The organism is Lentzea sp. NPDC092896, assembly GCF_044754905.1.
GTDB lineage: Bacteria > Actinomycetota > Actinomycetes > Mycobacteriales > Pseudonocardiaceae > Lentzea.
On sequence record NZ_JBIVPX010000002.1, the window covers coordinates 55,407 to 113,077 of the forward strand.

Annotated in this window: 42 protein-coding genes (2 of these 42 cut by a window edge); 5 read left to right on the plus strand and 37 right to left on the minus strand. The window is 69.8% G+C overall.

What is annotated here, in order from left to right; genetic code table 11:
* Window positions 1–819, plus strand: the 3' portion of a protein-coding gene (locus tag ACIQF0_RS11865) for an acyl-CoA dehydrogenase family protein (RefSeq protein ID WP_401027986.1). It extends 168 nt beyond the left edge of the window; the window shows 819 of its 987 coding nt (coding positions 169–987); the start codon falls outside the window, past its left edge; it ends in the stop codon at window positions 817–819.
* Between the two features lie 44 nt (window positions 820–863).
* On the opposite strand, the gene ACIQF0_RS11870 is transcribed toward ACIQF0_RS11865, so the two are convergent.
* The 9 genes from ACIQF0_RS11870 to ACIQF0_RS11910 all read right to left on the minus strand — a co-directional run bounded on the left by ACIQF0_RS11870 (window position 864) and on the right by ACIQF0_RS11910 (window position 15,357).
* Window positions 864–2,354, minus strand: coding sequence for a thiopeptide-type bacteriocin biosynthesis protein (locus ACIQF0_RS11870; protein WP_401027988.1), 1,491 nt, complete (start codon window positions 2,352–2,354; stop codon window positions 864–866).
* 18 nt (window positions 2,355–2,372) lie between these two features.
* A complete protein-coding gene (locus ACIQF0_RS11875) occupies window positions 2,373–3,896 on the minus strand; it encodes a YcaO-like family protein (RefSeq protein WP_401027991.1) in 1,524 nt (507 codons plus the stop codon).
* A complete protein-coding gene (locus ACIQF0_RS11880) occupies window positions 3,893–5,635 on the minus strand; it encodes a hypothetical protein (RefSeq protein WP_401027994.1) in 1,743 nt (580 codons plus the stop codon). The genes ACIQF0_RS11875 and ACIQF0_RS11880 overlap by 4 nt, the downstream gene beginning before the upstream one ends.
* A complete protein-coding gene (locus ACIQF0_RS11885) occupies window positions 5,632–6,711 on the minus strand; it encodes a hypothetical protein (protein ID WP_401027997.1) in 1,080 nt (359 codons plus the stop codon). The genes ACIQF0_RS11880 and ACIQF0_RS11885 overlap by 4 nt, the downstream gene beginning before the upstream one ends.
* A complete protein-coding gene (locus ACIQF0_RS11890; protein ID WP_401027999.1) occupies window positions 6,708–9,125 on the minus strand; it encodes a lantibiotic dehydratase in 2,418 nt (805 codons plus the stop codon). The genes ACIQF0_RS11885 and ACIQF0_RS11890 overlap by 4 nt, the downstream gene beginning before the upstream one ends.
* The gene (locus ACIQF0_RS11895) at window positions 9,122–9,301 is read right to left on the minus strand and encodes a thiazolylpeptide-type bacteriocin (RefSeq protein ID WP_266040363.1); all 180 of its coding nucleotides are present in this window, start codon (window positions 9,299–9,301) and stop codon (window positions 9,122–9,124) included. Before ACIQF0_RS11895 ends, ACIQF0_RS11890 begins: the two co-directional genes overlap by 4 nt.
* A gap of 106 nt (window positions 9,302–9,407) precedes the next feature.
* Window positions 9,408–12,092 (minus strand): AfsR/SARP family transcriptional regulator, encoded by a 2,685-nt coding sequence (locus ACIQF0_RS11900; RefSeq protein WP_401028003.1) that lies wholly within the window; start codon window positions 12,090–12,092, stop codon window positions 9,408–9,410.
* A 310-nt stretch (window positions 12,093–12,402) separates the two neighbouring features.
* Window positions 12,403–13,026, minus strand: coding sequence for a TetR/AcrR family transcriptional regulator (locus tag ACIQF0_RS11905; protein WP_401028005.1), 624 nt, complete (start codon window positions 13,024–13,026; stop codon window positions 12,403–12,405).
* 9 nt (window positions 13,027–13,035) lie between these two features.
* Window positions 13,036–15,357, minus strand: a complete 2,322-nt coding sequence (locus tag ACIQF0_RS11910; RefSeq protein ID WP_401028007.1) for a glycoside hydrolase family 3 C-terminal domain-containing protein — start codon at window positions 15,355–15,357, stop codon at window positions 13,036–13,038.
* 163 nt (window positions 15,358–15,520) lie between these two features.
* Between ACIQF0_RS11910 and ACIQF0_RS11915 the strand changes: the two genes are divergently transcribed.
* Window positions 15,521–16,222 carry a BTAD domain-containing putative transcriptional regulator gene (locus ACIQF0_RS11915; protein WP_401028010.1) on the plus strand — a complete coding sequence of 234 codons (702 nt, stop codon included), beginning with the start codon at window positions 15,521–15,523 and terminating at the stop codon, window positions 16,220–16,222.
* A gap of 166 nt (window positions 16,223–16,388) precedes the next feature.
* Here the strand turns inward: ACIQF0_RS11915 and ACIQF0_RS11920 are convergent, their stop codons facing one another.
* The 11 genes from ACIQF0_RS11920 to ACIQF0_RS11970 form a co-directional block, all read right to left on the minus strand.
* Window positions 16,389–18,596 (minus strand): hypothetical protein, encoded by a 2,208-nt coding sequence (locus ACIQF0_RS11920; protein WP_401028012.1) that lies wholly within the window; start codon window positions 18,594–18,596, stop codon window positions 16,389–16,391.
* An 87-nt stretch (window positions 18,597–18,683) separates the two neighbouring features.
* Entirely contained in the window at window positions 18,684–20,051 is a 1,368-nt protein-coding gene (locus ACIQF0_RS11925; RefSeq protein ID WP_401028015.1) for an FGGY-family carbohydrate kinase, read from the minus strand.
* On the minus strand, window positions 20,048–21,523 hold the full coding sequence (locus ACIQF0_RS11930; protein WP_401028018.1) for an FAD-binding oxidoreductase: 1,476 nt from the start codon (window positions 21,521–21,523) through the stop codon (window positions 20,048–20,050). Before ACIQF0_RS11930 ends, ACIQF0_RS11925 begins: the two co-directional genes overlap by 4 nt.
* An 18-nt stretch (window positions 21,524–21,541) precedes the next feature.
* Window positions 21,542–22,309 carry an SDR family oxidoreductase gene (locus ACIQF0_RS11935; RefSeq protein WP_401028021.1) on the minus strand — a complete coding sequence of 256 codons (768 nt, stop codon included), beginning with the start codon at window positions 22,307–22,309 and terminating at the stop codon, window positions 21,542–21,544.
* Window positions 22,309–23,721: an NAD-dependent succinate-semialdehyde dehydrogenase gene (locus ACIQF0_RS11940; protein WP_401028024.1), complete on the minus strand. Its 1,413-nt coding sequence runs from the start codon at window positions 23,719–23,721 to the stop codon at window positions 22,309–22,311. The genes ACIQF0_RS11935 and ACIQF0_RS11940 overlap by 1 nt, the downstream gene beginning before the upstream one ends.
* An 11-nt stretch (window positions 23,722–23,732) precedes the next feature.
* Window positions 23,733–24,623, minus strand: a complete 891-nt coding sequence (locus tag ACIQF0_RS11945) for an NAD(P)-dependent oxidoreductase (protein WP_401028026.1) — start codon at window positions 24,621–24,623, stop codon at window positions 23,733–23,735.
* Window positions 24,620–25,123 carry a formaldehyde-activating enzyme gene (gene fae / locus ACIQF0_RS11950; RefSeq protein ID WP_401028029.1) on the minus strand — a complete coding sequence of 168 codons (504 nt, stop codon included), beginning with the start codon at window positions 25,121–25,123 and terminating at the stop codon, window positions 24,620–24,622. Before fae ends, ACIQF0_RS11945 begins: the two co-directional genes overlap by 4 nt.
* Complete coding sequence (locus ACIQF0_RS11955) at window positions 25,123–26,043, minus strand: glycine betaine ABC transporter substrate-binding protein (RefSeq protein ID WP_401028032.1); 921 nt, start codon at window positions 26,041–26,043, stop codon at window positions 25,123–25,125. Before ACIQF0_RS11955 ends, fae begins: the two co-directional genes overlap by 1 nt.
* A 28-nt stretch (window positions 26,044–26,071) precedes the next feature.
* On the minus strand, window positions 26,072–26,818 hold the full coding sequence (locus ACIQF0_RS11960; protein ID WP_401028036.1) for an ABC transporter permease: 747 nt from the start codon (window positions 26,816–26,818) through the stop codon (window positions 26,072–26,074).
* Window positions 26,815–27,786, minus strand: coding sequence for an ABC transporter ATP-binding protein (locus tag ACIQF0_RS11965; protein ID WP_401028039.1), 972 nt, complete (start codon window positions 27,784–27,786; stop codon window positions 26,815–26,817). Before ACIQF0_RS11965 ends, ACIQF0_RS11960 begins: the two co-directional genes overlap by 4 nt.
* Entirely contained in the window at window positions 27,779–28,432 is a 654-nt protein-coding gene (locus ACIQF0_RS11970; protein ID WP_360035839.1) for an ABC transporter permease, read from the minus strand. The genes ACIQF0_RS11965 and ACIQF0_RS11970 overlap by 8 nt, the downstream gene beginning before the upstream one ends.
* Before the next feature lie 110 nt (window positions 28,433–28,542).
* Here ACIQF0_RS11970 and ACIQF0_RS11975 point away from each other — a divergent pair, with 110 nt between their 5' ends.
* A complete protein-coding gene (locus tag ACIQF0_RS11975) occupies window positions 28,543–29,379 on the plus strand; it encodes an IclR family transcriptional regulator (RefSeq protein ID WP_360035836.1) in 837 nt (278 codons plus the stop codon).
* On the opposite strand, the gene ACIQF0_RS11980 is transcribed toward ACIQF0_RS11975, so the two are convergent.
* The 5 genes from ACIQF0_RS11980 to ACIQF0_RS12000 are packed head-to-tail and all read right to left on the minus strand — an operon-like array spanning window position 29,367 to window position 34,119.
* Complete coding sequence (locus ACIQF0_RS11980) at window positions 29,367–29,741, minus strand: hypothetical protein (protein WP_401028043.1); 375 nt, start codon at window positions 29,739–29,741, stop codon at window positions 29,367–29,369. The two genes, ACIQF0_RS11975 and ACIQF0_RS11980, sit on opposite strands and share 13 nt — an antisense overlap.
* A gap of 9 nt (window positions 29,742–29,750) precedes the next feature.
* Window positions 29,751–30,317 carry a hypothetical protein gene (locus tag ACIQF0_RS11985; protein WP_401028045.1) on the minus strand — a complete coding sequence of 189 codons (567 nt, stop codon included), beginning with the start codon at window positions 30,315–30,317 and terminating at the stop codon, window positions 29,751–29,753.
* Window positions 30,304–31,905 carry a substrate-binding domain-containing protein gene (locus tag ACIQF0_RS11990; RefSeq protein ID WP_401028048.1) on the minus strand — a complete coding sequence of 534 codons (1,602 nt, stop codon included), beginning with the start codon at window positions 31,903–31,905 and terminating at the stop codon, window positions 30,304–30,306. Before ACIQF0_RS11990 ends, ACIQF0_RS11985 begins: the two co-directional genes overlap by 14 nt.
* On the minus strand, window positions 31,902–33,044 hold the full coding sequence (locus ACIQF0_RS11995) for a toxic anion resistance protein (RefSeq protein WP_401028051.1): 1,143 nt from the start codon (window positions 33,042–33,044) through the stop codon (window positions 31,902–31,904). Before ACIQF0_RS11995 ends, ACIQF0_RS11990 begins: the two co-directional genes overlap by 4 nt.
* 1 nt (window position 33,045) lies before the next feature.
* Window positions 33,046–34,119, minus strand: a complete 1,074-nt coding sequence (locus ACIQF0_RS12000; protein ID WP_401028054.1) for a hypothetical protein — start codon at window positions 34,117–34,119, stop codon at window positions 33,046–33,048.
* A 171-nt stretch (window positions 34,120–34,290) separates the two neighbouring features.
* Here ACIQF0_RS12000 and ACIQF0_RS12005 point away from each other — a divergent pair, with 171 nt between their 5' ends.
* Entirely contained in the window at window positions 34,291–34,623 is a 333-nt protein-coding gene (locus tag ACIQF0_RS12005) for a YciI family protein (RefSeq protein ID WP_401028056.1), read from the plus strand.
* Here the strand turns inward: ACIQF0_RS12005 and ACIQF0_RS12010 are convergent.
* Both ACIQF0_RS12010 and ACIQF0_RS12015 read right to left on the minus strand, forming a co-directional pair.
* Complete coding sequence (locus ACIQF0_RS12010) at window positions 34,609–34,992, minus strand: VOC family protein (RefSeq protein WP_401028058.1); 384 nt, start codon at window positions 34,990–34,992, stop codon at window positions 34,609–34,611. The genes ACIQF0_RS12005 and ACIQF0_RS12010 overlap by 15 nt on opposite strands.
* A gap of 15 nt (window positions 34,993–35,007) precedes the next feature.
* A complete protein-coding gene (locus ACIQF0_RS12015; RefSeq protein WP_401028060.1) occupies window positions 35,008–36,021 on the minus strand; it encodes an aldo/keto reductase in 1,014 nt (337 codons plus the stop codon).
* A gap of 86 nt (window positions 36,022–36,107) precedes the next feature.
* Here ACIQF0_RS12015 and ACIQF0_RS12020 point away from each other — a divergent pair, with 86 nt between their 5' ends.
* A complete protein-coding gene (locus tag ACIQF0_RS12020) occupies window positions 36,108–36,956 on the plus strand; it encodes a helix-turn-helix transcriptional regulator (RefSeq protein WP_401028063.1) in 849 nt (282 codons plus the stop codon).
* Here the strand turns inward: ACIQF0_RS12020 and ACIQF0_RS12025 are convergent.
* From ACIQF0_RS12025 to ACIQF0_RS12070, 10 genes are all read right to left on the minus strand, one after another.
* Window positions 36,924–37,883 (minus strand): alpha/beta hydrolase, encoded by a 960-nt coding sequence (locus tag ACIQF0_RS12025; RefSeq protein ID WP_401028064.1) that lies wholly within the window; start codon window positions 37,881–37,883, stop codon window positions 36,924–36,926. The two genes, ACIQF0_RS12020 and ACIQF0_RS12025, sit on opposite strands and share 33 nt — an antisense overlap.
* Entirely contained in the window at window positions 37,880–39,571 is a 1,692-nt protein-coding gene (locus tag ACIQF0_RS12030; RefSeq protein ID WP_401028067.1) for an ABC transporter ATP-binding protein, read from the minus strand. Before ACIQF0_RS12030 ends, ACIQF0_RS12025 begins: the two co-directional genes overlap by 4 nt.
* A complete protein-coding gene (locus ACIQF0_RS12035) occupies window positions 39,558–50,387 on the minus strand; it encodes an amino acid adenylation domain-containing protein (protein ID WP_401028069.1) in 10,830 nt (3,609 codons plus the stop codon). Before ACIQF0_RS12035 ends, ACIQF0_RS12030 begins: the two co-directional genes overlap by 14 nt.
* 28 nt (window positions 50,388–50,415) lie before the next feature.
* A complete protein-coding gene (locus tag ACIQF0_RS12040) occupies window positions 50,416–52,212 on the minus strand; it encodes an ABC transporter ATP-binding protein (RefSeq protein WP_401028072.1) in 1,797 nt (598 codons plus the stop codon).
* 41 nt (window positions 52,213–52,253) lie between these two features.
* Entirely contained in the window at window positions 52,254–53,282 is a 1,029-nt protein-coding gene (locus ACIQF0_RS12045) for an iron-siderophore ABC transporter substrate-binding protein (protein WP_401028074.1), read from the minus strand.
* A 93-nt stretch (window positions 53,283–53,375) separates the two neighbouring features.
* On the minus strand, window positions 53,376–54,209 hold the full coding sequence (locus tag ACIQF0_RS12050; protein WP_401028077.1) for an ABC transporter ATP-binding protein: 834 nt from the start codon (window positions 54,207–54,209) through the stop codon (window positions 53,376–53,378).
* Between the two features lie 29 nt (window positions 54,210–54,238).
* On the minus strand, window positions 54,239–55,303 hold the full coding sequence (locus ACIQF0_RS12055) for a FecCD family ABC transporter permease (protein ID WP_401028080.1): 1,065 nt from the start codon (window positions 55,301–55,303) through the stop codon (window positions 54,239–54,241).
* Window positions 55,300–56,358 (minus strand): FecCD family ABC transporter permease, encoded by a 1,059-nt coding sequence (locus ACIQF0_RS12060; RefSeq protein WP_401029915.1) that lies wholly within the window; start codon window positions 56,356–56,358, stop codon window positions 55,300–55,302. The genes ACIQF0_RS12055 and ACIQF0_RS12060 overlap by 4 nt, the downstream gene beginning before the upstream one ends.
* Window positions 56,359–56,414: 56 nt before the next feature.
* Window positions 56,415–56,855 (minus strand): hypothetical protein, encoded by a 441-nt coding sequence (locus ACIQF0_RS12065; RefSeq protein ID WP_360035787.1) that lies wholly within the window; start codon window positions 56,853–56,855, stop codon window positions 56,415–56,417.
* Between the two features lie 119 nt (window positions 56,856–56,974).
* A protein-coding gene (locus ACIQF0_RS12070; protein WP_401028084.1) for a cellulase family glycosylhydrolase crosses the window boundary here: on the minus strand, window positions 56,975–57,671 show its final stretch. Its footprint extends 899 nt past the window's final position; 697 of the gene's 1,596 nt are visible here — the last part of the coding sequence; its start codon lies off the right edge, out of view; its stop codon occupies window positions 56,975–56,977.

The following is a 57,671-nucleotide window of genomic DNA, read 5'->3' on the forward strand; positions in this document are numbered from 1 at the left end:
GTCCGGTCGGCCGGGCGCGTGGTCGAGGAGATCGCCAAGGTCTGCGGCGCGACGGCGTCCGTCCTGCGCTCGCACTACTCCGCGGCCGCCGTGCTGGACCGCTCCGGCCCGCACTGGTTGCGTGCTGAGATCGCGGCGGGCCGGCACCTGTCGACGCTGGCGGCTTTCGGGCCGTCCGGCGAGATGTCGACGCACGGCGACGTGGTGCAGGTGCGGGCGCGCAAGAGCTGGGTGATCGCGGCCGGTGAGGCGGACAGCTACGTCTGGTCGTGCGGCTCGGAGTTGGTGCTCGTTCCCGCCGAGGCACCGGGCCTGCTGGTCCCGGCGGACCACGCCGGGATGGGGTTGCGGGGCACCGTCGCCACCTGCGTGGAGGCGGATCCCGTACGGGTTCCGGCGTCCAACCTGCTGTGGTCGGAGGAACTGGCGTTCCCGTGGTTCATGGTGCTCGGGGCCGCGGTGTCGCTGGGGCTGATGGAGGGCGCGCTGGCGGTGGCGATCGGACATCTCGGCGGCGGCGACCCGCGCACGCGGTCCGATCTGGCCCGGATGCGGCTGCGGACCGACGCGCTCAGGGTGTTGTACAACGACACGGTGTCCGCGGTGACATGGCATCCGGAACGGTCGGCCGATCGCGTCCGGCTTCTGGCGGTCACCGCGACGGAGGCCGCCGTCGCGGTGACGGACCTGGCGATGAAGGTGTGCGGGGACGCGGCGTTCCGCCGGGACCTGGGCATCGAGCGCCGGTTCCGGGACGCGCGGGCGGCGGCCGCGATCGAGCCGACAGTCGATGTTCTGCTGGATTCGGTGGAGATCTGAACGTCCGAGGGACCCGAGCAGGGCAAGGCGTCGGCCGTGGCCGGCTATGAGGCCAGGGGCAGGAAGTAGACGAGTGCGTCGTTCACGCCGTCGAGCCCGATGACGTCGTGGGCGATGTCGTCGTAGAACCCGCCCACCAGCCCTGTTTTGATGCCGTGGTTCGCGGCCGTCACCGTCAGGTTCTGGGCCAGGTGCCCGGCCTCGGTGAACGCGAACCGCAGCGCCCTCAGGCCGTAGGTCTGCCGCAGCGAGCCGAGCCTGATGTAGAGGGCCAGGACGGCAGGGGTGCCGGAGAGTTCGGTGGCGCCCTCGCCGAACCACATCGAGGTCGCCTCCAGGTCCTCGATCGAGGGCGCCTCGCCGAACCAGGTGAGGGCGCGCTCTACTTCGTTGACCTCGTAGCGTCCTCGGGCCAGGCCGTCGACGTTGAGCGCGATGAGCCTGATCCGGGCGCAGTACTGGGCACCGGCGCTCGGGTACGGCCACCTGCCGTCCTTCGGGGACATCGCGTTCCACAGCAGGGTGCCGAGCTGCCCCGCGTTCAGCTCGCCGGTCAGGTCGCGGCTGGTCTTGCGGGCTCTGAGGGTGTCGGTGTCCACTGTGGAAGGCAGCGGGGTGGTGGAGGGCCAGGACTGCCTCGGTTCCGCTGACTTGCGGGGCAGTTGGTCGCTGAAGCCCGGCAGGAACTTGCTCGCCTCCAGGTAACGGCGGTCCGGCGCTGTCTCGCCGTCGTCGTGGAAGTCCGTCAAACCGTTGGGGGACATGGCGGCGGCCGCGGTGGTCCAGCAGATCATGCGCTCTTCGTTGGGCGTGATGCCCATGCGGTTGAGCAGCATGTGCAGCTGCGAGGCCCAGACGTACGGCAGCCATACGTCGAGGCGCTGCTTGGCCTCGTTGATCGTGGTGCGCCAGTGGGCGATGGCGCCTCGTGGCTCGCGGTGCCAGCGCGCGGCGAGGTCGCGGCCGCGTTTGGCGAGCAACTGGTTCGCGGCGTGCTGGGAGCCGATGGTGGGTGCCGGGGCCTGCTCCTGGACGTTGCGCCAGCCGGAACCCAGGCTGCGCAGCCAACTCGCGGCCTGCGGCAGGTTCAGGTCGAGCGCCTTGGCCGTCGCGATCGTCAGGTCGATGGCGGCGGTGAGGCGCGCGCTGTCGGTGTGGGTGGCCTTGAGCACGGCGACGGCGACTTCAGTGCTGTGGCAGAACACCTCCTCGGCGACCGGCAGCGCCTGCGGGCCGCCGTACCGTTCGGTCTCCGGGACGTACTCGACCTCGCGGACGTCGCCGTGCGGGAGCCAGTCCGGTTCGCCTCGTTCCTGCTGGAAGTCCTGGGCCGCGACGAGTTCTTCCAGTTGCCGCTGGAGTTTGTCGACGTTCTGCGCGTTCTTGATCCTGACGCGGAGGTGCGGCCCGGTCTCCCAGTAGCGCAGGAAGTACCACTCGTGGCCGGCCATCGCGGGGGCCAGCGTCTCGGCGACGAACGTGTCGAGGTCCGCTCGGTTCCAGTTGACCCTGCAGTGCAGGCCGGTCCAGGTCACAGCTGCTCCAACGGTGGTTCAGGGAAACGGGTGGGGATGGCCGGCCTGGAGGTCGAGCCGGGACAGGCCGTGCGTCCGGCGGTGCAGGTGGCCGAACGTCATGGGCAGCGTTCCCGGCACGATGACCTTGGCGGAGTGCAGCCCGAGGGTGTTCACCGTGTGCGGGTCGGACTGGTCGACCGCGATCAGCTCCAGGCCCAGGTTCCTCAGGTCTTCGGTGTAGCGGTCGAGCAGCTCGTCGAGGTTCGTGTGGGTTCGCTGGTCTTTCAGGGATTCCGCGGGTCGGTCGCCGACCAGCCGGTCGTAGCGGTCTCTTGCTTCCGGCAACGTGTTGACCGCGACGTGGTCGTCCATGCTTCTGACCTGGGCCGGATCGTGGAGGAGCCGCAGGAGGCGTTCCCGGCTGTAGTCCTCGGGCCTCTCGCGGACGCGGTCGGCGAACGCTTCCACGTCCACGGCCACCTCGACCGCCGCGGACTGCATGGCCTTCGTGGGGTCTGGGCTGGCGCCCGCGGCGAAGAACGCCTGGGGCAGACCAGGTTTGGTGGTTCTGGCGAGGGTCAGCACCGCGGGGATGCCCAGGTCGTTGGTGGCGTTGAGGAACAGCAGTTCGTAGCCGAGCTCCTGGAGCCGGTCGGTGAGGTGGTGCAGCAGCGGGTCCGGTGGGAGCTTGATCTTCTTTAGCGGTGTTTGGGCGTACCAGGCCATCAGGAACGCGTCGCGTTCGGCGACTTCGAACAGGCCGTGCAGCACGGCCTCGGTCAGGCTGTTGCCGAGTCCGCAGCCGTTGGACGTTTCGTGGAGGAACCGTTGGTCCGGCGGTGTGTGCGCAGCCCAGTACGCGACCTGTTCCGGTACCTGGATCGGTTTGCGTTGCGTGTACGACCAGGCTTGGGTCCAGCGGAACTTCAGGTCTGGGTGGTAGGTGTTGCCGAAGTCGTTGAGGCCCAGGCGTTCTGGGTCGAGTGCCTCTGGTCCCAGTTCGGCGAATGAGGCTTCTCTGGGGTCCGGGTGGCGCGGGCGCATGCCGTTGCGGCGTTCGATCGCCTCGAAGATCGCCACCCTTTCGGCCTCTTCGAACGACGTGGTGCGGCCGTAGCCGGCGGTGTGGGAGTCGAGTTCGGCGGTGACCGTGGCCAGCGGCAGGTTGCCGGTGCGGAACAGTGCGGTGACCGGACCGTGCCGGAAGTCGACTGTTGTGTCCTTGAGTCCGTCCACAGTGGTCTTGTCGTTCGGGGTGCGGAGTTCGCCGTTCGGTGTTGCGGTTTCTTCGACGGTGCTCGGTTCCGGGGCACAGCAGTTGCCCGGCGTGATGCGGTGGGTGGACACCAGTCCGAGGTCGGTGCGGATCGCGATCACGGTGTCGCGCTCCTGGCCCTGGAGTGCGGCGACCAGGGGCTGGAACGCCGGTGCGGTGAAGCCTTTCAGTCGCAGGTTCTGGCGTGGAGCCCCGGCGGTCGCGAGGCGTGCGTTCTCGGCGCAGTCGACGCAGACGGTGGTGGTCGGTCCGATGAGGGTCAGGCCGCCGTCCACGCGGATCACCGGTACGCCTTCAGGCCGGCGGCGCTGAGTTCCGGGTCGAGCCGGAGCGGGACGACCCGGACTCCCGGCAGCCTCATGATCGCCTGCTGGAGCCGTTCTTCGCGGTCTCGCACGTCGGCGGGCCAATGCCACTGCCTGGTGACCCAGTCCGGGTTGTCGGTGGTCTTGCACGGAGCCGCGCCGTTGAGGTGCGCGGTGCCGGTGCGACCCGCCTGGGCGTAGCCGGCGGCGGCGAGGGCGGCGAAGGCCACCGCGTCCGCGGCCGTCGCCTCGACGGCCCACGCGAGGACCTGCCGTCCGTTGCTGATCTCCGCCCTGTGCACGCCTGCCGCGAGACGCTCGACCCGGACGACCGCCTGGACGCCGAACCTCGCGGTCAGCGCCTTCCACCAGCGGTGCGCGGTCGGATCGCTGGTCCACTCGTGTGCGTCGGCCGGTTCGCCTCGGTGGTAGCGCGCGGCCTGGCGCAGTGCCGCGCCTCGGGCGTGGGTGTCGTCGATGCCGAGCACGCCGTCGGTCTTGAGGGCGTTGAGGGCGGCGTTGAGACGGGCGGCGTCGGCGGTGGTGCCGATGCCGAGGGCGTCGCCCGAGGTGGCGAGGTTGGCCGGGACCTGGGGGAGGGGGCCGAACACCGGGGTGTCGACCGGGCCCAGTTCGTTGTCCGTCAGGGCGTCGAGTGCTCTCCACGGGTCTGACGGGGGAGGGCCCTGCAGGAGTGGGTGGTAGGTGGCTTGGAGCGGGTTCGCGTGGGCTACCAGGGCCATGGGGTAGGTGGCTGCGCCGTCGGTGGTGGGGTTGGCGAGTTCGGCGGCTGGGTCGGGCAGGCCGGCGACGGCACAGGCGAGGCGGTGGATTGCGGCTGATCCGATGAGCGTGGCCAGGATCTCGGGTGGTTCGCCGGTGAGGCCCAGCCTTGCGGCGGTGCGCATAGTTACTTCAGTGTGGAGTGAAGTAACGCCTCCGGTGGTGGGTGGGAGGACATAGCCGGTTTCGGTTCCACAGCCCGCCAGGACGGTGAAGTCACCCGCGGAGACGACGAGTCCACGGCTCGCGGGCTGAACAGGGAGGAGTCCGGCGGCTGGTCGGCTTTCGTGTTGAGCGGTGAGGCGTCCGGCGGCTGGTCGGCTTTCGTGTTGAGCTGTGAGGCGTCCGGCGGCCGGTTGGCTGGCGGGCTGATGGGGGAGGAGTTCAGCATCCGGTTGGTTCGCGGGTTGATCGGCGGGGAGCTCGGCATCCAGTTGGTTGGCGTGCGAGGCGGTCGACCTGCTCGCGTGGGGAGGCGAGGCCGCCTCCGACAGCTGAACCGCCAGCCCCACCGCCTCTGCCGCCTGAACGGCCGCGCTCTTCAGCGGCCCACGTCCTGACACGACCACCGTGGCCGCACGAAGCCGCCGCCACGCCTCCACCGGTTCCGCAGCCGCCGACTCCAGCCAGGCCGCCACCTCCGGCGCGGGTGCGTCGGCACCCCACTCCGGCATCTCGACCAGCATGTCGTGTTCCCACAACTGGTCCAGGATCAGCGAGACCGCCGCCCGCACGGCCGGAGCCGCGTCGGCCGGCACCTCCAGCGCGGCTCGCGGGATGCCCGCTTCCAACTGCGGGGCGAGGCGTTGCCACACCTTCCAAAGGCCGGTTCCGCCCGAGAGGGTGCAGCTGGACGCCCAGCCGCGCAGGTGCAGGCCGTCGGCGGTCGGGGTGGCGGTGACGACTGGGCGCAGCCGCACGAGCACGCGCGTCACCCCACCTTCGGCAGGGCTGCGAACTGTTCGGCCCAGGTGGTGCCGAGGACCTCTTGTGCGGCGTTGGCCAGGAGGTGGGCGGCGGCGTAGCGCTCCATCGGGGTCACGTCGCAGATCGCCAGGAGTTGGTATAGGACGTTGGTGCCCAGGCGGTAGACGGTCATCGACCGTGCGATCGCCGGGTCGGAGAGGTCCACGGTCCACATCGCGGTGTGGTAGTCGGTGAACTTCGTTCGCTCGCCGTAGTTGTAGCGGCGGATGGCGTCCTGGTCGCCCACCTCGTAGGCGCGTTCGCCGTGGCGCGGGTTGGGGTCCGAGGTGAGCAGGCCCGCGTCGTAGCTTTCCTGGGCGGTCAGGCGCAGGGCGATGGTCCAGGTCTGCCAGGCCGCTTCGAGGTGGGTGGTGGGGTGGCCCAGTGCCACCTGTTCGACCAGAGCGCGGGCGGCGGAAGCGTTTGCGGTCCAGATCGAGTCCAGTTTGGACCGGACGACGCCGTCGGGGTCGCTGGCCAGCAGGAAGTCTTCCACGTGGGAGAGGAACGAGTGGTAGCCGTACTGCAGGCCGGCCGGGTAACGGCTGGCGTGCACGGCCATCGCGGTCAAGGCGAGTGTCGGGCGGGACGCGGACAGCGAGTGGCGCAACGCGGGCAGGCCCAGGCGGAGGCCTTCCGCGCGCAGGGAAACGTGTGCTGGAGACAGGAAAGCGCGGGCGCGGGAGTCGTCGGTCGGCTCGATGCGCACGGAGTTGTTGGGGTGGAACGGGGTGAACGGCGGTAGCAGGAGCTCTGCCACGGCCGCCGATTCGGCGTGGGCGAGCAGCTCGGACTCCGAAAGCTCCACTGTGGACGGGCTCGAAGCCAGGTAGGAGCGAAGCAGGGTCGCCACCAGCAACGCCGCCGTCGGGGCGGACGGGCCGGTCAGCACGACGCGGACGTGCGGGCCGTGCAGCCAGTGGCGTTCGACGTGGCCCACGACGTCGGCGAACGTGGCCTCGGCGGCGGCGAGGGCCGGGAGGACGGCGTCGCGCAGCAGCGGGGCCTTGATCGGGTCGTGGTAATAGCAGACGACGTCGGTCATCCTGCCCTCCGGTAGGTCTCCGCCACCACTTCGAGCACCTGGCCGGACGGGACCGGGAGCGCCTCGGTGAGCCGGACGTGGTCGCCGTAGCGGGACGTCAGGCGAGGCAGGCAGCGCAGGTGCAGTGCGTTGGTGAGGTCGGCGTACTGCGGTTTCGGGCCGTTCACGCGGGCTTCGAAGTCCTCGCGGGACGTGATGACGCCGCCCATGCCCGCGAACAGCTCCGCGGGCATGCCGTAGCGGGCGCGCAGTGCGGTCGCGCCGGCCACCGACGAGAACGGCTCCGTCAAAGAGGAAGCCAGGAAGTCCCAGTAGCGGCGGCCGAGCACGACGTCGCGGTAGCGCAGCCGATCAGCGATCCGCACGTCGCCGTCCAACGACACCGGCTGCAACGGGGAGAGGTCGGCCGCGCCGCAGGTGAGGTCGGAGTACAGGGGTGCGACGCGGTCGGGCAGCGAGATCGGCATGAGGTAGCCGAGGTAGAGCACGTCCAGCACCGCGCCGTTGTCGCGGCGGCGCAGTCGCAGTTCGTCGTTCTGCTGGTCGTGGAAGACCTCCAGCGCGTCCGGCGTGTGGTCGGCCCAGCGCGGGTCCTCACCGATCTCCGCCCGGCCGAGCAACGGGTGCAGGTTCGGGTTGAAGCCCTGCACCGGCCGGTACTCCACGAAACCGCGCGGGAACACACCGTCCAAAGTGGCCCGGACCGTCGCGTAGGCCTCGGGTGGCAGCAGGTCGAGGAACCGGCCGGGGAAGCGGCCGAAGCCGTCGTAGACGTGGTTGACCACCAGGCCGTCCGGCGACGGCTGGGCGAAGAACGAGTACGAGGTCGGCCTGGTCTTCATCCACGCGGGCAGCAGGTCCGCGGCGGCCGTGACGACCTCGTCGCTGATCACGCCGTCCCGCACCAGATCGGCGACCTGGGACCGGCTCGCACCGAGACCGCCGGTCGGCGCGCCGGACATGGCCTCGTGCATCAACGGCGCACAGGCGGCGAGGCGAGCGGAGCCGCCGTGACCGAACTCCGACACGAACAGGTCGCGCGAGTGCCGCCGGATCGCGAGGTGCCGGTCGAACAGCATCAGCAACGGAGTGAGGCCCGCCAACGACCGCACGCCGTCGTAACCATGTGAACGGCCGAGACGAACAGGCAGTGGCAGGACGACATCTTCGCTCAACGGCGTCACGTCACCGAGGTCCACACCGACGATCGAGCCCAGCTCTTCCCACGACGTGAACAGAGCGGCCAGCGCGGCAGGCCGTGCGGCAGCGTCGATCTCGGCGAACGCCAGCGTGTCCCGGTAGATCGAGATCACCCGGTCGGCCAGCGAGGACCGGCCGGTGTCGCGCAGCCACGAGGCCAGCGCGGGACAGGCCTCGGGGTCCTGCGGGTCGGCGGGCAGCACCGGCACGAGGAGCTTGATGTCGAGCAGCAGCGCGACGTAGTGCTGCGCGCGGTCGGACTCGCCGTCGGGCAGCCGGGTCGCGAGCGCGCTGGCGAGCTCGGCGGGGCTGATGCCCTTGGGGTTGGCGCCGGTGAGACCGACCAGGAACTGCAGGGGCGGGCTGGACGCCAGTTCGACGTCCTCCTCGATGCCGACGTTGGCGCGCAACGGTCCGCGGGCGGGGATGTCCCGGCGGAACCTCACCTGGCCGCCGTCGGCGTGCACGTCGGGCGCGAGGCGGTGCGGGTGGTCGAAGAGGTGACCGCGATCGGCGAGCAGCGCGGTGATCAGCCGGGTCAGCAGCACCTGGTTGACCCGCGTGACGGCGACCGGTGTGCCGAAGTCCGGCGTGGGGGCGTCGGGGGACCAGGTGGCCCAGCCGACCGCCGCGTACCAGGACAGGGGACTGGTCTTCGACGTCGCGCGCAGGGCGTAGCGCAGCACGGTGGGTTCGGCCTTGCGGGAACGCTTGTCCCCGGTGCCGGCGCGGGCGAGCCCCTGCCAGAGGTCACGGCCGCTGAAGACGGCGGCCTTGCGCACGGACTCGGTGCCGCACAACGACGCGAGCACCTCGCGTTCGGCGGCGAGCGCGTCCGGCAGCAGCCGCTCGATCTCCGCGGTCACGTCAGCGCGTTGGTCCATGGCCGACAACCACTCGCCGAGCTGTGGAAACCGCGAGACCAGCTCGCTGGCCTCCGCGCGAAGCGAAGGCCGGGGCAACCGTCCGTTGTGGACGTCGCGGCGCAACGGCAGCACGACCGCGCGGTGGTAGGTGTCGGAGTGCGTGCCGGCGCTGTCGTGCAGCAGGTCCGACACGGGGCCGGCCAGTGACAGCAGCGAGGCTTCGAGCGCCGCCAACGTCTCCACCGCCCGCCGGAACGGCGCTGCCGTCGCAGCGCCGTCCGGGTGCGGCAGGGCCGCCAGGCGCACGAGTGCGTATGGCGCTGTTTCTCCCTGCACGCGTTCGCTCATGCGTTCTGGGCGGGAAGCTGGGGCTGGGTGCAGCTGCTGCACGACGAGCTGCCGCACGAGCACGACGAGGCGCCTCCGGAGGCTCCGGACTCCGGCAACGCGACCGAGTCGCGCAGGGAGGTGACCGCGAGGTCGCCGAGCTCCAGGTCGTCAGGGTCGAAAGAGAGATCCTTCATGCCGTGTCCTCACGTCTTCAGTTGTTGTTGAACTCGCCCAGGGGCTGTTCAGCCAGGCTGAAGAAACGCGATACGGCACGGATCGCGCTTTGCTTGATCTCACGGGCTACAGGCGGCCGCGCACCTCGTCGGCCTTGGGTTCGCCCAGCTCCTCGAACAACGTCACGGACTCCAGCCAGCACTTCTCCGCGCCCCGGCGGTCGCCGAGCCCGTCCAGCGCCAGCCCGAGGTTGTCCAGCGACTCGGCCTGCCCGTAGAGGTCGCCGATCGCCCGGAACGTCTCCAGCGCCCGGTCGACGTACGACACGGCCTGGGGGAAGTCGAGCAGCCCCCGGTACACCTCGCCGATGTTGTTGAGCAGGATCGCCTCGCTGTACGGGTCCTTGATGTCCTTGCGGATCTCCAACGCCCGCAGGTACCGCGCCAGCGCGACGTCGAACCGTCCGGCGTCGGCGTGCAGCAGCGCGATGTTGTTCAGCGTCACGGCTTCCGAGTGCAGGTTGCCGAGTTCACGCGCGATCTCGGCGGACTGCTCGTAGCACGCCAGCGCGTCCTCGGAGCGGCCCTGCACCATGTAGACGATGCCGAGGTTGTTGAGAGTGGGCTCCTGACGGGCCTTGTCGCCGGTCGCGCGGAAGATCGCGAGTGCCTGCTGGTTGCACTCGATGGACTCTTCGTGCCGCCGGACCTCGCGCAACGCGATGCCCAGCGTGATCAGCATCCTGCCCTCGGCGTTGCGGTCGCCGACCGATCGTGCGGCGGCCAGCGCGACGCCGTGCGTGTCGAGCCAGTCCGCCCAGTGCTTGCGCAGGTTGAAGAAGTCCCACAGGCATTGAGCCAGGCTCCAGCAGTGCTCCGGCAGTTCGTGGCCGGCGGCGTCGCGCACCGCGGCGACCAGGTTCGCGCGTTCCGTGTCGCACCACAGCAGAGCGGCGTCGCGATCGGCGAACGAACGTGCGTGCACGACCGGGTCCGCGGGGCTGATCTCCAGTTTGCGCTGGGGGTTGAGCTGCTGCGCGCTCCGCCACGACGTGTGGACGTACCAGTCGAGCACGCGGCGCCGCGCCAACGCGCGAGCGGGCGGCGGTTCGGCGGCGGTGACCTGCTCGACGGCGTACGTGCGCAGCAGGTCGTGCAGGCTGTAGCGGCCTGGGGTGTGTTGCTGCAACAGGTGTTCGTCGAGCAACGTCTCCAACAGGTCGGCCGCCTCGTGCGGGGTCAGCCCGGCGAGTGCGGCGGCCGAGTCGGCGGAGAAGTCCTCTCCCGGATGGAGTCCGAGGAGTCGAAACAGACGCCTCTGGTTGTCCGGCAGCGCCTGGTACGAGAGGTCGAACACGCCCCGGACACCGAGACCGCCTCCCCGCTCGAGCTGGTCCACCAGGTCGCGCGTCGTCCACTGTGGACGGCGGGCGAGCCGCTTGGCCGCCAGCGCCACGGCGATCGGCAGGTGCCCGCACAGCTCCGCGATCCGTTCCGCGGCCTCGCGATCGGCCTGCACGCGGTCCTCGCCGGCGATCCTGGAGAGCAGCGCGAGCGCCTCGCCTGGCGTGAAGACGTCGAGGAACAGCGAACTCACGCCGTCCAGCCGCAGCAGCGTGCGGCGGCTGGTGATCAGCACCATGCAGGTGGCGCTGCCCGGCAGCAGCGGCCGCACCTGGTCCTCGCCGGCGGCGTTGTCGAGCAGCACCAACGCGCGCTTGCCCGTGAGCCGGTCGCGGTAGAGCGCGGCCCGTTCCTCGAGCGACGCGGGGATCTGCCCGCCGGGCACGCCGAGCAGCCGCAGGAAGCTCTCCAGCACGGCGGACGGGTCCGCGGGCAGCTCGTCGGCGTCGAAGCCGTGCAAGTCGGCCCACAGTTGGACATCCGGGTAACGCCGAACGAGCCGGTGGGCCGCGCGGACGGCCAGCTTCGTCTTGCCGACCCCGGCCATGCCCTCGATCGCGGAGATCACGACGGTGGTCTGGGGGCCGGGCTCGCACAGCCGCCGCAGCTCGGACTCCCGGCCGGTGAACTCGGCGATGTCCATCGGCAGCTGGCGATGCGCGTTCAAAGCCGCGGGCGAGGGCACCCGGCTTTCGAGGATCACCTGCTGCAACTGGCGCAACCGCGCGCCCGGCTCGACGCCGATCTGCTCGACCACGTGCCTGCGGGCCGTCGCGAAGGCCTCCAGCGCCTCGCTGCGACGGCCCGAGCGATCCAGTGCCAGCATCAGCTGGGCCCAGAGCTCCTCGCGCAACGGGTGCAGCGCGGTCTCCCGCCGCAGCCGGTCGATCACGTCGTCGAACCGGCCGAGTTCCAGCGACGTCTTCGCGAACCGCTCGACCGCGGTGAGACGGCGTTCCTGGATCCGGGTGAACTCGGCGCGCAGCAACGGTCCCGCGTTGAGCTCGGCGGTCGGAATGCCGTGCCACCCGGCCAGTGCCTGGCCGAAGAGGTCCGCGGCCGCTTCCGCGTCGTTGTCCGCCAGTGCGGTCTCGCCCTCGCGGACGAGCCGGTCGAACGCGTCGAGATCCAGTTCGCCGGGTTCGACCACGAGCTGGTAGCCGTGGCCGGGATGCGTTATCAGCCGTTCACCGAGAACTTTGCGCAACCCGGCGACGTACGTGCGCAGGTTCGACTCGGGCGACACCGGCGGTGAATCCCAGACCGCCTCCGTCAGTTGTGCGACGCTGACCGCCTCGTTCGCGTGCAGCAACAGCATGGTGAGCACCGCGCGCTGCCGGGGTCCGCCCAGCTCCAGCAGTGTGCCCGTCCGCCGTACCGCCAGCGAACCGAGCAGCAGGAACTCCACGGGTATATCGCTCCTCGATGATCCAGGCGTTGGGGTGCACAGCCATCCTCGCGCACTTCCTGACGGTCTGTGCACGGCCTGGGCGAAATCTGTGCACGCCCCCTGTCATCTTTGTGTCCAGATCCGGTACCTGCGCCGCCGGGCCCGAGAAACTCCCGGGAGTGGGGGTCGGCGCAGTTGCCGGATCTGGTTCCCCCAGAACCCGGCCGGCGTGTGAAAGTCACCGCGCACGTCGGCCACCTTTCGCAAGACCGGTGGCCCGGACGGGTCCCCCAGACTGAACCGGGCCACCACCTTGCTTCCTGGGCTCTCAGAGAGCCCAGCGGGCGCGCAGAATTCCTGCGAAAGCCTCGAATTCGGCCGTCATCGACACCTCGTCCGGTTGGAGCAGCCACTGCTGCTGCAATCCGTCGATCACCGCGATGGTCGTGCGCACGATCGAACCCACCGGCGCGTCTGCCGCGATCTCGCCGCGTTCCTGGCCTGAGCGCACGGCATCGCCCAGCCATCGCTGCAGACCGCTGTAGTGCTCCCGCACCCACGTGTGCGCGGGATGGGCGAGTTCGGTCGCCTCGGCGGCCAGCCGCACGAACAGGCCGACCAGGTGCGGCCGCGTCGAGTTGCGCGCCACCAGTGCGGCCAGCGCGTCGAACGCCGCCCAGCCCAGTGGAGGACCCGAGCCGCCGGCCAGGAACTCGCCGTCCTGCCGGTCGCGTTCCTCCAGGACGGCCGTCAGCAGGGCTGCCTTGCTCGGGAAGTGGTGCAGCAGACCGGACTGCGAGAGCCCGGTCTTCGCCGCCACGGCGGCCACCGAGGTTCCCTTGAAACCGGTCAGCGCGAACAGTTCGGTCGCCACGGCCACGGCCTTGGCCCTGGACTCCTCACCAGAGGCGTCCACCCGCGACTTGGCCCGGTATCGGGGCGGGACCGACACGGCGTCACCTCACTCCTGATCAGCGGGCAGGGTAACGCGGACGTCGCCGAGCCCGCGGGCGATCAGCACCTCGCCGCCGGTGACCGGCTGCCAGCCGTCCGCCCACACCCGTTGGACCCGCGGCTCGCACGGCACCTCGACCTGGACTTTCTGCCCCGCCTCGACGTCCGCCACCGCGAAGCCGATGAGCCGGACGGGCTCGTCCTGAGGCCGCAGGTAGACCTGCACGACCTCGCGCCCCGGCCGTTCGCCGGTGTTGGTGAGCTCCACGGACACGGACGTGACCACACCATCCACAGTGGACTGAGAGGCGGCGCCGTACTCCCAGGTCGTGTAGCCCAGACCGTGACCGAACCAGAACAACGGATCACTCGCGCCCCGGTAGCCGATCGCGGTGCCTTCGGAGTACACCAGCTCGCCGTCGGACGGAATCAGCGGCAGCGCGTCGGAGTCGGCCCGCGGGAACGTCGTGACCAGGCGCCCGGCCGGTTCGATCTGGCCGAGCAACGCGGCCGCGACGGCGTCCCCGGCCTCCTGGCCGGGCAGTCCCGCCCACAGCACGGCGTCGACCTGCGCGAGCCACGGCATGAGCACCGGCGTGGCGGCGTTCACCACGACCACCGTGCGCTTGGCGGCCGCCGCCACCGCCGCGACCAGCGCGTCCTGCTCGCCGGGCAACGCGAGCGTGGTCTTGTCGAAGCCCTCGGTCTCCTGCTCCTCGGTGAGGCCGACGACCACGACCGCCACGTCGGCCTCGCGCGCGGCCCGCACGGCGGCACCGATCGCGTCGGCGGGAGCACGGGGGACCGGCTGGGTGATCAGGCCGACCAGCGCGCTGGCCTCGCGGACGCGGGCCGTGATCCGGTCGCCGGGGGACAGCAGGACCTCGGCCGTCCAGTGCGGCGGCTTCAGCAGCGCCTCCTCGACGATGCCGTTCGCCCAGGCCAGCAGGGTGGCGTACTGGCGTCCGGCGACGTCCAGCGTCCAGTCGCCGAACCCGCGCACGCCGATCAGCATCCGCGTCGGCTCGTCCAGCACGACCTCGCCGGACACCTCGATCGACGCCGCGCCCTGCGCCCATCCGCCGTACGCGGCGAGTTCGGCGATCTCCATCTCGCGTGACGCCAGCACTGCGCCGTCGGCGTCGTACGTCGTGGCGCGGATGTCCTTCAACACCCCGGGACCGGGAGCGGCGTACCGCAGCCGGACCTCCACACCGTCCACAACGGACACCGCGTCGCCGAGCTGCGAGGTCAGGCCGTCCGCGATGCTGATGACGTGCGGCGGCCGCACCCCGGCCGATCCGCCGCCCTGCGCGACGGTGTCGATCGCGTGCCGTCCGATGAGCGCGACACGAGAGTCCTGCAACGGCAGCACACCGGAGTTCTTCAGCACGGTCATGCCACCCGCCGCGAACCTCCGCAGCTGCTCGCGGCGAAGCGTGCTGTCGGGCGCGGGCAGATCGTCAGGCCAGGAGCGCTGCTCGCCTAGCGCCCCGGTCCGCGCCGCCAGGAGCAGCAACCGGCCCAGGTGGTCGTCGATGGTCGACTCGGCGACCTCGCCGGCCCGCACGGCCGCGACCAGCTTGTCCTCCCACGGCCCGCCGGGTCCGGGCATGGCCAGGTCGAGGCCGCCGTTGGCGCTGGCCGCCGTGGACTTCGTGGCGAACCAGTCGGACATGAGCAGGCCGTCGAAACCCCACTCGCCCTTCAGCACGCCCTCGACCAGTTCGGTGTGCTCGGTCGCGGGGACGCCGTTGACCAGGTTGTAGGCCGCCATGATCGCCCACGGCGCGGAGTCCTCGACCACGATCTCGAACGGCAGCAGGTAGATCTCGCGCAACGTCTTCTCGTCCAGCACCATGCTCGCGGTTCGCCGCTCGGTCTCGGACTCGTTCGCCACGTAGTGCTTCGGCGTCGCCGCGATGCCCTTGTCCTGCAGCCCCCGCACGTACGCGGCGGCGATCACGCCGGTGAGCAGCGGATCTTCGCTGTAGGCCTCGAACAGCCGGCCGCCGAGCGCCGTGCGGTGCAGGTTGATCGTCGGGCCGAGCACGACGTGGACCTGTTGTGCCGCGGCCTCGTCCGCGAGCACCTCGCCGACCTCGCGGGCCAGCGCCGGATCCCAGTGCTGGGCCAGCAACGTGGCGTTCGGCAGCACGCACGCGATCGTGCCGCCGCGCAGTTCGGCGCCGCGGACACCGGTCGGGCCGTCGGACACCTTCAGCGACGCCAGCCCGATCTCCGGCTCCGGGTGCAGCGCGAACAGCGCGGAGCCGGTGAGCAGCCGGACCTTCCGCGGCAGGTCGAGCCGGGCTGCCAAATCGATCATGGCTGCTTTCTCGATGTCCATGCGTCCGAGCAGACCAGAACTACCGACCGAGTGGTCGGTCGGTAGACCGTGCTGTTATCGCTCGGTTATCTCGCCGTGATGTGACGCCACGCGGCACACTCGTGGCACGCCTCTACCTGTGTCCAAGGGGAGGGGAATGGTGATGAAGATCGAGGTGCGGCTGCTCGGGCCGCTCGAGGTGCGCGGACCGAACGGACCGGTGCACTTCACCGGGGCACGGCGGCGGGCCGTGTTCGCGTTGCTGGCGTTGCGCACCGGCCGTCTGGTGTCGAGGTCGGCACTGGTCGACGGCCTGTGGGGCGAGGACGTGCCGCCCACGGGGACCAAGACGCTGCAGGGGCATGTCGCGAAGGTCCGAAGAGCGCTGGAGCTGGCCGGCGCGGACGGCGTGGTGCTGACGCGCGAGCCCGGCTACCTGCTCGACGTCACGCAGGTCGTGGTCGACGTCGAGGAGTTCGACGAACACCTGCGCTGCGGCCGGTACGCGGAGGCGCTGGCGTTGCACCGCGGCGATCCGCTGGCGGACTGCCCGGTCGAGGGCTGGGCGGGCGCGGAGATCGTGCGGCTGCGGGAGGCGCTGGCGTTCGCGGAGGAGAACCAGGCGGCGGCGCTGTGCCTGGACGGCCGGTACGCCGAGGCGATCACCCAGCTCGAACGGCTCGTCGCGCTCTACCCGTTGCGGGAGTCGTTGTGGGAGCTGCTGATGGAGGCCCAGCACCGGGCCGGCCGCGCGGGTGACGCGCTGCGGACCTACCGGCGGGTGCGGGCGCTGCTCGTCGAGGAGTTCGGCCTGGAACCCGGTTCGGCGTTGCGGCGCAGGGAGGCCGCGGTGCTGGCCGGGTAGGGGCTCCGCGGCTCGTGTCGGGGGTGCGAGCCGCGGAGCTGGATCGTGGCTCGCCCTGGGGGGTGCGAGCCACGATCCGGTTCTCCCCCCGAAGAACCTGTTCTCCCCTTGCCGCGAAAGTCTGCGGATCCGCGGTGGCCAAACGGTTGCCGCGCGGTGGTCAAGATCAGCCGGGCTGGTACGAGCAGTGATAGCCCGTGGTCACGGCCTCGCGCAACGCGTCCGCCGTCGACGGCTCGGTCGCCGCGATCGTGTCGATGGCGCGGCGGATCGCCTTGCGCACGGCGGTTCTGGCGCGTTCGGCAGGGCCCGCGAAGTTCCGGCCGCGGCCGCCCATGCCGGTCTCGCGTTCGAGGTGGCTGAGCAACGCCTCCAGCTCGGCCTCGGCTCGCGGCGTCGGGTGGTCGTCGAGTTGCGCGCGCAGGTCGCGGATGCGCGTGAGATAGGCGGCGCGGGCCACGGGATCGAGCACCGGCTGGTTGCCGCTGTCCTGCCCGCCGACGAGTTCCAGCGCGGCGATCTCGACGCCCGGATCGGCCACGAGCCGCGCGAGGTAGCGCATGCCCACCAGGTCCTCGACGCGGGTTTCCCTGCCGTGGTGGGAGACGATCCACCACGCGTTCTCCTTGCGGATCGTGATCCGGCCGGACAGCCCGTCACGGGCCTGTGCCCACATCGCGGCGCGGGCGGTCATGCCGATCGCGTTCGCGTCGTTGATGGCGACGTCGAACAACGCCCTGCCGCGTTCGCCGCCGACGGTCTGGGCGAGCGTGGCGCGGGCGTAGGCGGTCATCGGCAGGTTGCCGAGCCGGATGTTGGTGGTGACAGCGCGTTCCAGGTGTTCGGTGGCGAGAGCGGGCTCGCCGAACGTCGTGGCGGCGATGCCCAGCAGCAGTTCGGTCGAGCCGAAGCAGACGATCGCCGTGGCCGGCACGACGGGCAGCGGTGCGAAGGGTTCGAGCAGTCGGTAGGCCTCGCGGGCGATGTCCGCCTCGCCCAGCGCCGCGGCCACGTGCACCACGCAGAACAGGCACGTGATCCAGGTGCTGGACAACGGAACCGCCGTGAGTCCGTTGATCGTCAGCCGGTGCAACGCCGACCGCGCGCGATCCCGTTGGCCCGCTTCGAGGGCCAGCAACGCGAGTGCGGCCTCGAAGCTGAACTCCAGATCCGGCAACGTGGGGGAGTGCGTGACCTGCTCGGCCAGGTCGACCAGCTCACCGCCGCGGCCCTGCAACCAGCGGATCGCGAACAGATGGGTGCTGTGAAACGTCTCCGCGTCCACGTCGCCCGCCTCGAGCCCGAGTCTCAGGCAGGCCAGGGACTTCTGCTCGGCCTCCGCGAACCGGCCGGCCCGGATCGTCCGCATGACGTCCATCGCGGCGTGGAAGAACAGCAGCGCCGGATAGCCGGACGCCCGGCGCGCCAGCTCGACCTGCGAGCGTTCCGCGTGCGGGTCGCCCAGGCAGAACAGGTCCATCGTGCGGCGGCACAGACCGCTGAGCGCCAACAGGTCCAGGCCCGCCGCCGACGCCACGGAGATCAGTTCGTCGGCCAGCGCCAGCCGGAAGGCCGTGTGCTCCGGGGACCACAACGCGTGATGTGCCAACGACAGTGCCTCGGCCAGGGTCAGCTGGTCGCCGGTGTTCCTGGCCTGCTCCAACGCCTCCAGCACGCACTCGGTCTCGCGCCGGTCGTAGGCGTGCTCGGCCGCGAGCCTGGTGACCAGCCGGGTGCGCAGCGGTTCGGGCGGCTGGGCGGCGACGGCCTCGCGCAGCCGGGCGATCGCGAGTGCTCGGTCGGCCCGGCCGCGGAACTTGTTGACCCACATGCCCGGCAGGCCGAGTGCCGCCTCCGGATCGCCGTCGCGCGCGGCCTGGTCGAGCAGGTCCCGTGCCTCGGTGATCCGGCCCCTGGCCAGCACGGCGTGCGCCCGTTCGACGAGCCGGACCGCGTCGTCCAGCGCGGTGGTGCCGGTGGAGGTGACAACGATGACGACGGGCAGCTGGTGGACGGTTCCGGCCACCAGCTGCGTCAGCTGGAACGCTTCCTCGCCCGCCAGGTCGACGTCGTCCATCAGGATCAACGCGGGCGTGCGCTTGAGGACGTCGACGACCTTCTGCGCGCACACGTCGGGTTCGGCGTCCAGCGCGGCCGCGTCGCCGCCCAGGCCGGCGAGGATCGCGTGCCACGGCCAGTACGGCGGGGCGTCCGCGCGGCAGGTCGTCCAGACGACGGCCAGCCCCTGTGCCTGGGCCTGCTCCACGGCCTGGACCAGGTACTGCGTCCGTTCGGCGCCCGGCGGCCGGTTGACCGCGACGAGCTGCCCAGAGCCCAGTTCCGCCCGTTCGAACGCCGACTCCGGCACCAGCACCGCTTCACCCTCGAATGCACTTCTTCAGCCAGGACTGGGGAAACCTAGCGGAGGACGGTGACCGGCACGTACGCGGTCAACACGCATTTAGAGGTGCATTGATGCGAACAGCGGATCGGTGTACTCCGTGATGCGGGCGTGGTCCCGCGCGATCTGCTCGTACGACTCGACGTCGGAGGGCGTGAAGACGTCGGCCGTGGTGACCATCGCCTTGACCGCGCTGTCCCAGTCCGGGTGCACACCGCTGCCGACCGCCGCGCAGATCGCGGCGCCCAGACCGGCGGCGTCGCTCATCCTCGTGCGCCGCACCGGCCGTCCGAACACGTCGGCGAAGATCTGCATCATCAGGTCGGACCGCGACCCGCCGCCGGACACGATCAGCTCGGGGAACTCACGCCCCAACGCCTGCGCCATCGCCGCGCTGTGCCGGTTCATGGTCAGCGCGATGCCTTCCAGGATCGACCGGTACACGTGGTGGCGGCCCTGGGTGCCGTCGAACCCGAGGAGTGCGCCGCGCCGGTACGGGTGGTCGCCGGGTGCCAGCCAGTCGAGCACGGTCATCAGCCCGCCGCAGCCCGGTTCGACGTTCGCCGCACCGGCCTCCAGCTCGCCCAGATCGGAGTCGACCAGCTGCCGGTACCAGCTGACCGTCCACATGCCGCGCCGGATTCCGTTGCTCTCGTACAGGTATTTGCCCGGGACCGAACCGAAGTTCGACCAGAACCGGCCCTCGGGATCGATCGTGTGCTGGTCTCCCGTGGTCATCGCGGCGATGTAGGTGCCCAGCGACACCAGCAACTCGTCGCCGAGTCCGCTGCCCAGTGCCTCGACCGCCTTGTCGTTGGAGGTCGCGTACACCGGCAGTCCGGCGGGCAGGCCGGTCGCTTCGGAGGCCTCCGCGGTGACGGTCCCGAGCAACGCGCCGGGGTCGACCAGCTCGAACAGCTCCTCGCGGCGCATCCCGGTGTCCGCATAGGACGGTGATGAATCCGGCCAGCGCCAGGTCTCGTGGTCGATCGGCCACATGCCCTCGTAGTTGCCCGCTGTGTCGCGGCGTTCGCCGGTGAGCCGGAACGTCACGTACCCCGAGGAGGTCGTGACGTACCGGATCACCTCGTCGTCCCATTGTCGTTGCCCGAGCCGGTCGTCCATCCAGCTCAGCAACGGCTCCGCCAGCGTCCCGTCGGCTTTCAGCAGTGCCCGGCAGAACCGGATCGTGCACAGGCCGACGCCCGCGATCTCGCCCGGTGCGCCGGTGAACCGTTGCATGGCCTCGGTGCAGGCTTCAGAGATCGAGTCCCACACGTCGTCGTCCGGGTGCACGACCTGGCCCGGCCGCGGGTGCTCGTACGGCCGCAGCGGGCGCTGGGCGGAGGCGTGCACCCGGCCGACCTCGTCGACGATCGACACCTTCGTGCTCTGCGAGCCGTTGTCGATCGCGATCAGGTAGCTCATGACACCGGGAAGATCGTGCCGGCGTTCATGATCCCGTTCGGGTCGAAGCCGCGCTTGAGCACCTCCAGGAGGTGGTAGGCGCTGCCGTGCTCCTCGCGCGTCCACGGCGTGCGGTACTTGCCGATGCCGTGGTGGTGCACCATGGAACCGCCCAGCCGCAACGATTCCTCGACGATGATCGCGTTGAGCGGGATGTGGTACTCGGTGATCTCCTGCTCCGGCTTGCAGGTGATGTCGTAGTCGTAGACGAAGTAGAGGTTCGTGCCGGTCTGGTAGCTGTGCGACGAGTGCGCGCCGAGCATCGTGAGGTCGGCGAAGCGCGGGAACTCGGTCCGCACCCGGTTCATGATCGCGTCGTAGAGCGGCGTGACGTTCGACCAGTCGACCGAGACCTCGGTGGTGTAGCCGAGGTGCTGCGTCTCCAGCATGGCGCGCTTCTCGGCGTCGATCTTGTCCTGGCCCCAGTTGAGGTTGTCGAACCACTCGACGATCAGCTTGGGATCCACGGCCTCGGTGCCCGCGAACGTCTTCTCGATCGCCTCGGCGGTGGCCCGCGCGATGCCCTCCGGGCCTTCCGCGACGAGCACGACCACGTTCTTGTTGCCCGAGAAGTGGCTGAAGTGCTGGTTCGCGTCCTCGGGCGAGTAGACGCGGCAGACGCTGGGCCGGTAGCCGTCGGTGATCAGCGTCCGCAGCCGCTCGACCGCGTCACCGAAGTCGTCGGTGAGGAAGCCGAAGTAGTGGTTGTGCTCCGGCTGGTGGCGGAACAGCTTCACGGTGACCTCGGTGATCACGCACAGCGCGCCCTCGTTGCCGATCACGACGTGCCGGATGTCCGGGCCAGCCGCGCGGCGCGGGACGTTCTTGATCCGGGTGACCGTGCCGTCCGGGAACACCGCCTCCAAGCCCACGACCATGTCCTCGATCCCGCCGTACAGCGTGGAGAACTGGCCGATCGACCGGGTCGCGACGAGGCCGCCCATCTGCGCGAGCGGCTTGGACTGCGGCGAGTGACCGGTCGTCAGTCCCCGTTCGCGCAGCGCGTCCTCCAGTTGCTGCAACGGAACGCCGCACTGCGTGGTGACCATCATGTTGACCGGGTCGATCCGGACGATGGCGTCCATTGTGGAGCCGTCGAGGACGACGGTGTTCTCCACCAGCGTCTCCAGCCCGCCCTCGGTCGCGGTTCGGCCGGTGCGAGGCACGACGTTGATCCGGTGCTCGTTCGCGAACGCCAGCACCTTGCTGACCTCGTCGGTGGACCCCGGCTTGACGATCGCGGCCGGGATCGGTCCGGTGAAGATGCCGTGCACGGACGTGTACTTGCGGAACCGGTCGACGCTCGCGTCCCGCAGTTCGTGCTCGTCGGTGGAGACCTTCGCGGAGCCGAGAAGGTCGGTGAGGCCGGCGACGATCTGCTCGCGGCTCAGGTCGGAGGCGGAGGGAACGGAGGGCGGCGGTGCAGGAAACATGGCTCTGCCTTCAGAGAGTCAGCGAACGAGGTATCCGCCGTCGACCACCAGCGTGTGGCCGTTGACGTAGTCGGAGGCGCGGCAGGCGAGGAACACCAGCGCGCCCATGAGGTCGCTCGGATCGCCCCAGCGTCCGGCCGGGATGTGGTCGATCACGCGCTGGTTGGTCTCGGGATCCGAGCGGGTGGCCTCGGTGATCTTCGTGGCGAAGTAGCCCGGCGCCAGTGCGTTGACCTGGATGTTGTGCTGTGCCAGTTCGTCGCAGTAGGCCTTGGTGAACCCGGCGATGCCGTGCTTGGTCGCGGCGTAGGCGGGGGACTGGCGGCCGCCCAGGAACGAGAACAGCGACGCGATGTTGATGATCTTCCCGGACCGCTGCGGGATCATGTACCTGGTCGCCTCGTGGGCCAGTTCGAAGGCCGCGGTCAGGTTGACCGCGATCATCGGGTCCCACTTGGCGCGGTCGAAGTTCTCCACGTCGTCGAGCAGGCTGATGCCGGCCGAGTTGACGACGATGTCGACGGAGCCGAACTGCTCGAAGCACGCGTCCACAACGGACGCGCACGCGCCCGGTGCCGTGATGTCGGCGGTCATCCCGCCGAACCGCTGTCCTTGCGCCTCGACGAGTTTCTGCGTCTCGCCGTCGTCGGACACCAGGCTCGGCACGAACACGTCGGCCCCGGCGGCGGCCAGGCCGAGCGCGAACGCCTGGCCCAGCCCCGTGTTGCCGCCGGTGACGATGGCGTTCTTCCCCTTGAGGGAGAACAGGTCCAACCCGAAGTCCATCAGATGCTCCCGAACGGGTCGGATACCGCGACGTACGTGGTCTCGAGGTACTCCTCGATGCCCTCGGCGCCGCCTTCACGGCCGATGCCCGAGTGCTTGACGCCGCCGAACGGAGCGGCGGGGTTCGACACGATTCCCGTGTTGAGGCCGAGCATTCCGGTCTCCAGCGACTCCGCGAGCCGCAGCCCCCGGTTGAGATCACGGGTGTAGGCGAAGCACACCAGGCCGTACTCGGTGGCGTTGGCGAGCCGGACCGCTTCCTCCTCGGTCTCGAAGGTGACGATCGGCGCGACCGGCCCGAAGATCTCCTCCTTCAGCAGGCGGGCGTCCGCGGGCACGTCGGTGAGCACGGTCGCCTCGTAGAAGAAACCCTTGCCCTCCAACGCGACTCCGCCGAGTGCCAGCTGAGCGCCGTGGTCCAGGGCGTCGTCGACCAGTTCGGTGACCTTCGCGCGAGTCTTGGCGTCGACCAGCGGGCCGAGCGGGTAGTCCTTCATGCGGTCGGCCAGCTTCGCCGTGAACTCCGCGGCCACCGAGGAGTGCACCAGGAACCGGTTCGCCGCCACGCAGGCCTCGCCGCCGTTGCGCAGCTTGGCCAGCACGGCTCCGTCGGCGGCCGCGTCGACGTCGGCGTCCCCGAAGACGAGGAACGGCGCGTTGCCGCCCAGTTCCATCGAGACCCGCAGCACCTGGTCGGCGGACTGCGCGATCAGCTTCCTGCCCACCGCGGTCGACCCGGTGAACGACAGCTTGCGCAGCCGCGGATCGGTGAGCAGCGGGCCGGTGACCGCGCCCGGATCGGTCGTGGTGATCACGTTGAGCACGCCCGCGGGGAGTCCGGCCTCGGTCAGCACCTCGGCGAACAGCAACGCGGTCAACGGCGTGAGCTCGGCGGGCTTGAGCACCATCGTGCAGCCTGCCGCGATCGCCGGGGCGATCTTGCGGGTGGCCATGGCGAGCGGGAAGTTCCACGGCGTCACGAACAGACACGGCCCGACCGGCCGTTTCACCGTCACGAGCCTGTTCTTGCCGTCCGGCGCGGTCGTGAACCGGCCGGAGACGCGCGGTGCCTCCTCCGAGAACCACCGCAGGAACTCCGCGCCATAAGCCACCTCGGCCCGCGACTCGGCCAGCGGCTTGCCCATCTCCGAGGTGATGAGTCGCGCGAACTCCTCAGTCCGCGCGGTCACCAGTTCGAAGGCCTTGCGCAGGATCTCGGCCCGTGCGCGCGGCGCGGTCTTCCCCCACGCGGCCTGGGCGGCGACGGCGGCGTCGAGTGCTTTCAGGCCGTCCCGAGGCGTGGCTTCGGCGACCTGCGCCAGAACCTCCTCTGTGGACGGATCCAGCACCTCGAACGTGCGGCCGTCGCTCGAGTCGAGCCACTTGCCGTCGATGTACAACTTGGTGAGCATGGCGGGTCCCCTCACAGCCTCAGGTCGACCCCGATGAGGTCCTCGTAGAGCTTCATCGGGGTCATCTCGCCCGCCCGGTCGCCGTAGCTGGCGCGGGCGCGGCGGAAGATCTGCTCGACGAGCGCGGACAGTTCGGCGGGCACTCCGACGGACGCCGCGAGATCCGTGGACAGGCCGAGGTCCTTGCAGGCCAGCGCGATCGCGAAGCCCTCGTCGTAGTCTCCGTGGTCCAGAACGGACAGCACGTCGTTCTCCACGAAGTTGCTCCGGGCAGGGCTGTTGACGAGCGCGTTGCGCAGCACACCCAGCTCGACACCCGCCTTCACGCCGATCGACAGCACCTCGGCCGTCGCGACCAGGTGCGAGAACCACAGCTGGTTCAGCATCAGCTTCACCGTGTAGCCCGCGCCGTGCGCGCCGACGTGCAGGATGCGTTCCCGGTCTCCCATGGCGTCAAACACAGGCCGGAGGCGGTTCACGTCATCGAGATCGCCGCCGACGAAGATCTGCAACGTGCCGTTCGCCGCACCCACCGACATGCCGCTGACCGGCGCGTCCAGCACGTGCAGGCCCGGGTTCTTCTTGCGGATCTCGTCGGCCACCTCGGGCACCGACGTGGACATGTCGATCCACGTGCCGCTCGGGACCATGCCGGCGAGCACACCGGCCTGGCCGTTCATGACTTCGTGGACGTGCTTGGGCGTGGGCAGCATGGTGATCACGAGGTCGCTGTCGGCGGCGACCTCGGCGGGCGTGTCCGCCCACTTGGCGCCGCCGGCGACCTGCTCGTCCGCCGACTCGCGGCGGATGTCGTTGACCACCAGGGAGAACCCAGCCTTCTGCAGGTTGCGGGTCATGCCGGACCCCATGCTGCCCAGGCCGATGAAACCGACGGTCGTCACGCTCTCTCCTCGGGCGTGTAGAAGGGGTTGCTCGGGGTGTCCTTCGCGGCGAGCACCGCGTCGATCGTCGGCAGGTCCTTGGCGCCGTTGGCAAGTGCTGTCCGAGTGGCCTCACGGTTGTTGCGGTACACGGTGTCCGCGTCGTCGGCGCCGGGATTGACCCAGACCGCCGCGATCAGCACGTGCGTCGAGGTGTCCGGCTCCGGGATGCTGCCGTCGGCCACCGCGTCGGCGACCCCGGCCGCGACCCCGGCCTGCGCGGGGCCCCAGATCAGGAGTCCGTGGTCGTCGTTCGCGGGCGCTGCCTTGGTGACGAACAACGTCATCGGCTTGACCGGCAACGAAGGCCGCAGCACCGCGACGAACGGGACGTGCCCCGCTGAGGGCGTGGCCAGAGCTGTTGCCCACGCGGTGCCGGCTGGTCCGTCACGATGACCGAGCACCGTGTTGACGTGGGCGGCGTTGACGCCGTCCCCGACGAAGCTCTCCCCGATCTGCATCAGATCAGCCCCTGCGCGGTCAGCCACTCCTGCGCGACCTCGTCCGGCTCGTCACCGTCGACGTCGACCTTGGCGTTGAGCTTCTGCATCTCCTCGGTGGTCAGCTTGTCCGCCATGGGCTTCAGCACGTCCGCGATCTTCGGGTGGCTCTTGAGCACGTCGGCCTGCAGCGTGAAGCCGCCCTGGTAGATCGGGAAGAACGCCTTGTCGTCCTGCAGCACGGTCAGCCCGAGCGCGGCGATGCGGCCGTCGGTGGCGAACACCTCGCCGAAGTTGCAGTCCTTGCCGTCCTTGGTGGCGGTGTAGATGACGCCGGTGTCGAGCAGCTTCACGTTGTCCTTGGGCGCGTCGAAGCCGTAGGTCTTCGAGACGCCGGGCCAGCCGTCGTCGCGGGTGGAGAACTCGCTCTCGATGCAGAACGTCCGCTCGTTCGCGGGCAGCTTGGCGAGGTCGCTCATCTTCGTGACGTTCAGTTCCTTCGCCTTCTCGTTGCGGATCGCGAAGGTGTAGGTGTTGTTGAACGGCGCGGGTGCGACCCACGCGATGTTCTTGGCCTCGTCGGCCTTCTTCACCGCGTCGAACTGCTCCTGCTCGGTCTTGATCGGCTGCGTCTGCTTGTTGTAGGTGATCCAGGACGTGCCGGTGTACTCCCAGTAGCCCACGAACTGCTTGTTCTCCAACGCCTGTCGCACGTTCGCCGAGCCGACCAGCTTCGTGTTGGCCTCCAGCGTCGCGCCGTGGGCGTTGAGCAGCTTGGTGGTGAGGTGGGCGAGGACGTACTGCTCGGCGAAGTCCTTCGAGCCGATCTGGCCGGACAGGCCCGCGAGATCACTGGTCTTCGCGGCGGTGTCGGTGGACGGTGAGCTCGAACAGGCGGCCAGCCCGAGGGCCAGCACGCCGACGAGGGCGCGCTTGTACATGGAGGGTTCCTTCGTGGCGGAGGGGGACTCAGAGACCGCGGGGGCGGACGAGGTCCTCGACGAGACCGGCTGCCCAGTCGATGAGGACGGCGATCGCGGCGACGAGCACGGCGCCGACGACGATCACGGGGTAGCGCTGGAGCTTCAGGCCGTTGACGATCATGTCGCCGAGGCCGCCTGCGTTGATGAACGTCGCGATGGTCGCGACACCGACGGAGAACACGAGAGCGGTCCGCAGCCCGGCCAGGATCACCGGTGAGGCCAGCGGGAGCTCGATGCGCCACAGGACTTGGCGCGGAGTCATGCCCATGCCCCTGGCGGCCTCGCGGGTGGCGTGGTCGACCTGTTCGAGGCCGGTCAGGGTGTTGCGCAGCACGGGCAGGAAGCAGTAGGCGACCAGCGAGATCAGGGCGGTGTAGAAGCCCGTCTGCCACACGATCGCCAGCAGGATCACCACACCGACCGCGGGCGTGGCCTGGCCGATGTTGCCCAGTCCGATCACGAACGCGCGGATGGCTTTCGACCGCACCCGGTAGGCGGCGATTCCCGCCGGGATGGCGAGAAGTGCCACCAGGGCGGACGAGGCCACGGTGAGAACGAGGTGTTCCTGAGTCCGTTCGAGCAGGTAGCTCGTGTTGAGCGTGCGCTGCTCGATCGAGTCCAGGGAGAGCGTGCTGAGCCAGAGGAAGAGGACGGCCAGCACGACCACGACCGCGATCGGCGTGGCGAAACGTCTGAGAGCCAGTCGGGGAGCATGTCCGGTGTGGACGGTCATGACGCCTCCACCGGTTGCCTGGCCTTGTTCAGCGCGGCCGAGATCCTCGCGTGGGTCAGGGACCCGCCGCCTCCGGACACGTTCACCCGCTCGGCACCGGTGACCACCAGCAGGTCCAGCGCGTCCCTCAACGACGCGCCGGCGTCGACGGCCGGCGCGGTCGCGTCAGGCGCGTCGAGTTCCACGTCGGCGATCGGGATCAACGCCAGTCGCATCAGGCCCGCGCCGTGGCCGATGAAGCTCGACACGTAGTCGTTGGCGGGGTTGGCGAGGATGTTCGCGGGCGTGTCGAACTGTTCGATCCGGCTGCGTTCGCTCAGCACCGCGATCCGGTCGCCGAGCCGGATGGCCTCGTCGAAGTCGTGCGTGACGAAGATGATCGTCTTGCCGATGTCGGCCTGCAGCTTGAGGAACTCGGCCTGCAGCTTCTGCCGGGTGATCGGGTCGGTGGCGCCGAACGGTTCGTCCATCAGCATCACCGGCGGGTCGGCGGCCAACGCCCTCGCCACGCCGACGCGTTGCTGCTGGCCGCCCGAAAGCTGCTTGGGGTAGCGGTGGGCGAACACCGCGGGGTCGAGCTGGACGGTCCGCAGCAGCTCGTCGACGCGGTCGTTCGTGCGCTCGCGAGACCAGCCGAGGAGCTTCGGCACGGTGGCGATGTTCTCCGCGATCGTCATGTGCGGGAACAGGCCGATCTGCTGGATCACGTACCCGATGTGCCGGCGCAGTTCGTTGGGGTCCAGCGACAGCACGTCCTGGCCGTCGATCGTGATCGACCCCGACGACGGCTCGATGATCCGGTTGATCATCTTCATCGTCGTGGTCTTGCCGCAGCCGGACGGCCCGACGAACATGACCAGCTCGCCGGGGTGGACCGACAGCGAGAAGTCCTCGACGGCCGCCTGGTGCTGGCCCGCGTACAGCTTGGTGACGTGGCTCAGTTCGATGCCGACTCCAGGCTCAGACACGGAGACCCCTAGAAGTGCTGTAGCGGGCGATGAGGACGAAGGCGCCGTCGAGGAGCAGGGCCAGCAGAACGACGCAGACCGTGCCGGTGAGCGTGAAGTTCAGCGCGTTGACCGAGCCGAGCGAGGACAGGCCCTTGAAGATGTAGAGGCCGAGACCGGGACCAGCGACGTAGGCCGCGATCGCCGCGATGCCGACGGTGAGCTGCGCCGCGACCCGGATGCCGGTGACGATGACCGGCCAGGCGAGCGGCAGCTGGATGCTGATGAGGGTCTTCGCGGGTGTCATCCCCATGCCCCTGGCCGACTCGATGAGGTGTGCGGGCACCTCCCGCAGGCCGACCACGGTGTTCCGCACGATCGGCAGCAGCGAGTAGAAGACCAGCGACACCACCGTCGGTGCCCACCCGAGCCCGAGCACGGGACTCAGCAGCGCGAGCAGTGCCAGCGACGGGATGGTGATGGCGATACCGGCGGCGGTGAGCGCCGCGGTGCGCGGGACGTTCTTGTCCCACACCAGAAGTCCGATCAGAACGCCGAGGAGAGTGGCGATGGCGAGACTCAGGGCCACCACGGCGAGGTGTTGCAGCGTCAGCGTGACGAGGTCTTCCCAGCGGCGGGCCAGGAACACGTCGAGAGAACCGGACACGGGGCCTCCTTTCGGCGTCGGTGCCGATGGCCGGGAACGGTAGATTTGGCGTGGTCTTATGCACAACACGTGTTGGCAATATGGCAACGCCCCTCGTAGAGTGCCCCGCCATGCAGGGATCTCGACGCAACTCCGCAGGCCTCGCCCGGGACATCGAAGTGCTGGAGGTGCTCGGCCGGCCGGAAGCGGTGCAGGCCGGCGGCCTCGGTGTCGTCCGGATCGCGACTCTTGTCGGCCGGGACAAGACGGTCGTGTCGCGCACGCTCGCGACGCTGGGCGAGAGCGGGCTCGTCGACCGAGACCCGGACTCCCAGGCCTACCGGTTGGGGTCGCGGCTGTACGCGTTGGCCGCACGGACCGCCGAGGGCGCGTTGGCGTGGAACGCGCGCGGGCACCTGAAGCACCTGGCGCAGGTGACGCGCGAGACGGCGCACCTGTGCGTGCTGCGCGGCGGGAACGTGCTGACGTTGCTGAGCGAACTGAGCCCGAACCGCTTCCACACCACCGGCTGGGAGGGCGTGACGACGGCGGCGTGGCGGACGCCGTCCGGGCGGGCGTTGCTCAGCGACTGGGACGCCGGGTCGCTCGGTGTCTGGTACGCCGAGCACGGCCACGACGAGGGTGTGCTGGAGGCGGGGGAGCGGGCCGACTCGACGTTCGCGGTGCTGGAGCAGCCGTCGCCGCGACCGAACTCGATCACCGACCTGGACGCGCTGGTCGCCGAGCTGCGGCGGGTGCGGGAGCGCGGTTACGCGACCTCGGACGAGGAACTGGAACGGGGCGTGGTCGCGGCTTCGGCGCCGGTGTACGACTTCACGTCACGGGTCGTGGCGGCGTTGAACGTGTCGGCGCCCAAGGAACGGATCGGCGCGCAGCTCGACAAGCTGGGCAGGATCGTCGCCGGTGCGGCCCGGGATCTGTCCGCCGCGCTGGGCTACGCGGGCTGATGCGGGAACATCGCGTACGACAGGTCGTCCGTGAGCGGGGTGGAGAGGTGACCTTCACCCTCGGTGTCCTCAAAGGACAGCAGTGCGCCCGCGCCGAACTCGCGCCGTTCGCCGTCCGACACCGTGACGGCGGCTCGGCCGGTCAGCACGATCAGCCACTGCTTGCGCGGTGCCACGTGCAGCTCCCACTCCGGTGTGCCACCGGCCGGTTGTTCGACGACCAGCATCGAGCTCGCGGGAAACGGGCCTGAGACGAGAAGTGGTGGCACGCCCGCGACCGTAACCGTTGGTGTGCCTTGCACCTCGACGTCCTCGAACGCCGATTTGCCGTTCTCGTCCGCGAAAATCCGCACGTACCGCATGAATCGAGGCTACCCGCGATCTTCGAGGTAGCGGGTGTGGTCGGCCTGCCGTTGCGCGTCGGCCGCGTGGAACCGTTCCGCCGTGCGGACGGCGTCGGCGTGCAGCAGGTCCAGCTGCCGCACCAGTTCCGCGCCCGAGCCACGCGCGGCGGCGTACCACCACGGCAGGTTCAGGTAGGTCTGCACGGACAGCGGCAGGTCGGTGCCGACGAGCCTGGTGACGGCGTGCAGGGCGTCCGGGTCGGCGCGCAGCTCACGCGGGCGGTCCAGCATGCCGCGCAGGACCTCGGCGATCGCCGCGAACCTCGGCGCGACCTCGTCCGGCACCCGGAATCCCCGCACCCGTTCGACCAGCGCGTCCAGTTCGGACCGCAGCGCGCCGGCCTCCTCCACCGGGTCGGTCACCAGCGTGACGCGCTCGGGTGGCGCGGCCAGGGCTCCCACGCCGTACAGGCCGATCACGACCAGGACCCAGTAGGCGCCGGCCAGTCCGGCGAAGTGCAGGCCCAGGCCGATCAGCCCGCCCGAGCAGCCTGCCAGGTTCTTCCAGGAGGCGAGATACCTACTGATAGCCACGGATCTCCTTGAAGGCCGACGACAGCGAACGGCTGTGGGCGTCGAACACCTTGCCGCCGCTCATCTTCGCCACCTGTTCCATCTCGGCCGTGGCGCTCTCGCCGAACAGCACCGGGAAGATCGGGATGCCCTTCAGGTTCTGCGGCAAACCCTGGTGGAACAGCTGGAAGTCGGTGACGTCCTCGCTGCCGGTGTTCTCGCCGTCGGTCATCAGCACGATCGACGTGAACCGGTCGGGGTCGGCGTCGATCTGCTGGCGCAACACGTCGTAACCGCTGCGCAGACTGCTGTAGATCGCGGTGCCACCGGCCGCGTCGAGCGACGTGGCGGTGTTGCGGATCTGGTCGAGGATCGGGCGCGGGTCGTCCTGCGGCACCTCGTACTTCAACGCGGGCCGCGCACTGCTGCTGAACGGCAGCAACGTCACCTGCTCGCGGCCGTGGAACCGGCTGAACTTGCCGGCGAGCGACTCGTCGGCCCCGGTCAGGCCCACCAACGCCTGGCGCAGTCCGTCGATGCGGTCGCCCTGCATCGAGCCGGACGTGTCGAGCACGTAGAGCGTGCGCGACGGACGGCGCAGCTGGTCGAAGTACGTGGTGATGAGACCGTCCACAGCGGACTGGCTGCCGGGGAAGGGCAGCTCGACCAGGTCCCGCACGGTGAACTTCGCGTCCGGCTGCACCTGCGGCACGGCCGGGCGGCGGTGCGTGGTGTCCATGATCTTGCGCTGGACGTCCGCGCTCCTCAGGTGGTCGGAGAGCTTCTGGTGCGCCTCACGGGCTTCCGAGGACGCCGACGTGAGCAGCGTGAGCGGGTAGTCCGCCGTCACCACGCCGTCGCTCGGGTAGATCAGCGTCAACGGGTCGGGCGACGACAGCAGCACCGACTCGTAGTTGATCAGGCCGTCCACTTCGGCGCCCGGGTCCTCACCCTTCGCCCGGCGCTGGTAGGCCTCAGACAGCCACCCGGACGAGCCCGCCGACAGCGTCTGGGCCGAGAAGAACTGCTTGAGCTGCGGCGCGACCGCGTCGATCTTCGCCGCGTCCAGCGCGGAGCCTGAGCCGGACAACGCCGCCGCGACCCCGACCAGCGCGGAGAACCCGGAGTTGGACGCGGACGGATCGGTCATGCCGTAGGTGAACTTCTGCGCCCCGGCCGCCGCGGCGATCTCCGCCCAGCCGACGCGCCTGCCGTCCCAGCCCAGTTCCTCGACCTTCGCGGCGGGCAGGCCGAGCACGACGGGGGAGGACATGACCTTGGTCGGCGTGCCGAGCCGCTTCTGGGCCTCCGGCACGAGTTCGAGGTAGCGGTTGGAGGAGAACCAGACGGCGTCGAAGCCCTGTTCGGCGGCGCCGCTCGCGACCTTCTCGGCGCCCTCGATGGTGCCGGTGAAGCTGAACTTGACGTTGATGCCGGTGGCACGAGCGGCCTCGTCGAGGATCGGCTGGAGGTCGGCGAGTTCGCTGCCCGCGAGGACGCGAAGGGTGCCGGGGGTCGCGTCGCCGACGGGTTTGACCGGGTCGGCCGCGTCGGAACATCCCGCCAGCAGCGCCACGACGGCGACCGCGGGGATGAGATGGCGGATCATGCTGACTCCTCGGCGCCGCGCACGCGGCTCAGGTGGTCGTGGGCGCGCCGGATCTCGGTGTCCAGCGCGGAGACCGTGCTGGACATGGAGTCGGCCGCGCGGGCCTTGAACGTGTCGACGGCGTCGATCGCCGCGTAGATCTGGTCGAACGAGGTCCGCACCGCCTCGATGCCGACGGCCGGGGTCGAGGCGATGCGCTGGATCTCCTCGCCCTGCAAGGACATCAGCGTCGCGTTCGAGCGCAGGATCGAGTCGGTGAGCCCGCGCACGGCGTCGACCTGGTCGATCACCTCGCGCTGCCCGGCCAGTGCCGCCGCCACCGCCACGCCGATCCGCAACGCCGTGACGGTCGTGCTGACCGCCCGTTCGATGCCCTTGATCAGCTCGTCGTTGTTGCGGCGCACCACGTCCAGCGCCAGGTACCCCTGCGCGCACACGGCGAGCTGGGTCAGCAGGTCCTGATGCCGTTGCCGCAGCCCGAAGAGCACGTCGGCGCGCAACGCCTGGGCACGGCCTGGTTCGGCCAGGTCGAGGATCGAGACCTGCCGCTGCACCGCCTCGTCCATCTCGGCGGCGAGAGCGGCGTCCTGCGACAGCTTGGTCATCAGGTCCCACAACCGCTGCCGCTCGCCCTTGATGGCGGCGTTGTCGCGCTTCAGCGCGTCCTGGCCGGACCGCAGCTTCAGCACGATGCGGTTGAGCGGCTCGTCGGCCGCGCGCAGCCGGGCCAGCAGACCGCGGGCCGAGTTGCCGCCGGGGATGAACCCGAGGATCTTGCGGCCGGTCAGCCTGGTGAGGTCCTGCGGGTCGAGTTCGCGCACCGAACGCCGCAGCTCCACCAGGCTCATCGAGACCTGGGCTCCGTGCGGTGACGAGACGGACGCGAGCGTGCGGTCGAGCAGCCGGCCCGCGATCTGCGCCGCCAGCCGCATCTCCGCCTCGCCCAGCACCAACGCCTCGTCGGCGATGCGGCTGAAGTCCGGTGACTGCGGGTCGACGGCACCCAGCGCCGAGATGAAGGCCTCGGCTCGCGACGACAGTTCGACCCTGGTCTCGTCGGCGACGGGGATCAGCCCGGCCGCGCGGTCGACCGGCACGGGTTCGACGGGATCCGGTGGCGTCAGAACGAAATCGGCCATGTCAGTACTGCTTCGCGATCGCTTCGAGCATCCGCTCCAGGGCCTCGTGCGCGGGCGGTTCGACCACGTCCACGATCGTCTGCGGCACGGTCAGGTTCTTCTCCTCGACGATGTCGTTGAAGTGCTTGGGATCGGCGGTGCGGAACCCGAACGTCGCCGCGAGCTTCCCCAGTTCGGCGTCGCCCTGCAGCAACTGCCCGACGCGATCACCGTTCTCGCGCAACGGCACGAGCGTGTGCTTCGACAGCACGGTCGGCGCCGGGTAGAGCAGCTTCATGTCCGGCCGGATCGACGAGTCGCCGCGCACCACCCTGTCCACGAACTGCGCCTCGTACGCCAGCACCAGCGGCGTCTTGCCCATCCCCGCGGACAGGTAGTCCTCGAACGGTCCCTCGCTGCTGCTCTGCGTGTATCCCTGGTCCAGGAACAGCTTCGACACCGCCGGCACCACCTTGGCCTCGGCGTCCTGCGACGACACGACCCCGCCGTTGGCGACGAACGACGTGATCGCCAGGTACATCGCCGCCGAGTTCGAGTCACGCGGATCGGTCGTGGTGACGAGCAGGTTCTTGCGCGCGGGATAGGAGGTGTTGCCCGGCAACTGGTCCCAGCGCGTGCCCTTGGCCGCGAGCTCCAGGTAGACCTGCACGTCGAACGTCTGGTAGCCAGGCCCTGGCTTCACCACGCCGGCCTTCGTCAGCAGGTCGACGATCGGGTCGAACGTGGCGACCACCATCGGCGACGAGAACGGCGCGTACGTCCGCGCTGCCTTGCGATCGCGCTGGATCTTCTCGGCGGCAGGCGCCGAAGAGGGAAACGCGAAGTCGTACGAGTTCAGGTCCGTGGCCGTCGCGATCTGGCGCGACCCGGCCGGGTCCACCTCGACCTTGAGCCCGTGCTTCGCGAACACGTCCTTGACCCGCTGATCGGCGAAGAAGGCGAGCTTCTCCGAGCCGATCACCCCGCGCACGGTCTGGAGCTGGGCCGGTTCGCCGCCGCCCTGTCCCAGGACGATGGCCGTCACGACACCCACGAGCAGCACGACCGCAAGACCGATGCCGAGCGTTCTCTTCACTGTCCACCTCTACGAAAAGCCCTGTCAGAGAACAGATCCTTCGTCACTTCGACGCCGTGCCGGGGTGGGTGGTCGCAACCGCGAGGTGAACAGTCGATGAACGCACCGATGAGTTTCTGGCGGCTCGGAAGTCGGTATGGAGGAGGAAGTCCGAATCGAGGAGGTTCCACGATGAAGTTCGTGACGATCGGCTACGGAGAGCGTGCGGACTATGACCGAACGGCACCAGCAGTGCGCGACGAGGCGCACGCGCACGACGAACGTCTGCGCAAGGCCGGGGTCGAGATGGGGATCGCCGGTGCACCGGTCCAGGTGCGCAATCCCGACAACACCGGCATGACCGTCGAGGACGGCGCATTCCTGAAGTCCGACCTGCCGATCGCCGGGTTCGCGATCATCGAGGCGGAGTCGGTGGAGGAGGCCGTGCGGATGGTGGCCGGGACTCCGTGCGCGGTGGCGCACGGAGTCGTCGAGGTGTGGCCGCTCCAGTCAGCCCAGGGGTGACCGGTCGCCGACGGACCACTTGTGGCCGAACGGATCCGTGAAGCCGCCCTGCCGATGGGTGCCCCAGGGCACCTCGTGACTCACGACCGCGGAACCAGCGGCTCCCGCGGCCACCGCCTGGGCGATGACGCCGTCGGGGTCGTCGGTGAACAGCTCGACCCGGACGCTGGTGACGCCACCGGGACTGGACTCCGCGGGGTTGTCGGGATTGACCTCGTGGACGAAGAACGGCGCGCCGCCGATCTCGAGACCGGCGACGCCGCCGAGGTTCCACAGCTCCGTGGCGCCCAACGCGGCCTGGTACCAGGCGACCGCCGCGTCAGCGTCCGGAACGATCAGCATCACCGAGAGCACAGGAGGTGTGGCCATGCCGCACAGCCTGCATCAGCGGCGGCGCAACCGCTTGTCCTGAATCACCGGCGTCAGGATGAACGCGTCGTTCTGCCGCACGTTCGTGCCGGCCGGGACGATCTCGTCGATCCGGTCGAGCATCTCCCCGGTCAGCCGGAAGTCCGCGCTCGCGAGCAGGTCGGTCAGGTGGTGCGGCTTGCTCACGCCCATGATCACCGACGTCACCGCGGGGTGGGCGAGCACGAACGCCGTCGCCAGCGTCGGCAGCGAGACGCCGGCCTCGGCCGCGAGCTTCGAGAACTGCTCGACGGCGGCGAGCTTCGCCTGGTTGGCGGGATCGGACATGTCGTAGGTGCCGCCCCACGACGCGCGCGTGGCGCTGCCCGCGGCCGGGTCGGCCCGGCCGGACAGCCAGCCACCGGCCAGCGGGCTCCAGGTCAGCACGCCCATGCCGTGCCGTTGCACGGTCGGCAGCACGTCGGCCTCGATGCCCCGGTTCAGCAGTGAGTACTGCGGCTGCTCGGTGCGGAAGCGCTGGTGGCCGCGCTTCTCGGCCACCCACTGGGCCTCCACGATCTCGCTGGCGGGGAAGGCCGACGAGCCGATGGTCCTGATCTTGCCGGCGCGCACCAGGTCGGTGAGCGCCGCGAGCGTGTCGTCGAGATCGGTGTGCTGGTCGGGGCGGTGCATCTGGTAGAGATCGATGTGGTCGACGTCCAGGCGGCGCAGGCTGTCCTCGACTGCCCGCTTGACCCAGCGGGCGGCACCGCCGCGCGTGTTGGGGTCGTCGCCCATGGGGAGGCCGAACTTCGTCGCGAGCACCACGTCGTCGCGGCGACCCCTGATCGCCTTGCCGACGATCTCCTCCGACTCGCCCTGCGAGTAGATGTCCGCCGTGTCGACGAAGTTGACGCCCGCGTCGAGCGCGGTGTGGATCATGCGAATCGACTCGTCGTGGTCGGCGATGGCGAAGCTGCCGAACGTCATCGCGCCGAGTGCGAACGAACTGACCGTGATGCCGGTCGTACCGAGAACCCTCTGTTCCATGCGTTCAACACAACCCCTGCCGGGCTCGGCGTGACAGGACCTGCCAGTACCCCGCACGGCTCGGTGAACCGTCCTACGCTGGAGAGGTGAACACCGAACTCCGCGAGTTCCTCCGCTCCCGCCGGGCGAAGGTGACGCCCGAGGACGCCGGGCTGCCCGCTCTTCCCGGCACTCGCAGAGTTCCCGGCCTGCGCAGGGAAGAGGTCGCGCAGCTCGCCGGCGTGAGCGTGGACTACTACGTGCGACTGGAACGCGGCCGCAACGTCAACGTCTCCGAGTCCGTTCTGGACGCACTGGCGAGAGCGTTGCAGCTCAACGACACCGAGCGCGCTCATCTGTACACAGTGGCCAAACCGACGCGTAAAACCCAGGCGCTGCCACCGCAACGGGTCCGGCCCGGCCTGCTCAGGGTGCTGGACTCGATGACCGACGTGCCCGCGATGCTGCTGGGCCGCCGTTCGGACGTGCTGGCGATGAACGCCCTGGCCAGCGCGTTGTACATGGACTTCGGCGCCACGTCGCCGCAGGACCGCAACCCGGTCCGGTTCATGTTCCTCGACCCGGCGGCCCGCGCGCTCTACCTCGACTGGGAGGCCAACGCACGTCTGGCCGTCGCACACCTGCACATCTACGCCGGACGCCATCCGCACGACCCGAAGCTGGCCGCGCTGGTCGGTGAGCTCTCGGTCCGGGACGCCGACTTCCGCCGCTGGTGGGCCGACAACGACGTGTACCTGCACGCCCACGGCACCAAGGCGCTGAACCACCCGGTCGTCGGCGAGATCACGGTGGCCTACGAGTCGTTCACGGTGGACGGCGACCCCGACATGTCCATGGCGCTGCACACGGTGGAGCCGGGGTCGTCGTCCGAGCAGAACCTGCGCCTGCTGGCCAGCTGGAACCTAACTCAGCAACCAAGCGACGTCGCGCACTAGCGCGTGCCGCCAGCCTGCCCGGTCGTGTCCGGCGGGGGAGCGGTTCACCCGCACCGTCGCACCGGCCTGCCCCGCAAGCTCTTCGACGGCTTCGCAGTGCCGGTGCATCCTCGGCTCGTGCTCGCCGACGTCGAACGCGACGCGCAGACCCGACAGGTCCGGCAACGCACTGAGCCGTTCCGCCGTGTCACCACCGGCCGGACCGTCGAGCGAGAGGCCGTGTTGGGGCAGGTCGCGGGCGTACCAGAACGACCCGGACTGGCAGGCCACCTTCGACACCAGGTCCGGGAAGTCCAGCGCGGCACGGAACGCGCTGAGCCCGCCCAGACTCTGCCCGGCGACCACGAACCGTTCGAGATCCACGGTCACGCCGTTCTCCGCGAGCAACGGCAGCAGCTCGTCCCGGATCGCCTGCCACAGCGCGGAAGAGCTGTACTCGGCGTCGCGATCACGAGGCGTGGGAAGGAAAACCAGCGTGGCGGGCGGCATCTCGCCGTTCTTCACCGCCGACTCGAACGCCGCCACGGCCGGGTGCGCGTACATCCAGTCGTCGCCGTCGAGCAGCAGCACGACCGGCTCACCACTCTGGTGCACGCGAACTGTCTTGCGCCCCAACGCCCCGCTCCACCGGATGCGCAACGACGGCACGTCCAGCACCTCGTCCGGGCTGACGACCGGCCAGTGCGGCTGCGGTTCCAGGCCGGGGGTCGCGAAGATCGACCGGTTCGGACCGGCGCCGGACGGGTTCGACGGATCGGCGTGCTCGTCCCCGTCGGCGTCCACGAAGTGGTACGTCACGCGCAGCCGGTCCGGCATCTCGACCTCGGCGGACCAGAGGTCGTCCTGCTCGTGCGTCAGCTCGACCGCCTCCAGCACGCTCTCGAACCGGAGCGAGGCCGGGCCTCCACGCCACTCGAACCTCGTCATCGGGCCACCGCCAGCTGGTAGGAGGAGTCACGGCCGAGCAGTTCGCGGTGCGTGCCCTCGGACGTCACCGCGCCGCCGTCCAGCACGATCACCCGGTCGGCCACGTCGAGCAACGCCGGGCTGCTGGTGATCACCACCGTCGTGCGGCCGCGGCGCAACTCGGTGAGGTTGCGGGCGATGAGCTGCTCGGTCACCGCGTCGACGGCCGTGGTCGGGTCGTGCAGCACCAGGATCTCCGGGTTCGCGGCCAGCGCCCGTGCCAGCGACAACCGCTGCCGCTGCCCACCGGACAGGTTCGCGCCCCGGTCGCGCACGGCGTAGTCGAGGCCGTCGGAGTGCAGGGCCACGACGTCGGTCAGCATCGCCGCGGACACGGCTTCCTCGACCAGTGAGCTGGAGCCGGCCGGATCCACGTTCTCCCGCAACGTTCCCGCGAACACCTCGTGGTGCGACGGGTTGACCAGCAGATGGGTGCGCACGCTCTCGATCGTCAGCGACGCGACCTCCTGCTTGCCCACCCGCACCACGCCTTCGTAGGAAGCCGGGGGCACGTCGACGGACAGCACGGACGCCAGCTCGGACGCGGCCTGAGGCTGGTAGGCCGCGATCGCCACGAACTCACCGGGCTGCACGGAGAACGTCAAGTCCCGCAACGTTCCGTGCGTGACTCCGGCGACGTCTAGCCCGCTCTCCGGACCAGGCTCTTCGACACCAGGCGTCATCAGCGCGGGCGCGGCGAGGATCAACGCCATCCGTTCGGCAGAAGCTCGCGCGATCATCACGTACTTGGGCATCTCCGAGAACAGCTTCAGCGGCTCGATCAGGAACTGCGCCAGGCCGACCGCCATCACCAGCTGACCGATGGTGATCTCGCCCTGGAACGTCAGCAGGCCCGCCCACAGCGTCACCGCCGCCGCCAGCAACGAGTTCAGCGCCAGCGCCGCACCGGCGTAGACGCCGTTCACGCGCGCCACGACGATCGACTGCTTCTTCGCCTCGGTGCTCACCCGGCGGTAGGCCTGGAAGGCCGCGTAGCTGCCGCCGAACCCGTGCAGCGGCCGCAGTCCGGCGATCAGGTCGGACACCTTCGCCCCGGCCCGCGCGACCTTCGCCTGCTGCACCTGGGTGTTCGTGCCGATCCGCCGCGACATCACGCTGAGCACGCTCAGGATCGCCGCCGTGCCGACGAACACCAGCACGCCCAGAGGCACGCTGATCACCGCCAGCACGACACCCGTGATCACCACCGACACCAGCGAGCTGATCAGCAGCGGCACCACCTCGATGATGTCCGCGGTCTGGTCGGCGTCCTCGGTGGCGATGGTGAGCACCTCGCCGGACTTCAGGTCGACCTCGCGCGCCACCGGCTGCAGGCCGCGGTCCGCGACCTCGACGCGCCACCGGTGCGCCTCGGTCGTGTTCGCCTTCTGCAGGATGCGCATGCCGAACCGCCACGAGTACGACACCGTGGCCATCACGAGGCCGAGCGCGAGCAGCGCCAGCCCGAGCGAGCTGAGCTGCCCGCCGCGCAACGCGTACTCGACGATCACGCCGAGCAGGATCGGCACGGCGGTCTCGGCGGCCTGGTAGGACCCCATCAGCAGGGTCCCGGCCGTCATGGCGCCTCGGTTGCGGCGCAGGGCGACCCGCAGGATCTCCCTGCCGGTGCGGACTTCAGTGTTCGTCAACGTGCCGCGCAATCGCTTCGGGGGTGGAGAGGGACAGCAGGTCGCGGATCGTGACCACGGGACCGAACTCGCGGCGGAGCAGACCGATGAGCCGCACCGCGAGCATCGAGTGCCCACCCAGGTCGGTGAAGCCGCTCGTCATGCCCACCTCGTCCTCGTCGAGATCGAGCGCCTCCGCGAACATCTCGCGGACGACCGTCTCGGTCTCGGTCAGTTCGCGTTCCTCGACCTTGGTCATCAGCGTGCCGAGAGGACGGGCTTCGGGCAAGGCAGACGTGTCCGCCTTGCCGTTGACCGTGAGCGGGATCGCGTCCACGGCGGCGTAGTGCGAAGGCCGCAGGTAGTCCGGCAGGCCGGCGCCGACCTCCGCCGCGATCGACGGGATGTCCGCGCCGTCCGCGAGAACGAGGTAGGCCGCGAGCCGGTAGGCGCCGTCGACCTGCGGGTCGGCCTGCGCGACGGCGGCGACGAACCGGACGTCGCTGTGGGCGGCGAACCGCGCCTCGACCTCGCCCAGTTCCACCCGGTGCCCGCGGATCTTGACCTGCTTGTCCGTGCGGCCCAGGTAGAGCAGGTTGCCGTCCGGGCGCCGGATGACCAGGTCACCGGTCCGGTACATCCGCTCGCCGGGCACCCACGGGCAGGCGACGAACCGCTCGGCGGACTGCCCCGGCTGGCCGAGGTAGCCCCGCGCGATGCCCACGCCCGACACGTAAAGCTCGCCCGCGACACCGTCCGGCACGTGCCGCAGCCACGGGTCGAGGACGTAGACGTCGGTGTTGTCGATCGCCACGCCGACCACCGGGTCGACGCAGTCGAACGTGCCGACGCCCAGCGTGTTGATCGTGTACTCCGTTGGCCCGTAAAGGTTGTAGCCGATCGTGCCGGGAGTGTCCGCGAGCTGCTGCCACAGCGTCGGCGTGACGGCTTCACCGCCGAGCAGCACCAGCGCGGGCTTGTGCTCGGCCGCGAGCAGCCCTTCGGCCACCAGTTGCTGCGCGTAGGTCGGCGTCACGTTGATGACGTCGATCTCGTGCTTCAGGCAGTACTCGACCAGCCCGGTGGCGTCGCGGCGCAGTTCCTCGTCGCAGATGTGCACCTCGTGGCCGTCGGCGAGCCAGAGCAGCTCCTCCCACGACATGTCGAAGGCGAACGACACGGTGTGCGCGATCCGGAACGTCCGGTGCCCGTGCTCTGCCAGCACCGGCTCGAAGATCCTGCGCTGGTGGTTGACCAGCATGTTCGTCAGGCCGGCGTACTCGGTCACGACGCCCTTGGGCTTGCCGGTGCTTCCCGAGGTGTAGATCGTGTAGGCCGCGTGCTTGAGCCTGTTGGGGTCGTTGGGGGCGAACGTGATCACCGGTTCGGCGTCCGGCCACGGCTCGTCCAGCTTGAAGGTGTCGCCTTGGATTCGCGGGGCGACCGCCGTCGTCGTGATGATCAGCGACGGCCGGGCGTCCTCGATGATCGCGGCGATCCGCTCGTCCGGGTGGTCCAGCTCCAGCGGCACGTACGCCGCGCCGCAGCGCAGGATCCCGAACAGCGCGACGACCCAGTCCAGCGAGCGCGGCACCGCGATGGCGACCGACGTCTCGACGCCGATTCCCTTACCTGCCAACACTCCGGCCAGGTGCCGGCTGCGGTCCCTGAGCTCCGCGAACGTCATGGTCTCGCCGTGCGCTACGAGGGCGATCTTGTCAGGACTGCGGTCGGCGGCCTGGTCGAACAGGTCGACCACGGTCAGGTCGCCGAAGTCGTTGGCGGGGTTGAGTTCCGGCTTCGGTCCCGTGCCGCGGATCTTGCCCAGCGGGCCTTCGGCGGTGGCGAGGTCGGTGAGGATTCGCAGGTAGTCGTCGAACAGCCGCTCGGCCAGTTCCGGCGCGGTGACCTCCGGCCGGTACTCCAGCTTGACCGTGAGTTGCCGGCCCGGGGTGACGACCCAGGTGAACGGGTAGTGCGTCGAGTCCTCGGACTCGTGGTCGATGATCCCGTTGCGCGCGTTGAGTTCGTCGAACGTGCTGTCGTTCAGGAAGTTCTGGAGCACGAACAGGTTGTCGAACAGCTGGTCGTGCCCGCTCGCCCGCTGGATCTCGCCGAGCCCGACGTGTTCGTGCTCCATGGCGTCGACCCGCGAGGCCTGCACGTTCGCGAGGAACTCGGCCGCGGTGTCTTGAGGCTTGGCGCGGACCCGCATCGGCACGGTGTTGAGCAGCACGCCGACGATGTCCTCGGTGCCCTCCTCCTCGCGCCCGGAGACCGTGACGCCGAAGACGGCGTCGCCCCGGCCGGTCTCGCTGCCGAGCATCAGCCCGAGCGCGCCGGTGACGACCGAGTTGAGCGTCACGCCGTGCCTGCCGGCCGCTTCCTTCACGCGGCTGGAGTCCTCTTCGGACAGCGTCCGCACGATCTTCGTCGGCAGGGTGTCCGAAGTGGACCCGTCGCCGAGCAGTGTCGGACCGGGCAGCTCCGCCAGGTACTCGCCCCAGAACCGTTCCGCCGCCTGCTGGTCCTTGGCCGCCAGCGCCCGGCAGTAGCTCTCGAAGCTCGGCGAGGCGGGCGTGGAGTCGACCGGCTCGTTCGCGAGGAGCGACTGGTAGGCGCCGAACAGGTCGCGCAGCACGATCTCGCGCGACCAGCCGTCCCACAGCAGCAGGTGGTAGCTGAACAGCAAGGCGTCCCGGCCGTCCGGCAGCCGCAGCACGGTGAGCCGCACCAGCGGGGGCCGTTCGAGGTCGAAGCCCGTGCCCCGGTCCTCGATCCGCAGCGCGTCCACCGCGTCCTGGTTCAGCACGTCGACCGTGCGGACCTCGACCTGGCCACCGGACGTGAGGACCTGAACCGGCGTGCCGTCCTCGTCCGCGAAGCCCGCGCCGACGACGGGGTGCTTGGCGATGACGTGCGCCATCGCCTTGGCCAGCTTGTCGGCGTCGAGGCGCCGGTCGAACGTGAAGTAGCTCTGCGCCACGTAATGCCCGGCCGCGCTCAGGGCGGCCTGGAAGTACAGACCGCGCTGCAACGGCGACAACGGCGCGGTGCGGGTCGCGGTGACCGAGGCGTCCGCGATCCGTTCCAGCGCGAGCAGCCAGCGCGCCGCGATCTCGTCCGACACGTCCTCGGTGAGCGCGAACGTCGCCCGCAGACTGCCCGTGCCCGTGTCGGCCCAGCAGTTGACCTCGACGGCGTACGGGCTCGGCTGCGAGCCCATGTCGAGGTGGATCGCCTGCGACTCGCTGCCCCGGCCGAGGTAGTTGAACAGCACCTGCGGCCTCGGCAGCGCGGCCAGCACGGGCGCGGTCTGGGGGTTCAGGTAGCGGAGTTGCCCGTACCCGACGTGCTGCTCCTCGTCCGGCTGACGCTGCACGAGCTCACGTGCGGCATCGACGGGATTGGTGTGCGGGCTGAGCTTCACGGGCGCGATGGAGGTGAACCAGCCGACCGTGCGCGTGTAGTCGTGGTGTTCGAGTGCTGCTACCCGGCCGTGGCGCTCCAACTCGATCACCAGGTCCGTGGGCGTGCCCTGGATTTCGGTGAGTGCGGTTCGTAGTGCGCCTGCCAGCAGTTCGGTCAGGCCGATGCCGAGAGCGGTCGGTGCGGTGTGCACGACGCGGTCGGTGATGTCGGCCGACAGGTTGACCGTGACCTCGCGCTGGTCGCTGATCTGCGGGGTGAGGGACGGGGTGTCGAGCACCTCGATCCAGTGACGCAGGCCGGTGCTCGTCTGGGCCTGGAGCGTGAGGGCGCGGGTGTAGGCGCTGAACGGGGTGGTGGCGGGTGCGAGTTCTTCGCCTCGGATGGCAGCGTTGATGTCGTCGAGGAGGATCAGCCACGAGACGGCGTCCACGGCCAGGTGGTGGACCACGACGATCAGGGTCTGGGTGGGTTCGAGCCAGGTGAAGGCGGCCATGACGCCGGCTTCGGGGTTCAGGCGGCGGGCGGCCTCGTTGGCGGCGAGGTCAAGATCATCAGAACTGTCAGAGCCGCTTGAGACGATAGGAGTGGGGACCCGATCCCCCCTGGGGGTCTGCGAGTCGGAATCGATTCCGAACGACCACACCCCGTCCGTCACCGTCAGCCGCATCCGCAGGGCCGCGTGCGCCTTCACCACGGCGTCGGCGGCACGCTGAGCGTCCGCCAGACTCGCGCACTCCACCTGCCGCGCCTGGGCGAACAGGTTCAGCTCCCCGCCCAGTTCCCGCTGCCGCAGCACGATCGGCGTCGGCACCACCGGTCCGTCCTGAGCCTCGACGACCACCGGTGCCGCCACCGGCGCGACCGCGAACTTCTCCGCCAGCGCCCGCGGAGTCTTGTGCAGGAACAGGTCACGCGGCGCGATCCGCACTCCCAATGCCCGAGCCCGGTTCACCACCCCGATCGCGATGATGCTGTCGCCACCGGCCACGAAGAAGTCCGTGTCGGCGTCCACCGCGGATCCGGGAAGCACGTCCGCGAAGATGCCGACGAGCGACTCCAACGCGGGCGAGCCGGCGACGACAGGCGTGTCCTCCGAAGTACGGGCCCGTTCCTCCAGCGCCTTGCGGTCCAGCTTGCCGTTCACCGTCAGCGGCAGCGCGTCCAGCGCGATCACCCGCTGCGGCACCATGTGCACCGGCAGCTTCGCCCCGAGGAACACGGTGATGTCGGTGGCGGGCGTGCCCACCACGTGCGCGACGAGGTGGTCGGCGGTGTCCGCGACCGTCACGGCCACGTCGACGACGCCGGACACCGAGCGGATCGCCGACTCGACCTCGCCCAGCTCGATTCGGAACCCCTTGAGCTGCACCTGGTTGTCGGCGCGGCCGATGAACTCCAGCTCACCGTCGAGATTGCGGCGCGCGAGGTCGCCGCTGTTGTACATGCGCGAACCGTCAGCGGCGAAAGGATCGGCCACGAACCGGCTGCACGTCAGGTCCGGCCGGTCGTGATAGCCCAGAGCGAGCTGCGAGCCCGCCACGTAGATCGCGCCGGCCTGGCCGGGAGCGACCGGCCGCAACGACGAGTCCAGCAGGTACGTGCGCAGACCGGGGATCGGGCCACCGATCGGGCTGACCTCACGCCCTGATGCGAAGTCCACGTCGTCGAGCACCCGGTGCGTCACGTGGACCGTGGTCTCGGTGATGCCGTACATGTTGACCAGCTCGGGTCGCGAGGTGCCGTAGCGCTCGACCCAGTCGCGCATCCGCGACAGCTCCAGGGCCTCACCGCCGAAGATCACCCGGCGCAACGCGGGCAGCGGCTCGCTGTGCCGGTCCGCCTCGACGAACTGGTAGAACGCCGACGGCGTCTGGTTCAGCACCGTGACGCCGCGCGCACGAACCAGCCTGTGGAAGTCGACCGGGGAGCGGGTCAGGCCGTGATCGGGGACGAGCAGTTCGCCGCCGTGGACCAACGCGCCCCACAGTTCCCAGACCGCGAAGTCGAACGAGTACGAGTGGAACTGCGTCCACACGTCGTCCGGCCCGAAGTTCATGTCCGGCTGGGTGTTCGCCAGCAACGACACCACGCTGGCGTGCGAGACGACGACACCCTTGGGCCTGCCGGTCGAGCCGGACGTGTAGATCACGTAGGCCGGGTTGCGCCAGTCGAACGACGGAACCTGCGCCTCGCCAGGCACCTCCTCGCCGTACACCAGCATCCGCGCGGACACACCGGCCGCGGCGAGCAGACGCTCGAAACGTTCGCGGTGCTCGGCCTCGACCAGCACGACCTGAGGCGCGGAATCGGCGAGGACGTGCTGAAGCCGCTCGTCCGGGTAGGCGAGGTCCAAAGGCACGTAGGCGCCGCCGGCCGACACGATGCCGACCAGAGCGATGACCTGCTGCAACGAGCGCCCGATCGCGACCGCGACCCGTTGGCGCGGCCCGACTCCGGCGTTGACGAGAGAGCGAGCGAGCTTGTTCTTGGCGTTGGCCAGCATCTCGTACGACAGGCCTTCGGAGCTGCCGTCGAGGTGGCACATCGTCACGGCCCGCGCGGACGGGTCCCGCAGCGCGGCGGCGTCGAACAGTTGCGCCAGCGTGACCGGCTCGACCTCGGCCGCGGCACGCGCGGACGAGAGCTCGACGGCTGGGATGTTCTCCCCGTGCAGCAACGAGTTCAGCGTGTCCGAGAACGCCTGCACGATCCTGCGGGCACCGTCCGAGCGCACCACCGTCGTGTCGTGGATGAGGTTGAACCGCAAAGCTCCGTCGAGCGACCGCTCGACCACCAGCGTCAACGGGTAGTGCGGCGCACCCTCGTTCACGACCTCGGCGATCTTGAACGGACCCTCCAGCGCCGTCACGTCCGTGGCCACGTCGAAGACCACGAGCGTGTCGAACGCCGAACCGTGCGGAGCCTGCCGCCCGATCCGGGTGAGCGACACGTGCTGGTGCGGCAACACCGCGGTCTGATGCGCACGCACCGACTCCAGCAACGAACGCGCAGAAGAACCAGACCAGCCAACGCGCACGGGAATCGTGTTGATGAACAGGCCGACCATCTCGTCGATGCCGGGAACATCGGCGTCACGGCCGGACACCGTCGACCCGAACACGACGTCCTGGCCGCCCAGGATGCCGCCCAGCGTCACGCCCCACGCGCTGTGCACGGCCACGCTCAGCGACACACCGGCCGCACGCACCGCGGCGTCCAGGTCGGGAGCCGCGTCGATCACCACGTCGTCGAACAGTTCGGACGGCGTGTGCCCCTCCGCCACGAACGACGGCGCCGCAAGGCCGGCGAGCTCGGCGGACCAGACCCGGTCGCTCTCCGAGGCATCGGCGTCGACCAGCCAGCGCACGTAGTCGGCGTAGCTGCCGCGCGGATGCACCGAACCGGGTGTCGAGTACTCGGCCAGCAGCGCGCGCAGCATCGGCGGCACCGACCAGCCGTCCGCGATGATGTGGTGCACGGTCTGCACCAGCACGAACCGCTGAGCGGCGACCCGGATCAGCGTGAAGCGCATCAACGGGCCGCGCGCGAGGTCGAACCCGGCGACGCGGTCCCGTTCGGCGTACTCCTGGATCTCCTCGGCGGTCATGCCCAGACCGTCCACGGTGGAGAACTCCGGCCGGACACCGGACTCCAGCGCCGAGACGACCCGTCCGTCGTCAAGGGCGACGAACCGCGCGGCGAGGTTCGGGAACAGCTCCAGCACGCGGGCGGCGGCCGCTTCGAGCCTGCGGGCGTCCACCGGGCCGGTCAGCGTCAGCAGCTGCTGCTCGACGTACCGGTGCGCCGACTCGTCGTCGAACACCGAGTGGAAGTAGAGACCCTCCTGCAACGGCGTCAACGGCAGGATGTCGCGCAACACCGCGGAATCCAGCGAGTCCACATCGGACTGGGCGAGCGGCAGCAGGTCGAAGTCGCTGGGGGAGTGGCCGCCCTGCGTCAGGGCCGCGAGCCCCTCCAGCGCGGCCACGAAGTACGCGCCGATCCGAGCGGTGTCCTCGTCGCTGAACACCCCGGACGGCCACGAGATCACGGTGACCAGTTCCAGGGAGCCGTCCGCGCCGGGCTCGGCCGAGGCGTTGAACTCCAGTGCGCGGGGCAGCCTCATCGCCGGGTCGCGCTTCTCGCCGAGCTGACCGGCGTTCTCCGCGAGCTGCCAGTCACCGGACGTGCCACCGGCGAACCGGCCGAGGTAGTTGAACAGCACCTGCGGCCGGGACGCGTCGAACTCCGCACGTCCCAGGTACTTCAGCGCGCCGTACGAGACACCGTTGCTCGGCACCCGAGCGAGGTCTTCCTTGACCCGCTTCAACGCCGCGCCCAGATCATCGGCGGAACCCGGATCCACCGTCACCGGGAACAGCGTCGTGAACCACCCGACCGTCCGCGACAGGTCGGGGTCGAGCGGCACGAACCGGCCCTCACGGCCGTGGCCCTCCAGCTCGATGTGCGCGAACGTCTGGTCCTGCCCGATGTCCCGCCGCCACCGGGCCAGCGCGACCGCGAGACCGGTCAGCAGCACGTCGTTGACCTTGGCGTGGAACAACGCCGGCACGTCGCCCAGCAACGCGGCGGTGGCGGCCGAACCCACGGTCACCGTGCGAACCTGTTCGCCCGCAACGACATCGGCATCGGAAAGCTCACGTCGGCCGAGGAGCTGATCCGCACCCGGCAGCGCGCGCTCGTAGTACGAACGATCGCCCTCGAACCCGGCCTTCTCGAGCAACTGGGTCCAGCGCCGGAACGAGGTGCCGACCGGCCGCAGCTCGACCGGCACCCCGGAAGACACCTGCTGCCAGGCCTGAGCGAGATCGTCGAACAGGATTCGCCACGACACACCGTCGATCACCACGTGGTGGATCACGATCACGAGCTGCTGAGCAGAAGGCCGCCACACCGCGCGCAGCATGACGCCCGCGTCCGGGTCCACCCCGTCTGTCGCCGCCGCGACGCACTCCTCAAGCGGCGCGTCGCTCTCGACCCACAACGCAACACCATCAGCGGGGATGTCGAACGACCAGCGCTCGCCCCGGACCAGCTTGGCGCGCAGCATGTCGTGCCGCGCGACCACCGCGTCCAGGATCTGCGCCAGCGCATCAGCGGTAAGAGCCTCAGGCGTGTTGAGCACGACCGACTGCACGAAACCGTCGATCGCGTCCGTCGTCTCCCCGAGCCACTGCACGATCGGCAGCCCGGCGACCGGACCGGTCGGAACGTCGTCGTGGTCGACCGCCGAAGCGCCGTCCCGCGTCGCCACCGCGGCCAGCGCACGGGGAGTGCGGTTCACGAAGATCTGGGTGGCGGTGACGAACACGCCCTCCGCCCGCAACGCGGACAGCAGCGAGATCGCCAGGATGCTGTCGCCGCCCAGCTCGAAGAAGTCCTGGTCGGCACCGACCTGCTCGACCCGCAGCACCGACGCGACGGCCGCGCAGATCACGGCCTCGTCGTCGTTGGCCGCCGCCGTCACGGGTCCGGTCTCCACCACGGGCTCCGGCAGGGCGCGGCGGTCGAGCTTTCCGTTGGCGGTCAACGGGAACTCGCTCATCACCACGATGTGCGTCGGAACCATGTACTCGACGAGGTTCTCGACCGCCCACTGCTTCACGGCGTCCGAGGTCAGACTCTCATCGGCGGGAACCACGTACCCGACGAGGTAGTTGCCGCCCGCCGAGTTCTTCCTGACCACGACACAGGTGTGCCGCACCTGCGGGTGCTCGGCCAGCGCGACCTCGACGTCCTCCAGCTCGAGCCGCATGCCGCGGATCTTGACCTGGTTGTCGACGCGGCCGAGGAAGTCGAGCGACCCGTCCGGCGCGAACCGCGCCAGGTCACCGGTCCGGTAGAGGCGCGACCCGTCGGTGGCGAACGGGTTCGCCACGAACCGCGACGCCGTCAGGCCGGGAGCGTTCACATATCCGCGCCCCAGCAGGAATCCGCCGATGTACAGCTCGCCGCCGACGCCGACCGGGCACGGCCGCAGCTCGTCGTCGAGCACGTAGAGGTCGGTGTTCGGGTTCGCCTTGCCGATCGACGTCGACAACCGCTCGGCCTCGCCGCGGTAGATCACGTGCGAGACGCCGATCGTGGCCTCGGCCGGGCCGTACCCGTGGTACATCGGGATGTCGAGCTGCGTGCGGAACCGGTCGTACAGCTCGGGAGTCAGCACCTCGCCGCCGCACCACACGTGCCGCAGGCTGGCCAGCTCGCCGTCGCCCGCGATGTTCAGCAGCACGTCCAGCATCGACGACACCAGGTACACGAACGTCACGCGGTGCCGGTCGATCGTGTGCAGCAGGTGGTGCGGGTCGCGCTCGCCACCGGATCGCACGACGACGGTCCGGCCGCCGCACACCAGCGGCAGGAAGATCTCGTTGATCGAGATGTCGAACGACAGCGGCGCCTTGAACAGCGACGCGTCGGAGTGTCCGAAGTGGAGGATCTGGTTCACCTGCCACAGCAGGCGTTCGCTGATCGCCTCGTGCCGGATCATCGCGCCCTTGGGGCGGCCGGTCGAGCCGGACGTGAACATCACGTACGCGAGCTGCGCGCCGCGGATCGTGACATCGGTGGGATCGACCGAGTAGTCCGAGAAACCCCAGGACGAGAGGTCGACCTCAACGGCCGCGGGCTCGTTCTCCTGGCCACTGCCCAGGAGCAAGACGACCTGCGCGTCGGTGATCACGGACTCACGGCGCGACGCCGGCCACTGCGGGTCCAGCGGTACGAACGCGCCCCCGGCCTGCAGCACGGCGAGCAGGCTGATCACCATCTCGGCCGAGCGGTCGAGCGAGATGCCGACGACCTGCTCCTCCGTGAGACCGCGTTCGATCAGGTGGCGGGCGAGCTGGTTCGACCGGGTCAGCGCCTCGCCGTAGGTGAAGGCGCGGTCACCGTCGTTGATCGCGACCGCGTCCGGGCGCTGCCGGGCCTGCTCGCGGAACAACTCCACGATGCTCGGACGATCGCGCGGGAACTCGTTGTCGTTCCAGCGGGCCAGTTCCGCGAGCCGTTCCTCGAGCGTCTGCGAGGTCAGCGTGCCGATGGCGCGGTTGGGGAATTCGGCCAGGTCGTCGAGCGCGCGCTCGGCCTCGGCCAGGTCGACACCGTCCGGTACGGGAACGGCCCAGCCGTCCGGTCGTTCGGCGACGTCCCAGGCCTGACCCTTGTCCGCCCACACGAGCAGGTCGCTGAACAGCGTCGCGGGCGTGAGGTCGAACCCGTCGACACGAAAACCGGGGGTCGCCCAGTGGTTCAGTGCGACGGCACTCGCGACGGCGATGGTCCGCTGCGGGTACTCACCGGCACGGCGCCGAACGGAGGCGATCCGGGCGGTCGAAAGAAGTACGTCACGGTCGGCCATCTGTTCCATCGACGACTCAGCCATCCCTTCACATCGGTGAAGGAAGCCTAACCTAAGTAGTTGCCGTTCCGAATCGCCAAGCGGCCCAAAGAGCTGCGTAACGCCCGTCACGCGCCACGAGTTCTTCGTGCGTGCCGTGTTCCAGCACGCGACCTGCGTCGAGCACGGCGATCCGGTCCGCGGCGATGGCCTGGGTCAGGCGGTGCGCGACCAGAAGTGTTGTGCGGCCCCGGCAGGCCGCGAGCGCGGCTCGTTCCAGCGCGGCGGCACCCTGGCTGCCCGCCTCGGCCGTCGACTCGTCCAGCACGACGACGGGGGAGCGGCCGAGCACCAGCCGGGCCAGCGCGATCTGGGCGATCTTGGTCACGTCGAGGCGTTCGCCACCCTCGCCGACGTCGGTCCGCAGGCCTTGGGGCAACGCCTCGACCCACGTGTCCGCACCCACGGTCCGCAACGCGTCCATGAGCTCGTCGTCGGTCGCGTCCGGTGCCGCCAGCCGCAGGTCCTCGGCCAGCGGACCGGCGAAGACGTGGGCCTCCTGGGTCAGGATGCTCACCAACGCGCGGGCGCCCGCCTCGTCCAGATCGACGAGATCGGACGAACCGATGTGCACGGATCCGGCGAGGGGAGTGCCGGTGCCGGCGACCAGCGCCGCCAGCGTCGTCTTGCCCGCACCGGTCGCGCCGACCAACGCGAGCGACGTGCCGGCGGGGATCTCCAGATCGATGTCCTGGAGCACGTCGTGCTCGGAATCGGGGTAGCGGAAGGAAAGCCCGCGCACCGACACCGGAAGTGGTTGTGCGTCAGCGTCGACGGCCACCGCGCTGCGCACGAGTTCGTCGCCGCCGGACTCGGTGGTCACGCCGACCAGTCGCGTCAGCCCGGCACCGGACTTCTGCGCCTCGTCGAAGAACGCCATGATCAGGCCGAGCGGCACGAACAACTTGTGGAACAGCAGCGCGGCAACGGAGACCTGGCCCAATGACGACTGCCCGTTGGTCACCAGGAAGTAGCCGACGACGATGATCAGCCCGAGGCCGATGAACTCGGCGCGGTTCTCGCGGCCGATGAACCGGCCGAAGAACCGGAAGACGTCGATGCCGATGTCGCGCACCCGCCACGACTCCGCGGTCACCTTGTCCCGGAAGACGTTCTCCAGACGGTAGGCCCGCACGGTGGCGATGCCGTCGAGGCCGCTGATCAACGCCTGCGCGCGATCGGCCTGCGCCTCGGAACGGGCGCGGTAGAGCGGCTGCGACCGGGGCAGGTACCAGCGCAACGCCAGCCAGTAGGCGGGCAGCGCGCAGGCGCCGGCGAGACCGAGCCGCCAGTCGAGCCCGAACATGCCCGCGGTCGCGATCACGACCAGCACGACCGCCGAGAAGATCGTCGGAATGGCCGTGCGGAAACCCTTGGAGATCACCGCGACGTCGTCACCGACGCGCGACAGCACGTCGCCGCGGCCGACCTCCTCGATGCGCGCGCTCGGCATCCCGAGCACCGCGCGCACCGCGCCTTCCCGCAGACGTGCCAGCATCTCCGCGCCGACGCGTCCGACGAGGTAGGTCGAGACCGCGGTCATGACCGCGCCGGCCAGCGCCGAGACGACGGTCGCGATGCCGATCGACCAGAGGATCGACGCGTCACGGCCCTGCGTGACGCCGTCGACCACGGTGCCCAGCAGGAACACCGGGATGATCTGCAGCACCGCCCCGGCCACCGTCGCCAGCACGGTGGCGATCGGCAGACCGGGGGCGGAACGGCAGTGGTCGAGCACCCAGCGAGAGGCCTCCCGTCCGGACGCCGTGCGCAGGATCTTCGCCGGCGGGACGGAGACGCTCGTGGTCACGAGGGGAGGCCTTTCGCTGGAACTGTTGTGTCAGAAGGAGATCAGCTGACCGACTTGGCGGCCTTGACCAGCTCGTCCACCGCGTACGGCATCGACGCGAGGGTCGCCTGCGAGATCGCGGCACCGACGGCCGCGCCCTCGCCGTCGAGGATGTAGTGGACCTTGCCGGCCTTGACCGCGGGCAGGTTGTTGAAGAGCTCGAAACCCTTGAGCGCCTTCAGGTCCGCCTCGTCGTTGATGATGAAGATGCGGTCGACGTTCATCACGTCGATGCGCTCGGGGGACAGGGACACGAAGAACTTGCCCGCCGCGAGCTCGTCGACCTTCGTGTTGCCCTTGAAGCCGATGCCGGTGATGACCTGGCTGCGCACGTCGGTCGTGGAGAACGGCCCGATGGCGTCCTTGTACCAGGACGCGACGACCGCGGTCTCGTTCGCCCAGCCCGGGTTGGCCGCCTTGGCCGCGGCGATCTTGTCGTCGATCGCCTTGATCTGCTTGGCGCCCTCGTCGGCCTTGCCGACCGCCTTCGCGACCTGGAGCGCGTTGTCCTGCCACTTGGCGGAGAAGGGCTCCTTCTCCTCCTTGGTGCGGCCGACCACCGGCGCGATCTTGGAGAGCTTGTCGTACCACTCCTGGGTCGCCTCGGAGTAGACGGCGACGATCAGGTCGGGACGCAGCTGCGCGATCTTCTCGAAGTTCGGCTCGGTGTCACCGTTCTTCATGACGACCTCGGGCGTGGTCGAACCCCACTTGTCCTTCACCCAGGGCCACTGGGTGTTGACGTCCGGCGTCTTGCCGTCCGGGTTCGGGTACTGGTCGACCATGCCGACCGGGACGACGCCGAGCGCCAGCAGGGTCTGCTCGTCGGTGTAGCCGAGGGAGACGACGCGCTTGGGCGCTTCCTTGATCTCCGTCGTGCCGAAGAAGTGCTCGACCTTGGTCGGGAACGTGCCACCGGCGGCGTTGCCCGTGTCCGGGGTCGTGGCAGGCGTGGAGGAACCGCACCCGGCGAGGACGCTGGCACCGACAACGGCGGCTGCTGCCACAGCTGTCAGTCGCTTCCAGGTCATGGTCGTTCTCTGGCCCATTCGGCACCTCTTCTTCGCTGCCCACGCGGCGGGGGAAATTAGGACAGCCGAACCTTATCACCCAGTTAGGGCAGGCTAACCAAGGTCTTGGTCACTCTTCGATACCACGTGGGTCCGGCCGATCGGGACGATCAATGGCCGTTCGCTCACCGGATCGTCGATGACCTTCGCCTGCAGGCCGAACGTGTCCAGCAGCAGGTCGCTCGTGATCACGTCGCTCGGATGTCCCTGCGCCACAATGGATCCGGACTTCATCACGATCAGGTTGTCGCTGTAGCGGACGGCCAGGTTCAGGTCGTGCAGCACCATGACGATCGTGCAGCCGCCCTCGTGCAGGTCGTCGACGAGGTCGATCACGTCGATCGCGTGCGCGAGGTCCAAATAGGTCGTCGGCTCGTCCAGCAACAGCAGATCCGTGCCCTGGGCGAGCGTCATGGAGATCCACACCCGCTGCCGCTGCCCGCCCGACAGCGAGTCGACCGGACGGTGGGCCAGGTCGGCCACGCCCGTCATGTGCAACGCCCTGGCCACGACGTCCGCGTCGTCGCTCGACCACTGGCGCAACCAGCTCTGGTGCGGGTGCCGGCCTCGGGCCACGAGGTCGGCGACCGTCAGTCCCTCCGGCGCGATCGGGGTCTGCGGGAGCAGGCCCATCCGCTTCGCGACGTCCTTGGTCTTCAGGCGTGCGATGTCGCCGCCGTCGAGCAGCACCGTGCCCTGGCGCGGTTTGAGCAACCGGGACAGCGTGCGCAGCAACGTCGACTTGCCACAACCGTTGGGCCCGATGACCGTCGTGATCACCCCGGTGGGGATGGCGACGTCCAGGTTGTCGAGCACGACCCGGTCGGCGTACCCGACCGTGACGCCCTCGGCGCCCAGTCGGGCGGCATCGTTGCGCAGCGCGGTCATAGGACAACCTTACTTAATGGAGGCTTACCTCAGGCCGCGCGCTTCACGTTCGCGCGCACGAGCAGGTAGACGAGGAACGGTCCGCCGATGATCGCCGTGACGACGCCGACCGGCAGGTCGTTGGGCAGCACGCTGCGCGCCAGCAGATCCGAGCCGATCAGCAGCAGCGCTCCGAAAAGACCGGACGCCAGCAGCGGCGGCACGGGGGAGCGCAGCAGTCGCATGGTGATCTGCGGCGCGACCAGCGCGACGAACGGCACCGGGCCCGCGGCGGAGACCGCGACCCCCGCGAGCAGCACCGCGCACATCAGCAGGACGGCGCGCACGACCGAGTGCCGGACGCCGAGTCCGGCGGCGACGTCGTCACCGAAGTGCATCGGCTGGAGCTGGAAGGCGACCACCATCACGACGACGACCAGCGCGATCGTGACCCAGAGCGTCGTCCAGACCTCGGTCCACGCCCGCGAGTCGAGCGACCCGACGAGCCAGCGTTGCGCGCGGGCGACGTCGCGGATGTCGGCCAGCACCAGCAGCCACGTCGTGACCGCCTGCATGACCGCGCTGACCGAGACGCCGATGAGGATCAGCCGGAACCCGTCGATGCCCTTCTTCCACGCCATGAAGTAGACGAGCAACCCGGTCAGCAGCCCGCCGGTCAGCGCCGCCGCCGACAGGCCCATGACGCCGCCGATCGCCGTGCCGCCGCCCGCCGTCACGATGAAGACCGCGGTCGCGCTGGCGCCGCCGGTGATGCCGAGCACGTCGGGACTGGCCAGCGCGTTGCGGGCGATCGACTGCGTCAGCGCGCCGGAGATCCCGAGCGCGACCCCGGCGAGGAGACCGACCAGGGCGCGCGGCATCCGCAGGTCCATGATCACGAACTCGTCGACCCGCTCGCCCTGGCCGAACAACGTCCTGACCACGGCGGGCAGTTCGATCGTGAAGTCGCCGATCGAGATCGACACGCAGAAGATCAGGAACGTCAGCGCCGCCAGCACGACCGTGACGAGCACTACCCACGGCCGCCAGACCCAGGACCAGCCGCCGACGCGGACGCCGCGGTGCATTTCGGGTGCTTCCGGTGCGGTGATCATGCCTGCCTGAACTTCCCGAGCCAGACCAGCACCGCGAAGAACGGGGCACCGATGAGGGCGATGACGATGCCGGCCTGCAGTTCGGCCGGACGTACGACGAGCCGTCCCGCGATGTCTCCGACCAGCAGCACGGCCGCGCCGAGCAACCCCGCGTACGGCACGAGCCAGCGGTAGTCCGGTCCGGTGAGCCACCGCGCGATGTGCGCGACCATCAGGCCGAGGAACGCGATCGGCCCGCACGCCGCCGTCGCCGCGCCCGCGAGCAGGGTGACCGCGACGACGCCGACGGTGCGTCCCGCCGCGATGTTCACGCCGAGGCCGCGCGCGACGTCGTCACCGAGGTTGAGCAGGTTGAGCACCGGCAGGTTGATCATCGCCAGGACGAGCCCGACGCCGGCGAAGATCGCCGCGACGACGATCACGTCCCACCCGACGCCCTGCACCGAGCCCGCGTTCCAGAACCGCAGCACGTCGAGCGTCTGCTTGTCGCCCAACGCGACCGCGGTCGTCATCGCGGCCAGGAACACCGTGACGCCCTGGCCGGACAGCGCGAGCGTGAGCGGGTTGCCGGAACCGCGGCCGAGGCTCGACAGCCCGAACACCACCACGCCCGCCACTCCGGCGCCGAGGAACGCGAACCACATGTACTGGACCGGGTTCTGCAGGCCGAACAGGTAGACCGAGAGCACCACGGCGAACGACGCCCCGGAGTTGACGCCGAGCAGACCGGTGTCCGCGATGGGGTTGCGGGTGTGCCCCTGGATCAACGCGCCCGCGACGCCGAGCGCGAGGCCCGCCACGAGCGCGAGCACCGTCCGCGGCACGCGCAGCGTCTGCACGATCAGCGTGATCTCGGTGAGCCGCTGGTCGCCGCCGGGGTCGCCGAACAGCCCCTGCCACACCTCGGCCGGGGTGAGCGACCGCGCACCGATCACCAGTGACAGCACCGACGCCACGGCCAGCAACACCAGCAGACCCGCCAGCCCGAGGCGCCGCCGCCGGTGCGGGCTCTCCGGTGCCGGTGCGGGTTCGAGCCCGCGTTGCTCCACGACCATGCTCACGACGGGTTACGTTAGCTTCCGCCCGTCGCGTTGACCTAGGGCACCCTTACCTAACCCCTGGTCTCGATGGCCCTCACGGTCTTCTCGAGCGCCCCGCCGAGCACCTTCCTGCCGAGCAACCCGAGCGAGAGCCCGAGCAGTTTGCCCTTGAAGTTCTTGCCCTCGCGCACCACGTGGGCGTGCACGAGCGTCGTTCCGTCGGCCTGCTTGGTGAACGTGTAGGTGTGGCCGGAACGTCCGCCCCACACGTTGGAGTCGACGGTGGTCAGCACGACGTGGCCGAGATCGGACCAGTCGTAGTGCAGGCGTTCCCAGATGCCGCCGGACCCCTCGGTGACGTCGGCGAACGTGTCGCCCCGGTCGTGCACCCGCAGGTCGGCGTCGGTGCTGTTGGGGAACAGGTCCGCGCGGCCGGGGCCGAAGTCGGTGAGTCCCGCGACGAACTGCTCGGGCGTCGCGGTGGTCTGCTGGGTCAGGGTGATGGTGGGCATGTCGTCCGCTCCTCGTGATGCTGTGTGCGGGAGTCAGACTTCCCCGGCCAGGGGGTTGTTCGCGCCCGTGAGTGTCCCTGGTCCGCGGCGCCCCCACAGCACCGCGGACCAGGGACTGGTCAGGTGGTGCAGGCCGCCCGGTTGAGCGTGACGGCCGAAGGAGCGCTCGTCGTGCCGTTGGCGGTGAAGCCGAGCGACACCGCCGCTCCCGCACCCAGAGACGGGCTGTGCGACGGCGCCGTCACGGTGACCGTGGTGCCGCTCTGGCTGAAGGTGCCGTTCCAGCCGTTGGAGATGGTGACGCCGCTGGGCAGTGTGAAGGCGACGGTCCACGGGTTGGCGGCGCTCGTCGCGGTGTTGGTGACGGTCAGCGCGCCCTGGAACCCGCCCTGCCACGAGTTGTCCAGCTTCCACGCCGACCTGCACCCGCCGGTGCCGCCGCCGGAGGTGGTCGTCGTGGTGGTCGTCGGGCCGGGACCGCCACCCGTGGGCGGGATGAGGTAGGGCTGGAGGATGTTCTGCTTGGCCTGGTTGACCGTGGTCCAGTCGTCGCCGACGATGCCGCCGGTGTCACCGGAGTTGGGGTTCCACGACCAGTAGGTGAACGAGATGCCGTTGACGCCGGTCCCGGTGTAGGCCATCAGGTTCTCCAGCCACACCTTGTCGACCGGGTTGGCCAGCGTGGTGCCGAACTCGCCCATCATCAGCGGCGCGATGTTCTGCTTGTACAGGTAGCCCCAGTACTTGTCCCAGATCGCGGGCATGTTCGCCGGGTAGTCCGGAGCGCTGAACCACGGCTGGTTGTAGACCGACGTG

What these genes read in the sequence shown, in the direction of transcription:
- ACIQF0_RS11915 (WP_401028010.1), top strand. Translation starts at nt 15,521, where the DNA reads ATGAAGATCGAGGTGCGGCTGCTCGGGCCGCTCGAGGTGCGCGGACCG.
- ACIQF0_RS11995 (WP_401028051.1), bottom strand. Translation starts at nt 33,044, where the DNA reads ATGGCCGATTTCGTTCTGACGCCACCGGATCCCGTCGAACCCGTGCCG.
- ACIQF0_RS11960 (WP_401028036.1), bottom strand. Translation starts at nt 26,818, where the DNA reads ATGACCGTCCACACCGGACATGCTCCCCGACTGGCTCTCAGACGTTTC.
- ACIQF0_RS12060 (WP_401029915.1), bottom strand. Translation starts at nt 56,358, where the DNA reads ATGGTCGTGGAGCAACGCGGGCTCGAACCCGCACCGGCACCGGAGAGC.
- ACIQF0_RS12065 (WP_360035787.1), bottom strand. Translation starts at nt 56,855, where the DNA reads ATGCCCACCATCACCCTGACCCAGCAGACCACCGCGACGCCCGAGCAG.
- ACIQF0_RS11925 (WP_401028015.1), bottom strand. Translation starts at nt 20,051, where the DNA reads ATGAGCTACCTGATCGCGATCGACAACGGCTCGCAGAGCACGAAGGTG.
- ACIQF0_RS12025 (WP_401028064.1), bottom strand. Translation starts at nt 37,883, where the DNA reads ATGACGAGGTTCGAGTGGCGTGGAGGCCCGGCCTCGCTCCGGTTCGAG.
- ACIQF0_RS12045 (WP_401028074.1), bottom strand. Translation starts at nt 53,282, where the DNA reads ATGACCTGGAAGCGACTGACAGCTGTGGCAGCAGCCGCCGTTGTCGGT.
- ACIQF0_RS11935 (WP_401028021.1), bottom strand. Translation starts at nt 22,309, where the DNA reads ATGGACTTCGGGTTGGACCTGTTCTCCCTCAAGGGGAAGAACGCCATC.
- ACIQF0_RS12015 (WP_401028060.1), bottom strand. Translation starts at nt 36,021, where the DNA reads ATGGAACAGAGGGTTCTCGGTACGACCGGCATCACGGTCAGTTCGTTC.
- fae (WP_401028029.1), bottom strand. Translation starts at nt 25,123, where the DNA reads ATGCAGATCGGGGAGAGCTTCGTCGGGGACGGCGTCAACGCCGCCCAC.
- ACIQF0_RS11930 (WP_401028018.1), bottom strand. Translation starts at nt 21,523, where the DNA reads ATGTTTCCTGCACCGCCGCCCTCCGTTCCCTCCGCCTCCGACCTGAGC.
- ACIQF0_RS11940 (WP_401028024.1), bottom strand. Translation starts at nt 23,721, where the DNA reads ATGCTCACCAAGTTGTACATCGACGGCAAGTGGCTCGACTCGAGCGAC.
- ACIQF0_RS11890 (WP_401027999.1), bottom strand. Translation starts at nt 9,125, where the DNA reads ATGAGCGAACGCGTGCAGGGAGAAACAGCGCCATACGCACTCGTGCGC.
- ACIQF0_RS11990 (WP_401028048.1), bottom strand. Translation starts at nt 31,905, where the DNA reads ATGATCCGCCATCTCATCCCCGCGGTCGCCGTCGTGGCGCTGCTGGCG.
- ACIQF0_RS12010 (WP_401028058.1), bottom strand. Translation starts at nt 34,992, where the DNA reads ATGGCCACACCTCCTGTGCTCTCGGTGATGCTGATCGTTCCGGACGCT.
- ACIQF0_RS11895 (WP_266040363.1), bottom strand. Translation starts at nt 9,301, where the DNA reads ATGAAGGATCTCTCTTTCGACCCTGACGACCTGGAGCTCGGCGACCTC.
- ACIQF0_RS12050 (WP_401028077.1), bottom strand. Translation starts at nt 54,209, where the DNA reads ATGACCGCGCTGCGCAACGATGCCGCCCGACTGGGCGCCGAGGGCGTC.
- ACIQF0_RS12005 (WP_401028056.1), top strand. Translation starts at nt 34,291, where the DNA reads ATGAAGTTCGTGACGATCGGCTACGGAGAGCGTGCGGACTATGACCGA.
- ACIQF0_RS11910 (WP_401028007.1), bottom strand. Translation starts at nt 15,357, where the DNA reads ATGATCGATTTGGCAGCCCGGCTCGACCTGCCGCGGAAGGTCCGGCTG.
- ACIQF0_RS11980 (WP_401028043.1), bottom strand. Translation starts at nt 29,741, where the DNA reads ATGCGGTACGTGCGGATTTTCGCGGACGAGAACGGCAAATCGGCGTTC.
- ACIQF0_RS11955 (WP_401028032.1), bottom strand. Translation starts at nt 26,043, where the DNA reads ATGTACAAGCGCGCCCTCGTCGGCGTGCTGGCCCTCGGGCTGGCCGCC.
- ACIQF0_RS11885 (WP_401027997.1), bottom strand. Translation starts at nt 6,711, where the DNA reads ATGACCGACGTCGTCTGCTATTACCACGACCCGATCAAGGCCCCGCTG.
- ACIQF0_RS11975 (WP_360035836.1), top strand. Translation starts at nt 28,543, where the DNA reads ATGCAGGGATCTCGACGCAACTCCGCAGGCCTCGCCCGGGACATCGAA.
- ACIQF0_RS12035 (WP_401028069.1), bottom strand. Translation starts at nt 50,387, where the DNA reads ATGGCTGAGTCGTCGATGGAACAGATGGCCGACCGTGACGTACTTCTT.
- ACIQF0_RS12055 (WP_401028080.1), bottom strand. Translation starts at nt 55,303, where the DNA reads ATGATCACCGCACCGGAAGCACCCGAAATGCACCGCGGCGTCCGCGTC.